At 58.9% G+C, this 56,196-nt stretch carries 59 protein-coding genes, 1 tRNA gene and 1 pseudogene (2 of these 61 running past the window's edge); 31 read left to right on the forward strand and 30 right to left on the reverse strand.

All coding sequences use genetic code 11. From position 1 onward, the window contains the following. Both ABLU50_RS10700 and yehD read right to left on the reverse strand, forming a co-directional pair. A protein-coding gene (locus ABLU50_RS10700) for a fimbria/pilus periplasmic chaperone (protein ID WP_060655693.1) crosses the window boundary here: on the reverse strand, nt 1-222 show its beginning. 462 nt of this gene lie to the left of the window's left edge; only the first 222 of its 684 coding nucleotides appear in the window; it begins with the start codon at nt 220-222; its stop codon lies off the left edge, out of view. A gap of 61 nt (nt 223-283) precedes the next feature. Then, nucleotides 284-826, reverse strand: coding sequence for a fimbrial protein YehD (yehD, locus tag ABLU50_RS10705; RefSeq protein WP_004205371.1), 543 nt, complete (start codon nt 824-826; stop codon nt 284-286). 347 nt (nt 827-1,173) lie between these two features. Here yehD and ABLU50_RS10710 point away from each other — a divergent pair, with 347 nt between their 5' ends. After that, nucleotides 1,174-1,419, forward strand: coding sequence for a hypothetical protein (locus ABLU50_RS10710; protein WP_004205369.1), 246 nt, complete (start codon nt 1,174-1,176; stop codon nt 1,417-1,419). Between the two features lie 348 nt (nt 1,420-1,767). Here ABLU50_RS10710 and ABLU50_RS10715 read toward each other — a convergent pair whose 3' ends face one another. Continuing rightward, on the reverse strand, nt 1,768-2,028 hold the full coding sequence (locus ABLU50_RS10715) for a hypothetical protein (protein ID WP_004205367.1): 261 nt from the start codon (nt 2,026-2,028) through the stop codon (nt 1,768-1,770). A 168-nt stretch (nt 2,029-2,196) separates the two neighbouring features. Here ABLU50_RS10715 and fimB point away from each other — a divergent pair, with 168 nt between their 5' ends. The 10 genes and pseudogenes from fimB to ABLU50_RS10765 all read left to right on the forward strand — a co-directional run. Continuing rightward, nucleotides 2,197-2,802 carry a type 1 fimbria switch DNA invertase FimB gene (fimB, locus tag ABLU50_RS10720; protein WP_004205366.1) on the forward strand — a complete coding sequence of 202 codons (606 nt, stop codon included), beginning with the start codon at nt 2,197-2,199 and terminating at the stop codon, nt 2,800-2,802. 454 nt (nt 2,803-3,256) lie between these two features. After that, on the forward strand, nt 3,257-3,865 hold the full coding sequence (gene fimE / locus ABLU50_RS10725; RefSeq protein WP_087833208.1) for a type 1 fimbria switch DNA invertase FimE: 609 nt from the start codon (nt 3,257-3,259) through the stop codon (nt 3,863-3,865). 482 nt (nt 3,866-4,347) lie between these two features. After that, on the forward strand, nt 4,348-4,896 hold the full coding sequence (fimA, locus tag ABLU50_RS10730) for a type 1 fimbrial major subunit FimA (protein ID WP_004205364.1): 549 nt from the start codon (nt 4,348-4,350) through the stop codon (nt 4,894-4,896). A 71-nt stretch (nt 4,897-4,967) separates the two neighbouring features. Further along, entirely contained in the window at nt 4,968-5,504 is a 537-nt protein-coding gene (locus ABLU50_RS10735; RefSeq protein ID WP_004205362.1) for a fimbrial protein, read from the forward strand. 49 nt (nt 5,505-5,553) lie between these two features. Then, nucleotides 5,554-6,258 (forward strand): fimbria/pilus periplasmic chaperone, encoded by a 705-nt coding sequence (locus ABLU50_RS10740; RefSeq protein ID WP_176391553.1) that lies wholly within the window; start codon nt 5,554-5,556, stop codon nt 6,256-6,258. 81 nt (nt 6,259-6,339) lie between these two features. Then, nucleotides 6,340-8,952 (forward strand): fimbrial biogenesis usher protein, encoded by a 2,613-nt coding sequence (locus tag ABLU50_RS10745; RefSeq protein WP_080838252.1) that lies wholly within the window; start codon nt 6,340-6,342, stop codon nt 8,950-8,952. A 10-nt stretch (nt 8,953-8,962) separates the two neighbouring features. Further along, a complete protein-coding gene (locus ABLU50_RS10750) occupies nt 8,963-9,490 on the forward strand; it encodes a fimbrial protein (RefSeq protein WP_004205358.1) in 528 nt (175 codons plus the stop codon). A gap of 27 nt (nt 9,491-9,517) precedes the next feature. Then, complete coding sequence (locus ABLU50_RS10755; protein WP_175284551.1) at nt 9,518-10,003, forward strand: fimbrial protein; 486 nt, start codon at nt 9,518-9,520, stop codon at nt 10,001-10,003. Nucleotides 10,004-10,020: 17 nt separating this feature from the next. Next, nucleotides 10,021-10,926, forward strand: coding sequence for a fimbrial protein (locus ABLU50_RS10760; RefSeq protein WP_004205356.1), 906 nt, complete (start codon nt 10,021-10,023; stop codon nt 10,924-10,926). Beyond that, nucleotides 10,923-11,576 (forward strand): annotated as a pseudogene (locus tag ABLU50_RS10765) (fimbrial protein); the annotation flags it as partial. The gene ABLU50_RS10760 and the pseudogene ABLU50_RS10765, both read left to right, overlap by 4 nt. Nucleotides 11,577-11,656: 80 nt before the next feature. Here the strand turns inward: ABLU50_RS10765 and ABLU50_RS10770 are convergent. Together ABLU50_RS10770 and yjdI are read right to left on the reverse strand one after the other, a co-directional pair. Beyond that, nucleotides 11,657-11,929 carry a GNAT family N-acetyltransferase gene (locus ABLU50_RS10770; RefSeq protein ID WP_002916201.1) on the reverse strand — a complete coding sequence of 91 codons (273 nt, stop codon included), beginning with the start codon at nt 11,927-11,929 and terminating at the stop codon, nt 11,657-11,659. Nucleotides 11,930-11,940: 11 nt separating this feature from the next. Continuing rightward, a complete protein-coding gene (gene yjdI, locus ABLU50_RS10775) occupies nt 11,941-12,171 on the reverse strand; it encodes a 4Fe-4S mono-cluster protein YjdI (RefSeq protein WP_004205354.1) in 231 nt (76 codons plus the stop codon). Nucleotides 12,172-12,395: 224 nt separating this feature from the next. Between yjdI and ABLU50_RS10780 the strand changes: the two genes are divergently transcribed. The 4 genes from ABLU50_RS10780 to ABLU50_RS10795 are packed head-to-tail and all read left to right on the forward strand — an operon-like array spanning nt 12,396 to nt 17,095. Next, entirely contained in the window at nt 12,396-12,668 is a 273-nt protein-coding gene (locus ABLU50_RS10780) for a YtcA family lipoprotein (protein ID WP_004205353.1), read from the forward strand. A gap of 6 nt (nt 12,669-12,674) precedes the next feature. Continuing rightward, nucleotides 12,675-13,700 (forward strand): multidrug transporter subunit MdtN, encoded by a 1,026-nt coding sequence (gene mdtN / locus ABLU50_RS10785; RefSeq protein ID WP_023319101.1) that lies wholly within the window; start codon nt 12,675-12,677, stop codon nt 13,698-13,700. 12 nt (nt 13,701-13,712) lie between these two features. Further along, complete coding sequence (gene mdtO, locus ABLU50_RS10790; protein WP_087833205.1) at nt 13,713-15,650, forward strand: multidrug efflux transporter permease subunit MdtO; 1,938 nt, start codon at nt 13,713-13,715, stop codon at nt 15,648-15,650. Next, a complete protein-coding gene (locus ABLU50_RS10795) occupies nt 15,647-17,095 on the forward strand; it encodes an MdtP family multidrug efflux transporter outer membrane subunit (protein ID WP_057213007.1) in 1,449 nt (482 codons plus the stop codon). Before mdtO ends, ABLU50_RS10795 begins: the two co-directional genes overlap by 4 nt. Before the next feature lie 264 nt (nt 17,096-17,359). Here the strand turns inward: ABLU50_RS10795 and ABLU50_RS10800 are convergent, their stop codons facing one another. The 5 genes from ABLU50_RS10800 to ABLU50_RS10820 all read right to left on the reverse strand — a co-directional run bounded on the left by ABLU50_RS10800 (nt 17,360) and on the right by ABLU50_RS10820 (nt 21,974). Continuing rightward, on the reverse strand, nt 17,360-17,659 hold the full coding sequence (locus ABLU50_RS10800; RefSeq protein ID WP_004205347.1) for a DUF1889 family protein: 300 nt from the start codon (nt 17,657-17,659) through the stop codon (nt 17,360-17,362). 184 nt (nt 17,660-17,843) lie between these two features. Further along, nucleotides 17,844-19,397 carry a peptide MFS transporter gene (locus ABLU50_RS10805; protein WP_004205346.1) on the reverse strand — a complete coding sequence of 518 codons (1,554 nt, stop codon included), beginning with the start codon at nt 19,395-19,397 and terminating at the stop codon, nt 17,844-17,846. Between the two features lie 471 nt (nt 19,398-19,868). Continuing rightward, a complete protein-coding gene (arsC, locus tag ABLU50_RS10810) occupies nt 19,869-20,291 on the reverse strand; it encodes a glutaredoxin-dependent arsenate reductase (RefSeq protein ID WP_057213006.1) in 423 nt (140 codons plus the stop codon). Nucleotides 20,292-20,300: 9 nt separating this feature from the next. After that, on the reverse strand, nt 20,301-21,593 hold the full coding sequence (locus ABLU50_RS10815; RefSeq protein WP_087833204.1) for an arsenic transporter: 1,293 nt from the start codon (nt 21,591-21,593) through the stop codon (nt 20,301-20,303). 51 nt (nt 21,594-21,644) lie between these two features. After that, nucleotides 21,645-21,974 carry a metalloregulator ArsR/SmtB family transcription factor gene (locus ABLU50_RS10820; RefSeq protein ID WP_004205342.1) on the reverse strand — a complete coding sequence of 110 codons (330 nt, stop codon included), beginning with the start codon at nt 21,972-21,974 and terminating at the stop codon, nt 21,645-21,647. Between the two features lie 219 nt (nt 21,975-22,193). Between ABLU50_RS10820 and ABLU50_RS10825 the strand changes: the two genes are divergently transcribed. After that, a complete protein-coding gene (locus tag ABLU50_RS10825; RefSeq protein ID WP_004205341.1) occupies nt 22,194-22,487 on the forward strand; it encodes a YciI family protein in 294 nt (97 codons plus the stop codon). 18 nt (nt 22,488-22,505) lie between these two features. Next, nucleotides 22,506-23,078, forward strand: a complete 573-nt coding sequence (locus ABLU50_RS10830) for a DUF1349 domain-containing protein (protein ID WP_057213002.1) — start codon at nt 22,506-22,508, stop codon at nt 23,076-23,078. A gap of 3 nt (nt 23,079-23,081) precedes the next feature. Here ABLU50_RS10830 and ABLU50_RS10835 read toward each other — a convergent pair whose 3' ends face one another. Beyond that, nucleotides 23,082-23,345: a hypothetical protein gene (locus ABLU50_RS10835; RefSeq protein WP_087833202.1), complete on the reverse strand. Its 264-nt coding sequence runs from the start codon at nt 23,343-23,345 to the stop codon at nt 23,082-23,084. A gap of 160 nt (nt 23,346-23,505) precedes the next feature. Further along, nucleotides 23,506-24,405: a LysR family transcriptional regulator gene (locus tag ABLU50_RS10840; RefSeq protein ID WP_004205338.1), complete on the reverse strand. Its 900-nt coding sequence runs from the start codon at nt 24,403-24,405 to the stop codon at nt 23,506-23,508. A gap of 138 nt (nt 24,406-24,543) precedes the next feature. On the opposite strand from ABLU50_RS10840, the gene ABLU50_RS10845 reads away from it, so the two are divergent. From ABLU50_RS10845 to ABLU50_RS10860, 4 genes are read left to right on the forward strand one after another with little or no spacing between them, the layout of a single operon-like run. Further along, nucleotides 24,544-24,852, forward strand: coding sequence for a hypothetical protein (locus tag ABLU50_RS10845; protein WP_004205336.1), 309 nt, complete (start codon nt 24,544-24,546; stop codon nt 24,850-24,852). 2 nt (nt 24,853-24,854) lie between these two features. Next, nucleotides 24,855-25,418: an NAD(P)H-dependent oxidoreductase gene (locus ABLU50_RS10850; RefSeq protein WP_023319106.1), complete on the forward strand. Its 564-nt coding sequence runs from the start codon at nt 24,855-24,857 to the stop codon at nt 25,416-25,418. A gap of 20 nt (nt 25,419-25,438) precedes the next feature. Further along, nucleotides 25,439-26,458, forward strand: coding sequence for an aldo/keto reductase (locus ABLU50_RS10855; protein ID WP_004205333.1), 1,020 nt, complete (start codon nt 25,439-25,441; stop codon nt 26,456-26,458). Nucleotides 26,459-26,490: 32 nt separating this feature from the next. Then, on the forward strand, nt 26,491-27,294 hold the full coding sequence (locus tag ABLU50_RS10860) for a carboxymuconolactone decarboxylase family protein (protein WP_004205332.1): 804 nt from the start codon (nt 26,491-26,493) through the stop codon (nt 27,292-27,294). Between the two features lie 247 nt (nt 27,295-27,541). Here ABLU50_RS10860 and ABLU50_RS10865 read toward each other — a convergent pair whose 3' ends face one another. Continuing rightward, nucleotides 27,542-28,459, reverse strand: coding sequence for a LysR family transcriptional regulator (locus ABLU50_RS10865; protein WP_087833201.1), 918 nt, complete (start codon nt 28,457-28,459; stop codon nt 27,542-27,544). A gap of 129 nt (nt 28,460-28,588) precedes the next feature. Here ABLU50_RS10865 and ABLU50_RS10870 point away from each other — a divergent pair, with 129 nt between their 5' ends. Then, a complete protein-coding gene (locus tag ABLU50_RS10870) occupies nt 28,589-29,977 on the forward strand; it encodes an MFS transporter (protein WP_087833200.1) in 1,389 nt (462 codons plus the stop codon). A 167-nt stretch (nt 29,978-30,144) separates the two neighbouring features. Here the strand turns inward: ABLU50_RS10870 and ABLU50_RS10875 are convergent. Further along, nucleotides 30,145-30,218: transfer RNA gene (locus ABLU50_RS10875), tRNA-Gly, on the reverse strand. A gap of 80 nt (nt 30,219-30,298) precedes the next feature. After that, a complete protein-coding gene (gene actS / locus ABLU50_RS10880; protein WP_087833199.1) occupies nt 30,299-31,012 on the reverse strand; it encodes an amidase activator ActS in 714 nt (237 codons plus the stop codon). A gap of 314 nt (nt 31,013-31,326) precedes the next feature. Here actS and idi point away from each other — a divergent pair, with 314 nt between their 5' ends. After that, nucleotides 31,327-31,881: an isopentenyl-diphosphate Delta-isomerase gene (idi, locus tag ABLU50_RS10885; RefSeq protein WP_004205328.1), complete on the forward strand. Its 555-nt coding sequence runs from the start codon at nt 31,327-31,329 to the stop codon at nt 31,879-31,881. Nucleotides 31,882-32,127: 246 nt separating this feature from the next. On the opposite strand, the gene lysS is transcribed toward idi, so the two are convergent. The 5 genes from lysS to xerD all read right to left on the reverse strand — a co-directional run bounded on the left by lysS (nt 32,128) and on the right by xerD (nt 38,210). Next, nucleotides 32,128-33,645 (reverse strand): lysine--tRNA ligase, encoded by a 1,518-nt coding sequence (gene lysS, locus ABLU50_RS10890; protein WP_002916299.1) that lies wholly within the window; start codon nt 33,643-33,645, stop codon nt 32,128-32,130. 9 nt (nt 33,646-33,654) lie between these two features. Beyond that, nucleotides 33,655-34,753 (reverse strand): peptide chain release factor 2 gene (gene prfB, locus ABLU50_RS10895; RefSeq protein ID WP_095858446.1). Its coding sequence is split into 2 segments (ribosomal slippage): nt 33,655-34,677 and nt 34,679-34,753, totalling 1,098 coding nucleotides; the frame shifts between segments, so codons are not numbered across the junction. Nucleotides 34,754-34,838: 85 nt separating this feature from the next. After that, nucleotides 34,839-36,572, reverse strand: a complete 1,734-nt coding sequence (recJ, locus tag ABLU50_RS10900; protein WP_004205327.1) for a single-stranded-DNA-specific exonuclease RecJ — start codon at nt 36,570-36,572, stop codon at nt 34,839-34,841. Between the two features lie 5 nt (nt 36,573-36,577). After that, nucleotides 36,578-37,291 carry a bifunctional protein-disulfide isomerase/oxidoreductase DsbC gene (gene dsbC / locus ABLU50_RS10905; RefSeq protein WP_087833198.1) on the reverse strand — a complete coding sequence of 238 codons (714 nt, stop codon included), beginning with the start codon at nt 37,289-37,291 and terminating at the stop codon, nt 36,578-36,580. A gap of 22 nt (nt 37,292-37,313) precedes the next feature. After that, entirely contained in the window at nt 37,314-38,210 is an 897-nt protein-coding gene (gene xerD, locus ABLU50_RS10910; protein WP_004144729.1) for a site-specific tyrosine recombinase XerD, read from the reverse strand. Between the two features lie 100 nt (nt 38,211-38,310). Between xerD and fldB the strand changes: the two genes are divergently transcribed. Beyond that, a complete protein-coding gene (gene fldB / locus ABLU50_RS10915; protein WP_004205324.1) occupies nt 38,311-38,832 on the forward strand; it encodes a flavodoxin FldB in 522 nt (173 codons plus the stop codon). A gap of 6 nt (nt 38,833-38,838) precedes the next feature. On the opposite strand, the gene ABLU50_RS10920 is transcribed toward fldB, so the two are convergent. Further along, nucleotides 38,839-39,249 carry a protein YgfX gene (locus ABLU50_RS10920; protein WP_004205323.1) on the reverse strand — a complete coding sequence of 137 codons (411 nt, stop codon included), beginning with the start codon at nt 39,247-39,249 and terminating at the stop codon, nt 38,839-38,841. Then, nucleotides 39,230-39,496, reverse strand: coding sequence for an FAD assembly factor SdhE (sdhE, locus tag ABLU50_RS10925; protein ID WP_002916312.1), 267 nt, complete (start codon nt 39,494-39,496; stop codon nt 39,230-39,232). The genes ABLU50_RS10920 and sdhE overlap by 20 nt, the downstream gene beginning before the upstream one ends. 245 nt (nt 39,497-39,741) lie before the next feature. Here sdhE and ygfZ point away from each other — a divergent pair, with 245 nt between their 5' ends. After that, complete coding sequence (ygfZ, locus tag ABLU50_RS10930; protein WP_087833197.1) at nt 39,742-40,725, forward strand: tRNA-modifying protein YgfZ; 984 nt, start codon at nt 39,742-39,744, stop codon at nt 40,723-40,725. Nucleotides 40,726-40,875: 150 nt separating this feature from the next. On the opposite strand, the gene ABLU50_RS10935 is transcribed toward ygfZ, so the two are convergent. Both ABLU50_RS10935 and yqfB read right to left on the reverse strand, forming a co-directional pair. Beyond that, entirely contained in the window at nt 40,876-41,535 is a 660-nt protein-coding gene (locus ABLU50_RS10935; protein WP_002916317.1) for a hemolysin III family protein, read from the reverse strand. A gap of 162 nt (nt 41,536-41,697) precedes the next feature. After that, nucleotides 41,698-42,009 carry a N(4)-acetylcytidine aminohydrolase gene (gene yqfB / locus ABLU50_RS10940; protein WP_057212983.1) on the reverse strand — a complete coding sequence of 104 codons (312 nt, stop codon included), beginning with the start codon at nt 42,007-42,009 and terminating at the stop codon, nt 41,698-41,700. A gap of 49 nt (nt 42,010-42,058) precedes the next feature. Here yqfB and ABLU50_RS10945 point away from each other — a divergent pair, with 49 nt between their 5' ends. The 6 genes from ABLU50_RS10945 to ABLU50_RS10970 all read left to right on the forward strand — a co-directional run bounded on the left by ABLU50_RS10945 (nt 42,059) and on the right by ABLU50_RS10970 (nt 47,988). Beyond that, on the forward strand, nt 42,059-42,787 hold the full coding sequence (locus ABLU50_RS10945) for a MurR/RpiR family transcriptional regulator (protein ID WP_004205316.1): 729 nt from the start codon (nt 42,059-42,061) through the stop codon (nt 42,785-42,787). A 118-nt stretch (nt 42,788-42,905) separates the two neighbouring features. After that, entirely contained in the window at nt 42,906-44,339 is a 1,434-nt protein-coding gene (gene bglA / locus ABLU50_RS10950) for a 6-phospho-beta-glucosidase BglA (protein WP_087832722.1), read from the forward strand. A gap of 124 nt (nt 44,340-44,463) precedes the next feature. Beyond that, nucleotides 44,464-44,823 (forward strand): hypothetical protein, encoded by a 360-nt coding sequence (locus ABLU50_RS10955; protein ID WP_017899797.1) that lies wholly within the window; start codon nt 44,464-44,466, stop codon nt 44,821-44,823. A gap of 49 nt (nt 44,824-44,872) precedes the next feature. Next, nucleotides 44,873-46,882, forward strand: coding sequence for a protein-disulfide reductase DsbD domain-containing protein (locus ABLU50_RS10960; protein ID WP_087832720.1), 2,010 nt, complete (start codon nt 44,873-44,875; stop codon nt 46,880-46,882). Nucleotide 46,883: 1 nt separating this feature from the next. Next, a complete protein-coding gene (locus ABLU50_RS10965) occupies nt 46,884-47,495 on the forward strand; it encodes a DsbA family protein (RefSeq protein ID WP_017899795.1) in 612 nt (203 codons plus the stop codon). Then, the gene (locus ABLU50_RS10970) at nt 47,485-47,988 is read left to right on the forward strand and encodes a protein disulfide oxidoreductase (RefSeq protein WP_004205308.1); all 504 of its coding nucleotides are present in this window, start codon (nt 47,485-47,487) and stop codon (nt 47,986-47,988) included. Before ABLU50_RS10965 ends, ABLU50_RS10970 begins: the two co-directional genes overlap by 11 nt. A 194-nt stretch (nt 47,989-48,182) precedes the next feature. Here the strand turns inward: ABLU50_RS10970 and ABLU50_RS10975 are convergent, their stop codons facing one another. From ABLU50_RS10975 to ubiH, 6 genes are all read right to left on the reverse strand, one after another. Further along, the gene (locus tag ABLU50_RS10975; protein ID WP_043520930.1) at nt 48,183-48,926 is read right to left on the reverse strand and encodes an SDR family oxidoreductase; all 744 of its coding nucleotides are present in this window, start codon (nt 48,924-48,926) and stop codon (nt 48,183-48,185) included. A 62-nt stretch (nt 48,927-48,988) separates the two neighbouring features. Further along, nucleotides 48,989-51,862: an aminomethyl-transferring glycine dehydrogenase gene (gene gcvP, locus ABLU50_RS10980; RefSeq protein WP_023342190.1), complete on the reverse strand. Its 2,874-nt coding sequence runs from the start codon at nt 51,860-51,862 to the stop codon at nt 48,989-48,991. A gap of 145 nt (nt 51,863-52,007) precedes the next feature. Next, complete coding sequence (gene gcvH / locus ABLU50_RS10985) at nt 52,008-52,397, reverse strand: glycine cleavage system protein GcvH (RefSeq protein WP_002916479.1); 390 nt, start codon at nt 52,395-52,397, stop codon at nt 52,008-52,010. A 24-nt stretch (nt 52,398-52,421) separates the two neighbouring features. After that, nucleotides 52,422-53,516, reverse strand: coding sequence for a glycine cleavage system aminomethyltransferase GcvT (gene gcvT, locus ABLU50_RS10990; protein ID WP_004205303.1), 1,095 nt, complete (start codon nt 53,514-53,516; stop codon nt 52,422-52,424). Nucleotides 53,517-53,939: 423 nt separating this feature from the next. Next, nucleotides 53,940-55,142 carry an FAD-dependent 2-octaprenylphenol hydroxylase gene (gene ubiI, locus ABLU50_RS10995; protein ID WP_087832719.1) on the reverse strand — a complete coding sequence of 401 codons (1,203 nt, stop codon included), beginning with the start codon at nt 55,140-55,142 and terminating at the stop codon, nt 53,940-53,942. Between the two features lie 10 nt (nt 55,143-55,152). Next, nucleotides 55,153-56,196, reverse strand: the 3' portion of a protein-coding gene (gene ubiH, locus ABLU50_RS11000) for a 2-octaprenyl-6-methoxyphenyl hydroxylase (protein ID WP_087832718.1). 135 nt of this gene lie beyond the right edge of the window; the window shows 1,044 of its 1,179 coding nt (coding positions 136-1,179); its start codon lies beyond the right edge, outside the window; its stop codon occupies nt 55,153-55,155.

The raw sequence follows: 56,196 nt of genomic DNA on the forward strand, positions 1-56,196 counted from the left end.
CGGGGAGATAAGAAAAGGAACACGAATGTTCTCCGGAGCAATGGATGTATTACCGTCGTCGATCCACGCCTGAACCAGGGCGCCGCGATCGCCGCGATTCATTAACTGTACCATCACCTCATTTTTACCGGCCGGATAAATAACACGCGTTCCATAGATCACAATACCCGCCTGCGCAGGGATGATGAAAAATGTCAGTAGCAGCAGAATGAATCCTTTCATCTCTTTCACTCCATGTAAACAGAGACCCGGCGAACGCTCTGCGTTACGCCGGGTTACCACATCACTCGGTTACCACGGTCAGCGTAACGGTCGACTCTACATCGCCCTGGGTAACGGAAGAACCCTGAGCCACCAGCGCATACTGTGCTGAAAAATCAATGGTATAAACACCATTTTCATCGGGTTCGCCATTGAGCGAGATCAGCGAGTCGGCGTTCAGTTCGGCGTTATTTGCCGTCACCACAAAGCCGACGCCGGATGCGCCGCCCGTTACGGTATTTTTCGTAATGTTCGGGTAAGTCGTATCAAACTGGTTACGCGCCAGGCTTATTTTTGGCGGCTTACCGGTACATTTTAATTTTAATGGCACCGTGGTGCTGTTTTTAATACCGGTATAGGTGGCGCCGGCACTCAGGCCGGCAAGACTTTCCTGCCCCACCTGGTTCATCGTAATGGTCGTAGAGTTATTCCCGTCAAGAAATTGACATGTCGTACCCACAACGCGCCCGGTGATAATAACCTCGCCCTGGTCAGTTTCCGCAAAAGCGCCGGCGCTCATAAATACCGTAGACAGTACTGCTGCAGCAATAGTTAAACGCTTCATAAAATAGTTCCTTTTATTTATTTATCCATTTGGCTTGTGAGATGAGAAAAAACTCATGAGGTGAATATTGCACGCAATTAAAACACCGACAATATGTGCATTTAATTAACTTGATAAATATCAAGACAATTAATCCCTTCAGTTTATACCTGATACGAAAATCATGATACTAATATCGTATTATGGATTGCTAATTTAAGAATGAATTCGTCAACAAACTTGTTTAATAAAAAACAAACTTGCTGCCAGCGGCGATGCATTTCGTGCTATTCTCTGCTGAAATATATGATAATTCTATCGATTAATGCTAATAATTTATTGTATTTATCAAACCTAAGGCCACCCCCATGAAAAGATGCTTACTCGCCCTGGTGTGCGTCGCGCTGCTGACGCCCTCGCTTTCGGCGCAGGCGACCTGGCGCAGCGACCAGCGCCAGGACGCTCGCGATATCCGCCAGGATAGCCGCGAGCAGGGCCGTGAAACCAAGCAAGAGTGCGTCAGAAATAATAATCAAAGCAACGCCAGCTGCCGTCACGATAAGCGGGAAAACCGCCGCGAAGGTCGTCAGGAAGCCCGTGACGAAAAATGGTAAGTCAGCCTGCTCCGGTGGATATCAGATCGCGGACTTCTGCCACCGGAGCCTTTAACACCGCCTGCGACACCGGACCGTCGCGTCTATCCCCTACCTGCTCTTTATTCTTAACTCGCCGCAGAATATTACCCACACCAGTCTGCAGCCTATGCCTCTCTTATACCCACCGCCTGATATCACCGCTTCCGCCGATTACCGCCCACGCTCCCACAGCACCATTAAGATTAAGCTCAACCCGTTAAATAAGACGTAAAGTGCCCTCACAGAGACAATGGCTATTATCCCCAGGCTTTTTGCAGTATGGTTTAATCTCTGTTGTAGTTTTGCAGTGAATGCTATCCAGACGGTTCAAGGTTGTATTCTGTCTGAGAAATTACTCATGCCATTCCCGTCGCTGAGATACGGGAGGCCGGCTGGCTGACGCCGTGCCGCCCCGACAGCCGGGAAATAAATCATGACGGCATTGATGGCCGCCTTGCCGTGGCCGGAAGCCAGTGCCTTCATCATCAAGCGGGCATCATCAAGAGGATCAGGGATGTACAGGACGTGGAAACCTCCAGGAAAGATTCGCCAGTTCAACCAGCTAACCCTTTCTTTACCCTTCAGCATACGACGTCTTATCGCTGGGGATGGCGATAGCCCATGATACCGCATGCTCCCGTAGCAAATAAAAACGTTATCAGCACGCTGTTTAAAAATAAAAAGGCAGTCGCATTTAACAATGACCTGACGCAGGCCTGGAAAGCGTAATATTTGCCTGCCATAAAAGGGAACACTATGACGAATAACGCCGAGATTAAAAAAAGGAACTTCCTGACTCAGAATGAAATCGAGTCGCTACTTAAAGCCGCCGATAGCGGTCCCTATGCCGCACGTAATTATTGCCTGACGCTGCTGTGCTTCATCCATGGTCTGCGCGCCAGCGAGATCTGTCGCCTGAGAATATCCGATATCGACCTTGCTTCCCGCTGCGTTTATATCCATCGGCTAAAAAAGGGGTTTTCGACCACCCACCCTTTGCTGAATAAAGAGATCCACGCCCTAAAGCGCTGGCTGGCCATTCGCAACACCTGGCCGCAGGCCGCCAGCGAGTGGCTGTTTCTCTCCCGCAAAGGCAATCCCCTTTCCCGCCAGCAGTTTTATCAAATTATCGCCTCCTCTGGCGACCAGGCGGGATTGCCGCTGGAGATCCACCCGCACATGCTGCGCCACTCCTGTGGCTTTGCGCTGGCCAATATGGGTATCGATACCCGTCTGATCCAGGACTATCTCGGACACCGCAATATTCGCCATACCGTCTGGTATACCGCCAGCAACGCGGGACGCTTCTATGGTATCTGGGACAATACGCGCGACAAACAGCGCCTGTCGCTGCTTCAGTAAGCCTGACGCCACGGATGGCGTTGTACTGCGTTGCGGGGAAATTAAATAGCAATAAATTAACCCTCAGTTAATTATGATTACTGTTCCCGCAAGTTCTTATTTAATCCTGCGGTCTCATCGTTAAATTGCCCCTGTATTAATTCCGGTTTTGCCGTGATTCTTTATTGTTGGCTAAAAATCCATCCCGCTATTTTTTAAAATCTACCGAGTGAAAAATCCCTTTTATTTTATGCACATGCTATAAAACCCGAGCAGATCTATTGTGACCTTGCTTAAAATCTCTAAAATTAAGAATTATCGCCAGGCGATATTTTGACTGGCTATAAATATAATATGCTATCTATACGTGGTTAATCGCCTTCACCTTGTACCGTTCTTACATTACGGATCTTTTCCGTCATGGCGTATGGTTTCGCCATGACGACCCCTCACCTCTTTTTCAGGAGTAATTATTGTGAACCGACGTCGTTTTCTTACCGCCAAAGAAGTTCAGGCTATGATGCAGGCCGCGCGTCAGGGCGCCACCGGCGAGCGGGACTACTGCCTCATCCTTCTCGCCTTTCGCCACGGGATGCGCATCAGCGAACTGCTGGATCTGCACTATCACGATCTGGATCTACGGGAAGGCCGGGTCAATGTGCGGCGGTTGAAGAACGGTTTTTCAACTATTCACCCGCTGCGCTTTGATGAACGTGAGGCCATTGAGCGCTGGAGTCAGGTCCGCGCCGGCTGGAAAGCGGCGGCCAAAACCGACGCGCTTTTTATCTCCCGTCGCGGGACCCCGCTCTCACGCCAGCAGGCGTATCGTATTATTCGCTCCGCCGGGGAAAAGGCGGGTACCGTGACGCAGACCCACCCTCATATGCTGCGTCACGCCTGCGGCTACGAACTGGCGGAAAGAGGTACAGATACCCGTTTGATCCAGGATTACCTCGGTCATCGTAATATTCGACACACGGTACGCTACACCGCCAGCAATGCGGCGCGTTTCGCTGGAATATGGGAAAGAAATAATCTTATTGGAGAAAGCATTGCAGAATCGGGAGCTGATACAACTGATTGAATTTAATTCAAAAAAATAAACGGTGAACAGGTCAATTGGGGCCAAACTGTTTATATCATAAAAATGTTTTGACATATTTTGCAACTCACCACGCCATATTTCTGCAGAAAAATTATTAACTTCATGTTTTTAATATATTTTTAAACCGTCAATTACGCACTTTTCCTCACCCTGCCCTCCCGTTGCATTGGCGCGCCTTCGCCAGCGGTATCTCTCTTCCTTTCGCACTCTCGCTAACATCACTAGATTAAATAACCAATAAAACCACATTAAACAGATTTTAATACCGGAAAACAGGCAAGATTAAACAACGAACAGATCGTTTATCTCAACGAGTCAAAATGGCCCCAATTGTCTCATCGGTTGGGCGAAAACTGTGCAGAGCCGGCAGCCAGACCACTCGGCTGAAATCTGAAATGCCTGGAAGGCACAACGGCTGCCAATCCGGTTCGTTATTTCGACATCGTTCAAAGGAAAACAGTATGAAAATCAAAACACTGGCAATGATTGTTGTGTCAGCCCTGTCTCTGAGCTCCGCGGCGGCCCTGGCCGATACCACCACGGTTAACGGCGGGACCGTCCATTTTAAAGGGGAAGTCGTTAACGCGGCCTGTGCGGTGGATGCCGGCTCTATCGATCAAACCGTCCAGTTGGGCCAGGTGCGTTCCGCGAAGCTGGCCACGGCGGGGAGCACCAGTTCGTCCGTTGGTTTCAACATTCAGCTGGATGATTGCGACACCACGGTAGCAACCAAAGCGTCCGTCGCCTTCGCCGGTACGGCCATCGACAGCAGCAATACCACCGTTCTGGCGCTGCAAAACTCTGCCGCCGGCAGCGCGACCAACGTCGGCGTGCAGATCCTCGACAACACCGGCACGCCGCTGGCGCTGGACGGCGCCACCTTCAGCGCAGCCACCACGCTGAATGACGGCACCAACATCATTCCGTTCCAGGCGCGTTACTACGCTACTGGCGCCGCGACCGCCGGTATCGCGAACGCTGACGCCACCTTCAAAGTGCAGTACGAGTAAGGCAAACATCAGGCAAGGAAGCCATCCGGGCCAGGAGGGCCCGCGCTTAATTTTGCAACCGGGGTGAAACGATGCAGGGAATGAAATCGGGTCTGCTACTGCTGCTGCCTCCGCTGGCGCTGGCCGGTAATCAGTGGAACGTCACGCTGCCGGGGGGCAGCATGCGCTTTCAGGGCCTGATCATGGCCAGTTCCTGCCGCGTCGAAGCCGGCGATCGGCAGATGACGGTCAATCTGGGACAGATCAGCAGTAACCGATTTCACGACGTGGGCGAAGACAGCAACCCGATCCCTTTCACGATTCATTTACAGGATTGCAGTACGGCAGTCAGCCAGCATGTCGGGGTAGCATTTCACGGCGTGGCTGACGGCAAAAACCCCGACGTGCTGTCGGTGGGTGAAGGCCCGGGGATCGCCAGCGGGATCGGCATCGCGCTGTTCGACAGTCACGGCCAGCAGCTGCCTCTCAATCGTCCGCCGGATCGCTGGGTGCCGCTCTACCGCGGACCGACGACGCTAAATTTCGTCGCCAAATATCGGGCGACCGGACGCCAGGTCACCGGCGGCGCGGCCAACGCCCAGGCCTGGTTCTCATTAACCTATCAGTAATCAACCCGCAGACCAGCAGGACAACACCGTGAGCAGACAAGGAGATAATGTGAGAAAAACAGCAACGACGATACGCGGCATACTGACGGGATGTGTGCTTTTCGCCGCCGGCGCGTTGAGCGCCAGCGCGCACGCGGGCGTCGCGCTGGGCGCGACCCGGGTCATCTACCCGGCGGGTCAGAAACAGGTCCAGCTGGCGGTGACCAATAACGACGACAACAGCACCTGGCTTATTCAGTCATGGGTGGAAAATGCCGATGGGCAGCGAGACGGCCGGTTTGTTATCACTCCCCCGCTGTTTGCCATGCAGGGCAAAAAAGAGAACACCCTGCGCATTATCGATGCGACCAATAACCAGCTGCCGCAGGATCGGGAAAGCCTGTTCTGGATGAACGTGAAGGCTATTCCCTCAATGGATAAATCGAAGCTCAGCGACAACACCCTCCAGTTGGCGATTATCAGCCGCATCAAGCTCTACTACCGACCGGCAAAACTGACCCTGCCCCCGGATCAGGCGGCGGACAAGCTGACCTTTAGCCGCAACGGATCGTCGCTAACGCTGACGAATCCTACCCCTTATTACCTGACGGTGACCGAACTGAACGCCGGAACGCGCATTCTGGAAAACGCCCTGGTGCCGCCGATGGGTAAAACCAGCGTCAAGCTGCCTGCGGATGCCGGCAACACCATCACCTATCGCACCATTAACGATTACGGCGCGCTGACGCCGAAAATAAATGGCGTACTGCGTTAAATCTGGTGTGCCCCGCCGCGCGGGCCACGCTGCGCATGACCAGAAGCACTGACAGCCGGGCAACGTCGGACCGGAGGGATTATGTCACATCGAAAATATGGACTGGACCATGGGGGTCGCCGAAGCGCCCGGCGCCTGATTACGCCGGCGCTGACGCTGTGGCTCTGCTCACAGCCGTTCGCCGCGCAGGCGGACCTCTATTTTAACCCCCGCTTTTTAGCTGACGATCCGGCGGCGGTGGCAGACCTGTCGGGATTTGAAAAAGGCCAGGAGGTCCCGCCGGGCACCTATCGCGTCGATATTTATCTCAATAACGGCTATATGACCACCCGGGACGTCACTTTCCAGGCCGATGCGCAAGGCCATGGCCTGTCGCCCTGCCTGACCCGCGGCCAGCTGGCGAGCATGGGGGTGGATACCGGACGGGTGACGGGCATGGCGGCCCTGGACAGTACAGCCTGCGTGCCGCTAACGACGCTCATCAGCGAAGCCACCACCCGCTTCGATGTCGGCCAACAGCGCCTGTATCTCACCGTACCCCAGGCGTTTATGGGCAGCCACGCCCGCGGGTATATCCCGCCGGAGCTATGGGATAACGGCATCACCGCCGGGCTGGTTAACTATAACTTCACCGGCAACAACGTCCATAACACCACCGGGGGCAACAGCCGTTACGCCTATCTGAATCTGCAGAGCGGCCTGAATTTCGGCGCCTGGCGCCTGCGCGATAACAGCACCTGGAGTTACAGCAGCGGCGGCAGCGCGTCATCCAATGAGAACCGCTGGCAGCACGTCAACAGCTGGCTTGAGCGGGACATCATTTCCCTGCGCTCGCGGCTTACCCTCGGGGATAGCTACACCAACGGCGATGTCTTCGACGGGATCAACTTCCGCGGCGCGCAGCTGGCCTCGGATGACAATATGCTGCCGGACAGCCAGAAAGGCTTCGCGCCGGTGATCCACGGGATCGCCCGCGGCACCGCGCAGGTGTCAGTCAAACAAAACGGCTACGAAATCTACCAGAGCACGGTGCCGCCGGGGCCGTTTACCATCGACGATCTCTACGCCGCGGGCAACGGCGGCGATCTGCAGGTCACCATTAAAGAAGCGGATGGCACCCGCCAGGTCTTCAGCGTGCCCTGGTCAACGGTGCCGGTGCTGCAGCGCGAAGGCCATACCCGCTTCGCCCTCACCGCCGGGGAGTACCGCAGCGGCAACAGCCAGCAGGAAACGCCCGATTTTTTCCAGAGCACGGCCATGCATGGCCTGCCGGCCGGCTGGACCCTGTACGGCGGCACCCAGCTGGCGGACCGCTATCGCGCCTTTAACCTCGGGGTGGGGAAAAACATGGGCTATTTCGGCGCCTTATCGCTGGATATCACCCAGGCCAACGCCACCCTGCCTGACGACAGCGAGCATCAGGGACAGTCGGTGCGTTTTCTCTATAACAAGTCACTGGATGAGACCGGCACCAACCTGCAGCTGGTGGGCTACCGCTACTCCACCCGGGGCTACTATAACTTTGCCGATACCACCTACCGCCGGATGAGCGGCTACAGCGTGGAAACCCAGGACGGGGTTATCCAGGTGAAACCCAAATTTACCGACTACTACAATCTGGCTTACAGCAAGCGCGGTAAGGTGCAGCTGAGCGTGACCCAACAGCTGGGGCGCACCGCCACCCTCTATCTGAGCGGCAGCCACCAGACCTACTGGGGCACCGACGATGCCGATGAGCAACTGCAGGCCGGCCTCAACGCCGCCGTAGACGATATCAACTGGTCGCTAAGCTACAGCCTGACGAAAAATGCCTGGCAGCAGGGGCGCGATCAGATGCTGGCGGTCAACGTCAATATCCCCTTCAGCCACTGGCTGCGTTCCGATAGCCGTTCGGTCTGGCGGCACGCCAGCGCCAGCTACAGCCTGTCGCACGATCTCAATGGCCGCATGACCAATCTGGCGGGCCTGTACGGCACCCTGCTGGAAGACAATAACCTCAGCTATAGCGTGCAGACCGGCTATGCGGGCGGCGGCAACGGCGACAGCGGGAGCACCGGCTATACCGCGCTCAACTACCGCGGCGGCTACGGCAACGCCAACGTCGGCTACAGCCGCAGCGATGGTTTCAAACAGCTCTACTACGGGGTCAGCGGCGGCGTGCTGGCGCACGCCAACGGCATCACCCTGAGCCAGCCGCTGAACGATACCGTAGTGCTGGTGAAAGCCCCCGGCGCCGGCGGCGTGAAGGTAGAAAATCAGACCGGGGTGCGCACCGACTGGCGCGGGTATGCCGTCCTGCCGTATGCCACCGAGTATCGCGAAAACCGGGTCGCGCTGGACACCAATACCCTGGCCGACAATGTCGATCTTGACGATGCAGTGGTCAGCGTGGTGCCTACCCATGGGGCGATCGTCCGCGCCAGCTTTAACGCCCAGGTGGGAATGAAGATTCTGATGACGCTGACCCATCGCGGCAAACCGGTGCCGTTTGGCGCCCTCGCCACCAGCGACAGCAACCAGAGCGGCAGCATCGTCGCGGATAACGGTCAGGTCTACCTGAGCGGGATGCCGCTGGCGGGCAAGGTGCGGGTGAAATGGGGCGATGGCCCGGACGCCCAGTGCGTGGCCGATTATCGTCTGCCGCCGGAGAGCCAGCAGCAGTCGCTCAGCCAGCTGTCCGTCGCGTGTCGCTAAGGAGATGATGATGAGAACACCGCAGTTTCTGCTGAGCGCCCTGCTCGCTCTGTTTGCGCCGCTGGCCTTCGCTGCCGACAGCACGATCGCCATCAGCGGCTATGTGCGCGACAACGCCTGCGCGGTGGCCGGAGAGTCGAAGGATTTCACCGTCGATTTGCAGGACAACGCCGCGAAGCAGTTTTACGCCGTCGGGGCGACGACCCCGCCGGTGCCGTTCCGTATCGTGCTATCGCCCTGCGGCACTTCCGTCACCGCGGTGAAGGTCGGTTTCACCGGCGTGGCGGACAGCGTCAATACCAGCCTGTTAAAACTCGACGCCGGCGCCTCGGCGGCGGCGGGAATGGGGGTGGACATTCTCGACCAGCAGCAGTCCCGGCTGCCGGTCAATGCCCCATCGTCAGCCATCGCCTGGACCACGCTGACGCCGGGCCAGACCAACATCCTGAACTTTTACGCCCGTCTGATGGCCACGCAGGTGCCCGTCACCGCCGGGCATGTCAATGCGACAGCAACATTCACCCTGGAATTTCAGTAAGTGGAGGCTGAAATGAAATGGACCCACGTGGGCTGGCTGCTGGCCAGCCTGTTAACCGCGAGCCCTTCCCTGCGGGCGGCCGACGTCACCCTTACCGTCAACGGGAAGGTGGTGGCCAGACCCTGCACGGTCTCCACCGTCAATGCCACCGTCGAGCTGGGCGATCTCTACACCTTCAGCCTGATTGGCGCAGGCTCGGCATCGGCCTGGCACAGCGTGGCGCTGGATCTCAGCAACTGCCCCGTCGGTACCTCACGGGTGAAGGCCACCTTCAGCGGGACCGCGGACAGCACCGGCTATTACAAAAACCAGGGGACGGCGGGCAATATTCAGCTCGAATTGCAGAGCGAGGATGGCACCACGCTGAACAATGGCAGCAGCCAGTCGGTACAGGTGGATGAGGCCAGCCAGTCCGCCCGCTTCCCGTTGCAGGTCAGGGCCCTGTCGGTCAACGGCGGCGCCACGCAAGGCACCATTCAGGCGGTGATTAACGTGACCTATACCTACGCCTGAGCCAGGAGAGCATCATGATGAAAAAAATTATTCCTTTATTCACCACCCTGCTGCTGTTGGGCTGGTCGATGAACGCCTGGTCCTTCGCCTGCAAAACAGCCACCGGCGCGACGATCCCCATCGGCGGCGGCTCAGCCAACGTCTACGTTAACCTGACCCCGGCGGTCAACGTCGGGCAAAACCTGGTGGTCGACCTCTCCACGCAGATTTTTTGCCATAACGACTATCCGGAAACGATCACTGACTACGTGACCCTGCAGCGCGGATCCGCCTATGGCGGTGTGCTGTCGAGTTTCTCTGGCACCGTGAAATATAACGGCACCTCTTACCCCTTCCCGACCACCACGGAAACCGCGCGGGTGATTTACGATTCCCGGACCGATAAGCCCTGGCCGGCCGTCCTGTATCTGACGCCGGTCAGCACCGCCGGCGGGGTGGCGATCACCGCAGGATCGTTAATCGCGGTGCTGATCCTGCATCAGACTAACAACTACAATAGCGACTCCTTCCAGTTCATCTGGAATATCTACGCCAATAACGACGTGGTGGTCCCCACCGGCGGCTGCGATGTCTCCGCCCGCGATGTCACCGTCACCCTCCCCGACTACCCGGGCTCCATGGCCGTGCCGCTCACCGTGCACTGCGCGCAGAGCCAACAGCTGGGGTATTACCTCTCCGGCGCCACCGCGGACAGCGCTAACGCGATCTTCACTAACACCGCCTCCGCCTCGCCGGCGCAAGGGATAGGCGTCCAGCTTACCCGCAACGGCAGCGCCGTGCCGGCGAACAGCACTGTCTCACTGGGCACCGTCGGAACCTCGCCGGTCAATCTCGGCCTGACGGCGACCTACGCCCGGACCACAGGCCAGGTCACCGCCGGCAACGTGCAGTCGATCATCGGCATTACCTTTGTCTATCAATGATGACCGAGTACATCCTCTCTCCCTGCTCGCTGGCCGCCCGTGGGTTGAGCCAGCTGATGCACAACGCGGCGAAGCGGCCCGTCGTGCTGCCGGTGGAGGGCGTCTCTCTGCGGGAGCTGGCCGCGGTGAAGCGGATCGTGGTCTTTCTTCCTGACGATCCCCTGTGGATGCTCACCACACTGCGCCAGGCGGCCAGGCTGCTCGAACAGGCATCACGCCCGTTGCCGATGCTGATGCTTAGCCGCAGCCCGGCCATCTGGCTGTGGCGAACGCTGCTTTATCAGGTGAGCCATCCGGATCGTTTGCGCAACGTCCATGCCGCTCCTGCCGACCTCCCCTGCGCGCAACTGATCCATCGGCTGAAGAACGCGCCGCGGCTTGAACGCCTTGCCAGTGAAGCCGCCCTGATCCACCGAAAACGGGCCGCCGGATTAAGTCATGCCGAGCTCAAAGCGCTCCTCGCCCTGCTGCAAGGGCAGACGATAGGCGAGCAGTCGCAACGTCTCGGATTGAGCCAGAAAACGCTCTACGCTCAGCGGCTGGCGGGGGTGAAAAAGCTGGTGGAATATCACCCGCATCTGGCCCCTAGCTTTCCGCACAGGCAGCCGCCTCGTTCATCAGCAAACTCAGGGTCGGCGTTTGTCCGGGCATGAGGGGAAGCGATGAGTGACTAAAGGCGTGGATTCGCTGGCGAGAGAAAAGCGCACCGGTTTACACCGGTGCCGGTACGTCAGGCGCGAATATCATCGTATTCACGGGTGTTATCGAATTCATGTTTGGCAAACGGGCAGAGAGGAATAATCTTCCGCTGCTCCTGGCGCATTTTTTCCACCACCTTCGCCACCAGCTGTTTCCCCACCCCCTGGCCTTTCAGGCTGGGATCGACATCGGTATGTTCGATAATGCTGAGGTGTTCGCCGGTGGGAACAAAAACAATCTCTGCGACCTGATTGCCCTGCGCGTCGTTAACATAAAATTTGTTGTGCCCTTCCAGTATTTCCATCTTCTCCTCGCTTATTTATGACGATATTGCAGCGCGCCGCTCGGGCAGGTATCGATCACCTTCACCACCGTCGCGACATCTACTTCATCCGGGATGATCCACGGCTTACGCTTGAGATTGAACAGCTTCGCGCTGCCGCGCACGCAGTTCCCGGAATGCTGACAGATCGCCGTATTAAAGTAGACGTCGATTTTCTCCCCGGTGTAGGCCCGGTAGCCGGCTTCCAGTAATTCCTTATCCATGACATTGCCTCGGTCTTGTTTTATGACTTTCAGGCTAAGCATAGTCCTCCCCTTGACGGCTGACTATGCGCAAGTCGGTAATGGGCGTGAGGAGAGCGATTTGGCGCATCCTCCCGCTCTCCCGGCGCGCAAGGATCCCGCAGTCAACGAACGGTTGACTTTCATTCCCGCAACGAGGCGATTACACTCATGACACACTGGTAAGAGCACTCAGGGATGTTCCATTGAATCATATTGCCACCATAGCCCGCCCAGCGCGGCTACTGCTCGTCTTGCCGCTGACCGGCTGCTCACTCTCACCAGCGATCCCGGTACTGGGCGCCGCATTCCCCGGCTGGTTTTTCTGCTTGTTGGGCGGGGCGTTTTTACTGATCCCCTGCCATATCCTGATTACCCGTAAAGGCTGGCAGCCGCGCTTTTCTCCCCTGGTCTTCAGCTATGTCGCGCTGATGTTCCTGTTCGCCACACTGCTGTGGTTTCTGTTTTTTGTTCACTGATCGCTTATGACTACTTCCCGCACTCCCCTGTTACGCAAGAAATGGCCTCTGCTGGCGCTGGTCCTGGCCGCCATCCTGGCGCTGATCCTGGTTATCTGGCAGCTGCAAACGTCGCCAGAGACCAATGACGCCTATGTCTACGCCGATACCATCGATGTGGTGCCCGAGGTCAGCGGGCGCATCGTGGAGATGCCCATTCGCGATAACCAGCGGGTGAAAAAAGGCGATCTGCTGTTCCGCATCGACCCCCGCCCCTATCAGGCGATGCTCGATGACGCGAAAGCGCGGCTGACGACCCTCGACGCGCAGATTATGCTGACCCAGCGCACCATCAAAGCGCAGGAGTATAACGCCCAGTCGGTGGCGGCCGCCGTCGAGCGCGCCAGAGCGCTGGTCAAGCAGACCACCTCCACGCGCATCCGTCTTGAGCCGCTGGTGCCGCAGGGGTTTGCCTCGCAGGAAGATCTCGATCAGGCGCGCACCGCCGAGAAAGCGGCGCGGGCGGAGCTGGAGGCCACGCTACTGCAGGCCAGACAGGCCTCGGCGGCTGTGACCGGCGTGGATGCCATGGTGGCGCAACGCGCCGGGATCCTGGCGCAAATCGCTCTCGCCGAACTGCATCTGGAATTCACCGAAGTGCGCGCGCCGTTCAACGGCGTGGTGGTGGCGCTGAAAACCACCGTCGGCCAGTACGCTTCGGCGCTGAAGCCAGTCTTCACCCTGCTGGATGACGACCGCTGGTATGTGATCGCTAACTTCCGCGAAACCGACCTGAACAACGTGCGCCCCGGGGTGGCGGCGCGCATCACCGTGATGACCAACCACAACCGGACCTTTAACGGGGTGGTGGATTCGGTCGGCTCCGGCGTCCTGCCCGAAGGCGGGAGCGTCATCGAAGGCCTGCCGCTGATCCAGAAAAGCATTAACTGGGTCCACGTCTCGCAGCGCTTCCCGGTGAAAATCGCCGTCAGCGATCCCGATCCGGAACTGTTCCGCATGGGCGCCTCGGCCAGCGCCGTGCTGCAGCCGTAGCCGGGCGACGCGATGTTTCCTCTCGCCCATTTTTTACGCCAGGAACTGCGCGACGCACCGGGACGCGCCAGCTACACGCTGCGCCTGACGCTGAGCTGTGCGGTGCTCATCACCCTGTTCATGACCATGCAGATCCCCTTTCTGGCCGTCGCGCTGATCGTCGTGTTCTACGTCAGCCAGCCTAACGTGTTGATGATTAAGTTAGTCAGCGTGGTCTTTTTTGTCACCGTCAGCGTGGCGCTCGGCGGCGTGCTGCTGATCATCAAGTGGACCTATGACTACCCGCTGATCCGCCTGGCGGCCTCCGTGGCGCTCTTTTTCTGCGCCATCTATCTAATGCGGGTGCTGGGCAAGCTGGGACTGGCCTTTTTCGTGGTGGCGCTGGCGGTGATTTACGCCCAAACCTTCCCGTCGATGACCAGCCAGAGCGAAATTCTGGTGCGGCTGCTGCTCTGGCTGTGGGTGGCGATTAACACCGCGATCCTCGTCACCCTGCTGGTCAACGCCTGTTTTCAGCAGGCCTTTCCCGGCAACCAGTTTAAGGCGCGTCTGGCGGAGATGCTGCAGGCGGTCGCCAGCCGGCTGGCAGACCCGGACGCTGAAGCGCCACCGACCTTCGGCGAGACCGCCGCGCTGTTCAACCAGCTGCAGTCGCTGTTCGCCCAGGCCAGCCGGGCGACGCCGGAGATCGCCGCCGATCCCCAGGCCTGGCGCTCGCGGCTGGCCGCCACCCTGCGCTGCTACCAGCTGGCGGCGCTGCTGCAAGCGGACGAGGCCGATAGCGACGATCGCCTGCGGCTGTCGCAGGCGGTGCTGCAGCTGAAGAGTGCCCTCAGCGAGGGGCCGTTTGACGGCGCTATTCCTCCCCTGGCGCTCAGCGGCCGCGGCGTCAATCGCGCCGTTCTGCAGGAGATGGCAGCCCTTCTGCAGAGGCTGGCCCAGGGTGAGCCCGTTGCTCTGCCGCAGGGCGAGGTGGAGAAGCCGCCCCTGCTGGCGCCGGACGCCTGGCGCAACCCGGCGTATCTCCATTTTGCGCTCAAGACCCTGCTGGCGACGCTAATCTGCTATGTCTTCTATACCGCTGCCGACTGGCAGGGACTGCATACCATTATGCTGAGCTGCGTGATCGTCGCCCAGCCCGGGCTGGGTGCCACGATGCAAAAGACGTGGCTGCGCATCGGCGGCGCGCTGTTCGCCACTCTGCTGGCGCTGCTGTTAATCGTTTTTGTCCAGCCCTGGACCGACTCGCTGTCGGGGCTGCTGGCGATGTCCCTGCCAGTGCTGGCGCTGGCGGCCTGGATTGCCGCCGGCTCGGAGCGTATCGCCTACGCCGGGATCCAGATTGGCTTCACCTTTGCGCTGGCCTTCCTCAGCTGGTTTGGTCCGCTGACTAACCTCACCGAGCTGCGGGACCGGGTGTTGGGCATCCTGCTCGGGGTGCTGGTCTCCTCCATTGTCCATTTATATCTCTGGCCGGACAGCGAAGCGCCGCAGCTGAAATCGCGCCTCGCCGGACTCTATCGCCGGCTGGCGGACTGCCTCGCCGCCCCGCACGATGCGGTGCCGCTGGCCCCTCTGTTTGTCGCCTTCACCGACAGCGAAGCGCTTATCCATCGGGTTCGCGCCGAACCGCTGGGCACGTATGCCCACCCCTGGCCCCAGGCGAAAAACTGGCCGATGCGCGCCACCCTCGCCCGGGCCGAGAAGATCGCCCGCCTCAGCGAAGGGTACCGGCTCAACGCCGCGCCGGGAGACCCGACCCTGGCCCGCTGCGCCGAACAGCTGCGGCGCTACGCCGAACGTATCGAACAGGAGGCAACGGCCCCTGCCGAACCGCTGGCCACCGACCTGACTAACCCCTTTGGCCCGGCGCTGGCCGCCGCGCTGGCCATCCTGCCCGACTGGGGCCCGACACCGATAGCGACTGAGCAACAGGCTAAAACGTCATGATGATCCTTCCTTTCTCCGCGCGGCTGCGCGGCACTCTCCTTACCCTGACGCTGACGCTGCTCAGCGGCTGCGCGCTGATTCAGGACGAGCCTGCCCAGGTCGCCATCGTCAATCCGCAGCAGGCCCAGCTGGCGCAGGTGATCCACCTGGCGAACAGCAACTGGCCGGCAGCCCGCTGGTGGGAGGCCTACGATGACCCTCAGCTCAATATGCTGATCAACCGGGCGCTGCAGAATTCGCCGACCATGCAAGCCGCCCGGCTGCGCATCTCCCAGTCGCAGTCTACGGTGGAACTCGCCCAGTCGGCGATGGGCCTGCAGGCCACCGCCGTCGCGGCGCAAAACCGCCTGCGGATCACCGACAAATCCTTTAGCTGGCCCTACTCCTACTCCCTGCCGGTGGATAAGAACGGTCCGTGGTATACGCTGAACACCGTTGGCGTCGGGGCGCAGCTGAATATCGATCTCTGGGGAGCCGATCGCGCCCGGGTCGCCGCCGCCATTGGCGAGAAAAACGCCCGGCTGGCGGAGACCGCCGGCATTGAGCTCGACATCGCCAGCAGCGTGGCGCAGCTCTATTTCGCCATGCAGGCGACATTCCAGAAAATCGCGCTGCTGCAGGAGCTGGAGAGCATTGCCCAGTTCTCGGTGGCGGCCCACGAGCACCGGACCCAACGCGGTGTGGAGGATAGTGTGGACGTGGCCAACGCCCAGGCCGAACAGCTCGCCGCCCGCCAGCAGATCATTAGCGCCGAGGGGATGCTGACCCAGTATCGTGAAACCCTGCGGGCGCTGATCGGCGCCGATGCGCAAAGCATGCCGGCGATCCATCCGGTAGCGCTGCCTGCGCTCCAGGAGACGCTGCCGCCGTCGCTCTCTTTCGAGCTGCTGGCCCGCCGCCCGGACCTGCAGGCGCTGCGCGGATACGTGACCGCCTCCCTGAGCCAGGTCGACGCGGCGAAAGCGGCCTTCTATCCCCATTTTGATATCAAAGCGTTCTGGGGCTATAACGCCCTGAGCGTCGGGGATCTGTTTAAGTCCTCTTTCCAGCAGATCAACCTGCTGCCCGGGCTCTATCTGCCGATCTTCGACGGCGGTCGTCTGAACGCCAATCTGCAGTCGGTGCGCACCGCCAGCAATATTCTGATCAAACAGTACAACCAGGCGGTGCTGGACGCGGTTCGCGATGTCGCCATCAGCTCCAGCCAGCTTAACGACCTGAATCAGCAGCGCGCGCTGCAGCAGCTGAAGGTCACCGCGGCGCAGACCACCACCGACAGCGCTCGCGCCCATTATCAGCGCGGCCTTCTCAGCCGCTACGCCGCCGAAGAGGCCCGACGGGCGGTTCTTGCCCAGCAGCTGTTGCTGCTGGACATTGAGGCCCAGCGGCTGAGCACCGACATTACCCTGATCAAAGCCCTGGGCGGCGGCTACCGCGGCCAGTAACAAAAATGCCTTCCCCGGAGGGGAAGGCATTCAGACTGCGGCCAAAGGGCAATCTTCAGGGGTTGCCCGGCGGCGCTGCGCTTGCGCGGGCCTACAGCCAACCGCATAACGGTTTGATATTCCTGCCTTTCGTAGGCCGGGTAAGGCGAAGCCGCCACCCGGCAGAAAGGCGGGCACAATAACCAAACAGGTTTGTCATCAGCAAGAATGCCTTCCCGGATGGGGAAGGCATTTAACAGAAGACGCGGGATTGATGCGCGGCGATTACACCAGGGCGCGCAGCTCTTCGCGCATGTAGGTGGAAAAGAATTCCGGATGCTTAATCACCAGCCGTTCGCCGGCGGCGACCCGTTCAGCCCACTCCGCCACTTTGTCGGTAAACCCGGCGCTCCAGCCCTGCTGCTGACCGCGCTCAGCGACATCGGCCGGGCTGGCTGGCACGCCCAGTTCTTTCAAATATTTGAGAATTCCCTTCGCGGTACTTTCATCCATAGACTGTGGTACTGGCTCAGACGTATTCATACCACCAATGAAATCCAATGCTTTATCAATGACTGCTGGCATAGGTGTGTCCTTATATTAACCACATAGTAAACCTGACTACACTATGGACCGGAAAGCGACGTGATTTCAAAGAACACGCTCACGTTATGGGACATCGCGCATTCAGAAAAGGGGATTTTGCACAGCTGAGGCGGGGGTTGGACAAAAAATAAGCCGGTCCCGGGGGACCGGCCTGGGGATCGCGTCAGGCGTTGCTGACGGATTTTTGCGCGGCGCTGGACTGACTGTTCTCCAGCATCCGGCGGACCGGGACAATCAGCACGGCCAGTACGGCGGCGCAGATCAGCAGCGCGATAGAGCAGCGGGCAAAGAGGTCCGGCAGCAGCGACAGCTGATCGGCCTTCACATGACCGCCAATCAGCCCCGCCGCCAGGTTACCCAGCGCGCTGGCGCAGAACCACAGCCCCATCATCTGGCCGCGCATTCTCTCCGGCGCCAGCAGGGTCATGGTCGCCAGACCAATCGGGCTCAGGCACAGTTCGCCGAGTGTCAGCATCAGGATGCTGCCCACCAGCCACAGCGGCGACACACCGGCCCCGCCGTTGTTCAGGACGTTCTGCGCCGCCAGCATCATCAGGCCAAAGCCCGCCGCCGCGCACAGGATGCCAATGACGAATTTGGTCATACTGCCCGGACGGACGTTTTTGCGCGCCAGCGCTGGCCACGCCCAGCTGAAGACCGGCGCAAGCAGAATGATAAACAAGGCGTTAATCGACTGGAACCAGACCGCGGGGATCTCAAAATCGCCGATCATCCGGTTAGTGTAGTCGTTAGCAAACAGGTTGAAGGAGGTCGGTTTCTGTTCAAACGCGGACCAGAAAAAGGCCGCCGAGACCAGCAAAATAAAGCATACCAGCAGGCGCGCCCGCTCTTTACGGCTCAGGCCGGCGAAGACGAACAGCCAGATGAAATAGAGCGCCACGGAAGCGGCAATCACATAGACCAGCACGCTGGCCACCGCCACCGGGTTAATCACGATCGTGCCCAGGCTAATGAGCGTGACCAGCACCGCCACTCCCAGGGCCAGCGCCAGCAGCCACGCCCCAACGCCATTCTTTTTCGCCACCGGGCTGTTCCAGGTGGAATCGAGGCCAACCTCCGCGTCATAACGCTTCATCGACGGTACGGCAAAGAGACGGAAAATGATCAATGCCACCAGCATCCCGATCCCCCCGATGCCGAAGCCCCAGTGCCAGCCATGGGATTTAATCAGCCAGCCGGAGATTAACGGCGCGATAAACGAGCCGATGTTGATCCCCATGTAGAACAGCGAAAAACCACCGTCGCGGCGCGCGTCGCCTTTTTTATACAGGGTACCGACCATCACCGAGATACAGGTTTTAAACAACCCGGAACCGAGGACGATAAACATCAGGCCGATAAAGAACAGGTCGTTGCCCAGCCATGCCGACAGGGCGATCGACAGGTGCCCGAGGGCGATAAGAATCGAGCCGTACCAGACGGCGCGCTGCTGGCCTAGCCAGTTATCCGCCAGCCAGCCGCCCGGCAGCGCGGCCAGATACATACTGCCGGCAAAAATCCCGACGATCGCCGAGGCGTTCTCCCGCGCCAGCCCCATCCCGCCGTCGTAAACCGTCGCCGCCATAAACAGGATCAGTAAGGGACGGATCCCGTAAAACGAGAAACGCTCCCACATTTCAGTGAAGAACAGGGAGCCCAGCGGATAAGGATGGCCGAAAAAGGTACGGCTTTCGTTTTTATTAACAGAGGAATGCATAAATTCTCCAGAAAAGGTGCGCCGCAGCGCAAGTTAACCGTATAAAGCGGGCTGACGATTTATAATTTGTTTGTCTTAACATCAGATACGAGCATTTTTAACCATTTGATAACCATGCAGTGGTTTTGTCCAGCCCCTTACCGTTCCTTTTTAGATGAAAAGTCGACAAACATCTAGTTTTATAGATTTAATGTTCGCAAAAACGTAAACAGCGTTGACATTATGCCATTGTGCAGAATACATAATTTTATTTATTAAAAACAGTAAGTTGATTGATTAACAAAGGACAAAAACCGTCGGTGCGGGCAGGGCATATAACGACAGGAAAAGTAAGGGAAACGGGCCGGAGGAGGCAGAAATAGCGCTAAGGGAGAATATTGTTAAGCCATCCAGGTGCTACCCCCGGAGAGCTAACCGTGCGGCAGGATTTATAAGGCTTGCCGGCTGCTATAGCCGGCGCCATTTTGCGCGCTATTTCACACGCTGCCCCGCCCGATCAATGACCCGCTCACCGTCTTCCTTCACAAAGGCGCCTTTTTGCGGCCCCGGCAGGATCTCCAGCACCACCTCTGACGGGCGACAGAGTCGGGTGCCCCGCGGCGTCACCACGATCGGACGGTTAATCAAGATCGGATGCTGGAGCATAAAGTCGATTAACTGGTCGTCTGTAAACCGGTCTTCCGCCAGGCCCAGCGCGTCGTAGGGTTCGACGTTTTGCCGCAGCAGCGCCCGCACCGGGATCGCCATCGCGGCGATCAGCTGACGCAGCTCATCGCGCGACGGCGGCGTCTCCAGATAATAGATAATGGTGGGCTCAGCACCGCTGTTGCGGATCAGCGCCAGGGTATTACGCGAGGTGCCGCATTCAGGGTTATGGTATATGGTGATGCTCATAGCACGTTCTCATGGCTGATTGAAGGAGAGACGCAGCGCCAGCGCGGCCAGCGTCACAAGCAGCACCGGCAGGGTCATGGTGATGCCGCAGCGGAAATAATACCCCCAACCGATGGTGATGTGCTTCTGCGTCAGCACATGCAGCCAGAGCAGCGTGGCCAGGCTACCAATCGGCGTGATTTTGGGCCCCAGATCGCAGCCGATGACGTTGGCATATATCATGGCCTCTTTGATCGTCCCTGTTGCCGCGCTGCCATCAATCGACAGGGCGCCGACCAGTACGCTGGGCATATTATTCATGATCGAAGAGAGGAAGGCCGACAGGATACCGGTGCCCAGCGTCGCGGCCCACAGCCCGCGCTCCGCCAGCATGTTCAGCACCGTGGTCAGATAATCCGTTAATCCGGCGTTTCGCAGGCCATACACCACCAGATACATCCCCAGCGAGAAGATCACAATCTGCCATGGGGCGCCGCGCAGCACCTTGCCGGTGTTAATCACCCGCCCGCGCTTCGCGACAGCAAACAGGATCCCCGCTCCCGGCGCCGCGATGGCGCTGACCGGGATCCCCAGCGGGTCAAGAACGAAAAAACCGACCAGCAACAGCAGCAGCACGCCCCAGCCGGTACGGAACGTCGCCGGATCTTTTATCGCCGTGGCCGGCGCTTTCAGTAACGCCATATCCCAGGTGGGTGGGATATCCTTGCGAAAGAACAGGTGCAGCATCGCCAGGGTGGAGAGGATCGCCGCGAGATCGACCGGCACCATCACCGAAGCGTACTCCCTGAAGCCAATGGCAAAGAAATCTGCCGACACGATATTCACTAAATTCGACACCACCAGCGGCAGGCTGGCGGTATCGGCAATAAACCCGGCTGCCATGACAAAGGCCAGCATCGTTCCCTTACTGAACCCCAGCGCCCGCAGCATGGCAATCACGATGGGCGTGAGGATCAGCGCCGCGCCGTCGTTGGCAAACAGCGCCGCCACCGCCGCGCCGAGCAGGATAATCCAGGTAAACAGCAGAAGACCCCGCCCTCTTCCCCAGCGGGAAACGTGTAGCGCGGCCCATTCAAAAAAGCCGGACTCGTCGAGCAGCAGGCTGATAATGATCACGGCGATAAACGTGGTGGTGGCATTCCAGACGATATGCCACACCACCGGGATATCGGCTATCTGTACGCCACCGGTGACCAGCGCCAGTGCCGCGCCAAAGGCCGCGCTCCAGCCGATCCCTAACCCCCGCGGCTGCCAGATCACCAGCACCAGGGTCAGGACAAAAATCGCACCTGCCAGCAACATCGTTCCTCCACCAATCACATTCGAAAAATCATATATGATAAGATAAATTTTTTACCGACAACCTGGCCCGTCGGTCAGTCTGCTGATCATCAGCCGCACATCGTCCTGCTGACTTAGCCAGGCCTGCTCAATCACCTGCGCCGCCCAGGCCGGCATCTGCGGAGAGAGGCGATAATGGACCCACTTACCCTGTTTTCGATCCCGCAGCAGCCCACTCTCCCGCAGCATTGCCAGATGGCGGGAGATCTTGGGCTGGGACTGGGCGAGCGCCGTACAGAGATCGCACACGCACAGCTCTCCCCGCGCCTTGAGCAACAGCACGATCCCCAGCCGGGTTTCATCGGCGAGGTTTTTGAACAGCTGCAGGGGTAATAAAGACATGGTTTCTCCTCAAGCGTGACGGACAGCATACGGGACCACGATTAAAGATCAATATACATTCGAAAATACATATGTGTTTTTTTCACAGCTGCGATAAATCTCCCTGCAGTTGCAACACGCGCCTCCTGCTCAATAGCACGCAAAAATGCCGCGCTTTCTTTTATCCATCATTGAAATGTGTCAGGCTGAAGATCCCATCGGATTGACAGGGTTTTCAGGATGAGTACGATTTATGTGGTTGTTTTAACGTATATAAAACCGCTCGAAGAGATTGACAACGCGATCCCCGCCCACGTCGAATGGCTCAAAAAATGCTATGCTGACGGCCTCTTTCTCGCCTCCGGCCGCCGTATTCCTCGTACCGGCGGGGTGATTCTGGCGAAATGCGACAGCCGGGAAATTCTGGAATCGCGTCTGGGCCAGGATCCCTTCCAGCAGCTGGGCCTCGCCCATACGGAGATTATTCCCTTTGAGGCCAGCATGGCGTCGCCCGCGCTGCAGTCGCTGTTATAAGCCTGTTCCGGAGGAAAAATGCAGCCATCCTTTTACTGGATTAATGAACCTGCCGAGTGGCACCGCGATGCCGACGGCCTGACGGTGGTCACCGATAAGCATACCGACTTCTGGCGCCATACCTGGTATGGCTTCGAGCGCTTCTCCGGCCATCTTTATGCCGCTGAGGTGGAGGGCGATTTTACCCTGCAGGCAAAAATCTGTGCGGATTTCACCACGCTTTACGACCAGGCCGGGCTGATGATGATGGCGGACGAGCAGACCTGGCTGAAGGCGGGGATTGAGTTTAATGACGATGCCCCGGCCATCGGCAGCGTGCTGACGTTAACCCACTCCGACTGGGCCACCGGCCTTTTCCCCGGCGACCCGCGCACCTTCTGGCTGCGGCTGACCCGCAAGGGCGATGCGTTAAGGCTGCAGTATTCGACCGACGGCGAGCGCTGGCCGCTGCTGCGTCTTGGTTACTTTCCGCCAGGCCCGGTAAAAGCCGGCGTCATGTGCTGCTCACCGGAGCGCGGCGGACTGGCGGTTGCATTTCGGGATATTCAGCTTTCCCCGCCGCTGGACAAAGCGCTGCACGATCTGAGCTGAACGCTAGCGGGAAGACCCGACTTTCTCTGCATCCTGAGGGCCAGGATTGCAGGGTTCGCGGGTGCCGGGCAGGTAAAAATGGCCGTGCTTATCGGGATCGGTGCCGCCCGGGCACCCTGCCCTGCCCGAGGAGTTATCGCTACTGCCGCCGTCCGAACCGTTGCCGCCGTCGGCGCCCGATATTACCGACTGGCTGTGATGGCCATGCGCTGCGGTGGCTGAAAACGCCACCAGCGCGAACACACAGACCATTAAGCGTCTGCCCATTGCTGCCTCTCCCTTATTGAAATTCCCCGCCCATCGCGTTGACGATGGGATAAGCCGTTGCACCGCGATAAAAAACTGCTTTATCCGCAGGGAGTATAGGGTTAAGGCAGAGGGAAAGACAGGGCCGGTGTCTTCAGACATTTCGCACGCAAAATAGCCTTTATGCCGCGGTATGCGCTATCAGAAAATCAATCAGGGCTTTCACCCTTTTCGTTTTACCCGCGTTTTTCGGGTAATAGAGATAAACCGGCGGATAGGTTTTCCAGTAGTCCTCCATCACCGGTAGAAACTGTTCACGATCGGGCTGTAGCCGCCAGATAGGTTCAAACAAGCGGCCAATCCCCAGTCCATGGCGGATACCGTCTGCCATGACGTCAATATCATTGCTGATTAACTGCCCCGGCATCTCCACGGTGAGTTGCTCGCCGTGGTCATTGAGGATCAGCGGCAGGATACGGTGGTTGGTAATAAAGCGATAGCCAATCAGCCGGTGATGGCTGAGATCGGCGGGCGACTCAGGCACGCCATATTCGGCCAGATAGGCTGAGGAGGCATATAACCCTTCGCGAAACGGTTTCATTAACGGGCGGGCGACCACCCCGCCTTCGAGAATATCGCCAAAGCGGATCCCAAGGTCGAATCGTTCTTCAATGATATTGACGGTACCGTCATAGACCGATATTTCCAGCTGGATCCCCGGGTATTGCTGACAGAAAGCCGCCATCGCCGGTTTAAGAATAAGCAGGTAGGCAAAGCGCGAGAGCGTAATTCTCACCGCCCCGGAGGGTTCCCGATTCTGATCGCGGAGGCTCTCCAGCGATGTTTCCAGAACCTCGACCGCCGCAGCGGTTTGCTCCAGCAGCTGTTGGCCGGTTTCCGTCAGCTCGATTCGCCGGGTGGTACGCACAAAAAGCGGATGACCGATATGCTCCTCCAGCAGCTTGAGGGCATTGCTGACAGACGGCGGCGTGATTTCTAATTTCCTCGCCGCGGCCGAGATATTGCCTTCGCGCGCAATGCTCTGAAAGATGCGTATTTGATTATAAAGGGCGTTATTCATAGCATCTCCTTGCGACAGTCTCGCCTGATTATTAAGTACAGGCTAAATATTCTTAAGTCAATGACCGCCTAATCTTCACTCCCTGTGGCTCGTATACTTTTGTCTCTTCCCGCTGATAATGACTTTCCGGAGACAACGATGCGAATTTTATGTCTGGATATCCCCGCGCCCGGCGCAACGCTGGAGCACTATGCGCCGCACCTTACCGCGGAAGCCCTCCATGCCTGGGGGCTGTATAAATCTGGCTTTATCCGCGACATCTATTTCCGTCAGGACCGACCCGGCGTCGCTATTTTCCTCGAGTGCGACACCGTGGAAGAGGCGAATAACGTCATGGCCGAATTTCCGCTGGCGAAGGCGGGTTTATTAACCTTCGAGTGTATTCCACTCGGCTCGTTTATTAACTGGGAAAACCTCTTCTCTGCCGAATTTAAACCTCAGGAGTAACGATGAGAAAGCCTCATATCCTTATCGTTTCCGGGCATCCGGATCTTAACCATTCCATCGCCAACGCCACCATCCTCGATGAGCTGGCGACCGCCCTGCCTGATGCGGAAATCCGTCGTCTGGACTGGCTCTATCCGGACGGCAAATTCAACATCGCCGCAGAGCAGGAAAGCCTGCTGCAGGCGGATGTGATTGTCTGGCAGTTTCCCTTTAGCTGGTATGGGCTGCCCGGGTTAATGAAACAGTGGCTGGACGAGGTCTTTATCCACGGCTTCGCCCATGGCTCAACGGCGAAACTGGGTGGTAAAAAGCTGCTCCTCTCCTTCACTACGGGAGCGCCACAGGCGCTCTATACCGCTGACGGTTTCTTTGGCCATGCCATTGAGGAGTATCTCCTTCCCTTCGAGACCACGGCCAGGCTGTGCAATCTTGAGCTGCTGGCGCCGGTTTATACCTGCGGCATTAGCTACGCCGACCGGGATGCCGACAAAATCGCTCAGCAAAAAACGCGTGCCCGGGAACACGCGGCCAGACTGATCGCACGGCTTAAAACTCTGGTGGAATAACCCAAAGGGAGAAAATAAAGATGCAGTATACCCGGCTCGGGAAGAGTGACTTACTGGTCTCCCGCATCTGCATGGGATGTATGGGGTTTGGCGATCCGTCAACGGGCCAGCATCGCTGGACGCTGGACGAAACAGCCAGCAGGGAGATCATCCGCTACGCGCTGGAACAGGGCATCAATTTTTACGATACCGCCATCGCCTATCAGAACGGCTCCAGCGAACGGTACGTTGGCCGGGCGCTGCGGGAGATGGCAAAACGCGAGGATGTGGTGCTGGCCACCAAGTTTCTGCCACGAACCGCTGCCCAGATTGCCGGGGGGATCAGCGGAAAACAGGCGATCACCCGCTCGCTTGACCAGAGTCTGCGAAACCTCGGGATGGACTACATCGACCTCTACATTTACCACATTTGGGATTACAACACCCCGGTTATCGACGTGCTGGAGGCGCTGCATGCCGCTGTCGCCGCCGGCAAGGTGCGCGCGATTGGCATTTCCAATTGTTATGCCTGGCAGCTGGCGAAGGCGAACGCCCTTGCCGAACGCGAAGGGCTCACGTCCTTTGTTTCTGTGCAGAGCCACTACAACCTGATTATGCGTGAAGACGAACGAGAGCTGTTCGGGCTGTGCGCGGAAGATAATATCGCTATGACTCCCTATAGCGCGCTGGCCAGCGGCCGTCTCGCCCGCTTAGAAGGCCACACGCGGCGAGCGGTGGAAGATGATTATGCCCGGGGCAAATACGACCGCACGGCAGAGCAGGATCGGAGCATTATTGCCCGCGTCGCCGAACTTGCCGAACGGCATCAGGTCTCCATGACCGAAATTTCGCTGGCCTGGCTGCTGACTAAAGTCACCGCCCCGGTGGTCGGCGCCACGCAAAAGCATCATGTTGACGGCGCGGTCAACGCTGTAGCCCTTCAACTGAGCCCGGAAGAAATCCGCTATCTGGAAGAAGCCTATCAGCCGCACTTCCTCACAGGCGTGATGGCGCAAAACACGCCGCAAGCCAAAGACCATCCTCAGGTGTGGACGCGCTAACGATCCGCCCAGTGGGGCGGAAAGGAGCAAATATGAAAAACGTGATTGCCGCGGCAGCCTTGTCGCTTGTGCTGTCTGATTTTGCTTATGCCAACGAACAAAGAGATGAAGCTATGATGAAAATTACCCCTTCTACCCTTACGGACGCTGATATTCAAGCGGTGTCGCCGGCGCTGGCGCGCTTCGGCCGCGAGGCCATCAGCAACGACCTCTGGCAACGTGACGCCCTGTCCGCCCGCGACCGTAGCATCGTGACCATGGCGATGCTGATTGCCCGCAACCAGCCAGGAGAGCTGAAGCACTATATTGCCGTCGCGCTCGATAGCGGCGTGACGCCAGCGGAAGTGTCAGAGATCATTACTCACCTCGCCTTCTACGCTGGCTGGCCCAATGCGATGTCAGCCGTCAGCGTCGCTAAAGCCATCTTTGAAGCCAGGGGCGTGACGGCAGAGTCCCTCCCCGCCGCCTCGCCGACGCTGCTGCCCCTCAATGAACAGGTAGAGAAACAGCGTGCAGACACCGTCGAAAAAAATGTCGGCCCCATCTCGCCTGGCCTGGTTAAATTTACCGCCGACCCGCTGTTTCTCGACCTCTGGCAACGGCCCGCGCTAACGCCCCGCGACAGAAGCCTGGTGACGGTCAGCGCGTTAATCGCCGCCGGACAGAGCGCGCAGATTGGCTACCACCTGAACAGAGCCATGGATAATGGGCTTTCGGCTGAAGAGGCCGGAGAAGTGGTTGCCCAGGCGGCGTTCTACGCGGGATGGCCAAATGCGTTTACCGCTGCTCCTGTGGTCGGTGAGGTATTGCGATCGCGCGAGAGCAAAACTGAATAAAAAAGAATAAAGGACAGGGAAGCTGTCCTTTATTCGTCGTTAATTGTTAATTTAAAGGTACCACGAGGGTTTTCGATTAGGTCTCACGAAAAGAACATAAACGGTCTGTCGAAGTATGGAGACTTCGATCGTGAATCTGTTCAGATCGCTCATTGAGAAAATTTCCGTTCCGTATGCCGTCATGAGTCTCATCCTTTGAAAGCAGCGATCGCTGTGGCGAAACTGTAGCGCGGACATGTCTATTTGGTCAGGTCATGACTGACCTCCCCCCACCGCATATCGCAAGAATTTGCTTTCTCAGCCAGCGGTGACCGGGGTCGCGTTCCATCCTTGGGTGCCACATCTGCGATACCGTAATACGACGGCTTTTGAACGGCAGCTCGAAAACGTGTACCTGGTCCGTTACCTGCTGATTGAGTAAATAGAGTGCGGGTATCATGGCGATAAGATCCGATTCCAGCGCCACGGACAGTGCTGTCGGAAATCCCGGTACGACGCTCGCAATTTTACGTTTTGTCCCCAGTTCGGCCAGCGCATCGTCAACGGATCCGTGCAACGCGCCCTCGGGTGACGCTACCACATGGCCCCAGGCGACATAATCACCCACGCCTATTTCTGCCTGCTTAGCCAGCGGGTGCCCTTTACGCACGAGGCCAACAAACCGATCCTCAAACAGTCGTTGCAGCCGTATTTCTGGCCCCATATTACTCTGAACGCCAATCTCCAGATCAACCAGCCCTTCCCGAAGATAGCGCGATGTTTTTTCCGGCTTAGGCGCGAAGCGTATACAGACGTCCGGCGCGGCGTCGGCAACCGCTGCGATGAGCGCAGGCCCAAACGCCACCACAAAACCATCGTTTGCCCTGATGGTAAAAAGACGCGCCAGACTTCGCGCGCAGAACGTTTCCGTTGAGGGCTGCAATACTGCCCTGGCCTCGTGCACTGCACGCCTGGCGCGATCCCGGGTCGCTTCGGCCCACGGGGTCAGTACCATGTTACGCCCGGCGCGCACCAGAATCGGGTCTCCTGTGACATCGCGTAACCTGCTTAATGTCCGGCTCATGGCCGAAGTGCTGAGGTTCAGACGACGAGCCGCACCTGCGACACTCGCTTCACTCAGCAATACGTCGAGAGCTACCAGCAAATTAAAATCGGGATCAGACATTACCCTTTCTCCCAGCACATTAAGATAAGGCGTTTGATGCAACAATAAAGTGAAAATAGTGCGCCTTCCGCCTGGTAAAAGCCATCTTTATAGTTTTGTCATCCATACACTCTTCTCAGAGGACAAATGATGACGCTCTTTTCCAGCCAACCCGGCGACGAAGGACTGCCTGGCCCGGCGCGCGCACGGGTGATGGCCGCAATCATGACCACCACCTTAATGGGCGTGTTTGATGGCACCATGATCAACATTGCCCTGCCCTCAATGGCTCAGGAGATGCAGGTACCTGCCGGTATTGCCGTCTGGTTCGCCAACGGGTATCTGCTGGCGGCTGCGATGACGCTGGCGATATTCGCGGCGCTTGCGGCCCGTCTGGGTTATCGCCCCGTATTTCTGGCGGGCCTGACGACCTTTACCCTGACATCACTGGGTTGCGCGCTGGCGAATAAGCCCGAAGTGCTTATCGGTATGCGCGTGCTTCAGGGGATCGGCGGCGCGGCAACGCTGAGTATTGCTCCCGCAATACTCAGGTCCGTATTTCCCGGACGATTACTTGGCCGCATTCTGGGGTTCCATGCCCTGCTCATTGCCTCCAGCTCCGCTATCGGCCCGGTATTGGGTGGTACGATCCTTCACACCCTGAGCTGGCAATGGCTGTTTGCGATAAACGTTCTTCCCGGCACCCTCGCCTTACTGCTGGCGGCCAGAGCGCTGCCGCGGGATGCGATCCGTATGCAGGCGCCCTTCGACACCCTGGGCGCCATATTGTCGGCGCTGCTGTTGGGTTCGACGATCATGGCGGCGAACAGCCTACAGAACGCCACTTATCAATTCGGCAGCCTTTGCTGGATGGCTCTCGCTGCGCTGAGCGGCATGGCTTTTATCTGGCAAATCCGCCGCACGGGTCATCCCTTACTGCCGCCGACCATGTTTAAAAATGAACGTTTTACCCTCGCGGCCTTCACGTCGATGATTGCTTTTGTCAGCCAGGGGATCACCTTTATTGCGCTACCCTTCCTGTTTCAGAGCGAATACGGCTACAGTCCGGTAGTGTCTGCCCTGCTGTTTACGCCGTGGCCGTTAGGGATCGTGGTGATTGCGCCGCATGCAGGCCGTTGGGCGGACACGATATCAGCCCCGGCGATATCCACTCTGGGGCTGGTGATATTTGTCGTCGGTTTGATCCTGCTGGCGACGTTACCCGCCAGCCCTTCAATGTGGGATATCTGCCTGCGAAGTCTGGTGTGCGGAATAGGGTTTGGCTGCTTTCAGAGTCCCAATAACCGGGAAATGCTCTCAAACGTTATTCGTGAGCACGCGAGTTATGCGTCCGGTGTTTTATCCATTATGCGCACTTTCGGGCAGTGCCTGGGAGCCGCGGCTGTAGGCGTTCTGCTGGCAGCAGATGAAAGGGCAATTCATGTTGCGCTGTGGAGCGCCGCCGCGGCCTCTGCGGTATCGGTCGTCGTCAGTGCGAGCCGGTTGCGTAAAATCACTCATCCTGCGGAAACAGGATAAGTGCGAAAATATCACTAAACGCTACGACTCCAGCGCCAGCAGCGCAAAACGCCGATCCGGCAACCAAAGTGGAGTCCTCCGTCGGAGTTCAATAGACTAACAGAAAGCTATAACCGCTTATTTCTCAAGGGAAAATTGAGTTGGGTAGACTTCAGGAGACTTGAAATTGGAGCGGGCGAAGGGAATCGAACCCTCGTATAGAGCTTGGGAAGCTCTCGTTCTACCATTGAACTACGCCCGCGAAGAGGTGCGAGAAGCATTATAGCCCTTACGCACCCTGTGACAAGCCTGCCGGATGCTGACTGGCGATAAAATAACCTTTTAGCACTTAGGTTTACTTCCCTGCGGCGGCAGGTAACGCAGCGGATCGATGGCCGTCGCCCGGTAGCGGATCTGGAAATGCAGCCGCACTGAGTCGGCATCCGTACTGCCCATGGTGGCAATTTGCTGGCCGGCCTTCACGCTCTGGCCATTATTCACCATTAGTTTATCGTTGTGGGCATAGGCGGTGATGTAATCCTCGCTGTGCTTAATCATGATCAGATTGCCATAGCCGCGCAGCTGATTGCCGACGTAGACTACCTTGCCCGCCCCGGCGGCATACACCGGCTGACCGCGGGTTCCGGCGATATCAATGCCTTTATTGCCGCCATCGGCGGTGGAATAAGGCAGGACCACTTTGCCGCTGGTCGGCCAGCGCCAGCAGCGCTGTCCCACCGGCGGCCAGGAGGACTGAGGTACTGCGGACGAAGGCGTGACCGCCGCGGTGCGCGTAGAGGAAGATTTTTTCTTCGTTGTCTTCGATGAACTGCTGCCGTTAAGCTTCAGCTTCTGCCCCACCTCAATGGTGTAAGGCGGGGAGATGTTATTCAGGCGGGCCAGATCGCGAACGCTGGTGCCGGTGGTGCGGGAGATGCCATACAGGGTATCGCCGCGTTTAACGGTGTAGGTCGTACCGGAATCGGAGGTGCTGGAGCAGCCAGCCAGCGCCAGGCTTACCACCAGCATCAGTGTCATATAAACGCGTTTCATCATCAGGCATCCTGCACTTAACACAACCACTTACCTCGCAATCAGGGCGAATATCATACCAGTCCGCGGCGCAGGGCGTCATCCCTGATGGCAAAACCAATATCCCCTGGCCATCGGATATGGCCCGCGACGAACAGCGATTGCTGTTGGTGCCGCACGTCATGATGGTCTTCCCCAACATGCGGGTGGCCGCTCACAGAGCCGCCTCCAGGGCTTGTTTTGGTAATGCCTTTCTGCCATTTATGGGCTAACCTAGTGGCCTGAGTACATGACCCGGCGGGTTTGTGCCGGGTCTTTTTTTATTTTCAGGAGTCGTCATGGCCGGGGAACACGTCATTTTACTGGATGAGCAGGATCAGCCTGCCGGTATGCTGGAGAAGTATGCCGCCCATACGCTTGATACCCCTTTACATCTCGCGTTTTCCTGCTGGCTGTTTAACCAGCAGGGTCAGTTGCTGGTCACTCGTCGTTCGTTGGGCAAAAAAGCCTGGCCCGGGGTATGGACCAACTCGGTCTGCGGACACCCCCAGCAGGGCGAGACCTTCGAGCAGGCCGTCACGCGCCGCTGCCGCTTCGAACTCGGCGTGGAGATCGCCGATATCGCGCCGGTTCACCCGGCCTTCCGCTACCGGGCGGTCGCCCCAAACGGTATCGTTGAGAACGAAGTATGCCCGGTGTATGCCGCGCGCGTGGTGAGCGAAGTGCAGCCTAATGACGATGAAGTCATGGATTATCAGTGGGTTGACCTGGCAACGATGTTAAGCGCGCTGGCCGCCACGCCCTGGGCGTTTAGCCCGTGGATGGTGCTGGAAGCGGAAAATCGGGACGCCCGCCAGGCGCTGACCGACTTTGTTGCGCGTCTGCGCGGGTAAGCTGACTCGTCTCGCTGCCGTCACCACCCGGCGTAAAAAGCGGCGCCATAACGGTCATCGTTGCCTGGCGGCGCTACGCTTGCACAGGCCTACGGTTCTGCGCTGTTGCGTAGCCCGGATAAGGTGTTTACGCCGCCATCCGGGAGCCCCCGGCCTGCGCTGAGTCGGGTTACGCCAGCCTTCAGACCTCACGTCAGACATAAAAAAACCCGGCAAGCCGGGTTTTTTGCAATGCACAAGACGCGATTATTTCTGCGGACGCATTGCCGGGAAGAGGATCACGTCGCGGATGGTGTGGCTGTTAGTGAACAGCATCACCATGCGGTCGATACCAATACCCAGACCGGCGGTCGGCGGCAGGCCGTGCTCCAGCGCGGTCACGTAGTCTTCATCGTAGAACATTGCTTCGTCGTCGCCTGCGGCTTTCGCATCAACCTGATCCTGGAAGCGCTGCGCCTGGTCCTCGGCGTCGTTCAGCTCGCTAAAGCCGTTACCGATCTCACGGCCGCCAATGAAGAATTCAAAGCGGTCGGTGATTTCCGGGTTGACGTCGTTACGGCGCGCCAGCGGAGAAACTTCCGCCGGGTATTCGGTGATGAAGGTTGGCTGGATCAGGTGCGCTTCCGCCACTTCTTCGAAGATCTCGGTCACGATACGGCCCAGACCCCAGCTCTTCTCCACTTTGATGCCGATAGACTCAGCGATCGCTTTCGCGGAATCGAAGTTATCCAGATCCGCCATCTCGGTTTCCGGACGGTATTTCTTGATCGCTTCGCGCATGGTCAGTTTTTCAAACGGCTTGCCGAAGTCGAACACCTGGTCGCCGTAAGGCACTTCAGTGTTGCCGAGGATGTCCTGCGCCAGGGTGCGGAACAGGGATTCGGTCAGCTCAATCAGATCTTTGTAATCCGCATAAGCCATGTAGAGTTCCATCATGGTGAACTCTGGGTTATGACGAACGGAGATCCCTTCGTTACGGAAGTTACGGTTGATCTCGAAGACGCGTTCGAAGCCGCCCACCACCAGACGCTTGAGGTACAGTTCCGGCGCGATACGCAGGTACATGTCCAGATCCAGCGCGTTATGATGGGTGATAAACGGACGCGCGGAAGCGCCGCCCGGGATCACCTGCATCATCGGAGTTTCCACTTCCATAAAGCCGCGGCCAACCATGAACTGACGGATGCCCGCCAGGATCTGCGAACGCACTTTGAAGGTCTTGCGCGATTCATCGTTGGAGATCAGGTCGAGGTAACGCTGACGATAGCGCGCTTCCTGATCCTGCAGGCCATGGAACTTGTCCGGTAACGGGCGCAGGGCTTTGGTCAGCAGACGCAGCTCGGTGCAGTGGATAGACAACTCACCGGTTTTGGTCTTGAACAGCTTACCGCGGGCGGCAATGATGTCGCCGAGGTCCCATTTTTTGAACTGGTCGTTGTAAACGCCTTCCGCCAGATCGTCACGCGCCACGTACAGCTGGATGCGGCCGCCAACGTCCTGCAGGGTGACGAAGGACGCTTTACCCATGATGCGACGGGTCATCATACGGCCAGCCACGGCCACTTCAACGTTCAGCGCTTCCAGCTCTTCGTTTTCTTTGCCATCGAAGTCAGCGTGCAGTTGGTCAGAGGTATGGTCACGACGGAAATCGTTCGGGAAAGCGACGCCCTGCTCACGCAGCGCAGCCAGCTTCTCGCGACGGGTTTTCAGTTCATTATTAAGGTCAATTGCCGCGTCAGCGCCCTGTGCTTGTTGTTCAGACATGTTGGTTCCTCATAACCCTGCTTTCAAACTTGCTTCGATAAATTGGTCCAGGCTGCCGTCGAGCACCGCCTGAGTGTTGCGGGTTTCCACCCCGGTACGCAGATCTTTAATACGCGAGTCATCCAACACGTAAGAGCGGATCTGGCTGCCCCAGCCGATATCGGACTTGTTGTCTTCCATCGCCTGCTTCTCGGCATTTTTCTTCTGCATCTCCAGCTCATAAAGCTTCGCTTTCATCTGCTTCATGGCCTGGTCTTTGTTCTTGTGCTGCGAACGGTCGTTCTGGCACTGCGTCACCAACCCGGTCGGGATGTGGGTAATACGCACCGCGGATTCTGTACGGTTAACGTGCTGCCCACCGGCGCCGGAGGCGCGGTATACGTCGATGCGCAGATCGGCCGGGTTAATTTCGATATCGATATCGTCTTCCACTTCCGGGTAAACGAACGCGGAGCTGAAGGAGGTATGACGGCGGCCGCCGGAATCGAACGGGCTCTTACGCACCAGACGATGAACGCCGGTTTCGGTACGCAGCCAGCCGTAGGCGTAATCACCAATGATCTTGATGGTCACGGATTTAATCCCTGCGACTTCACCTTCGGACTCTTCGATGATTTCGGTCTTAAAGCCGCGCGCTTCCGCCCAGCGCAGGTACATGCGCATCAGCATGCTGGCCCAGTCCTGGGCTTCGGTGCCGCCGGAACCGGCCTGAATATCAAGGTAGCAATCGGCGCTGTCGTATTCGCCAGAGAACATGCGGCGGAACTCAAGCTGCGCCAGCTTCTCTTCCAGGGTATCCAGCTCGGCGACGGCTTCGTTGAAGGTCTCTTCGTCGTCCGCTTCCACGGCCAGATCCAGCAGGCCGGCAACGTCTTCCAGCCCCTGGGACATCTGATCCAGGGTATCTACGATGGCTTCCAGGGAAGAACGCTCTTTACCCAGCGCCTGAGCGCGTTCAGGTTCGTTCCAGACGTCCGGCTGTTCCAGCTCGGCGTTTACTTCTTCGAGACGCTCTTTCTTGGCATCGTAGTCAAAGATACCCCCTAAGAACGTCGGAGCGCTCCGTGAGGTCCTGAATGCGGTTTTTTACCGGATTTATTTCAAACATGGTCGGTTTCTTTTAATGGATTTGTCAAAATGCGGTGATAAGAGCGGAATTCTACCGGATTCGCGCCCTTATTCATACACTGTTGTCAATTTGGCCAGAGGTGGTCGATGATCAGCTGCAGGCTGCGGTTGCCGCGGAACTCATTGATGTCGAGCTTGTAGGCTAACTGGACTTCGCGCACGCCGTTGTCGGGCCATATGGAAGTATCCACGTTGAAGGCGATACCGTCCAGCAGGGGGCCGCCGTCAACTGGCTCGACCATCACCTTCAGGTGACGCTCGCCCACCAGCCGCTGCTGCAGCAGACGGAAACGGCCGTCAAAGAGTGGTTCCGGGAACATCTGTCCCCACGGCCCGGCGTCGCGCAGCATCTGCGCCACTTCCATACTCATCTCCGCCGCCGTCAGCGGGCCGTCGGAGACCACCTCGCCCTGCAACAGCGCAGGATCCAGCCACTCGGTCACCAGCTCGCCGAAGCGCTGCTGAAACTCCTCAAAGCGCGCTTCTTCCAGCGATAATCCTGCCGCCATCGCGTGGCCGCCGAACTTCAGGATCAGCCCCGGATAGAGCGTATCAAGGCGCTCCAGCGCATCGCGCATATGCAGCCCCTGAATGGAGCGGCCGGAGCCTTTCAGCGTGCCGTCGCCGGTGGGCGCAAAGGCGATCACCGGCCGGTGGAAACGTTCCTTAATTCGCGAGGCGAGGATGCCGACCACCCCCTGGTGCCACTGCGGATGGTACATCGCCAGCCCGCCGGGCAGGGTGTCGCTACTGCGTTCCAGCTGTTGACACAGGGTTAACGCTTCCGCCTGCATCCCCTGCTCGATCTCTTTGCGCGTCTGGTTGAGCGCGTCAAGCTCGTTGGCTAACACGCGCGCTTCGCCGATGTTATCGCACAGCAGCAGCGCGACGCCGACCGACATGTCGTCCAGCCGTCCCGCCGCGTTCAGGCGCGGCCCGAGGGCGAAACCGAGGTCGCTGGCCGCCAGCTTTTGCGGATCGCGGTTGGCAATCTCCAGCAGCGCCTTAATGCCGGGCCGGCACTTGCCGGCGCGAATGCGGCTTAACCCCTGCCAGGTGAGAATACGGTTGTTAGCATCCAGCGGCACGACGTCGGCAACGGTGCCAAGCGCCACCAAATCCAGCAGCTCGGCAAGGTTCGGCGCGGCGATGCCGCGGGCGTCGAACCAGCCGTTATCACGCAGAAAAGTACGCAGCGCCAGCATCAGATAGAACGCCACCCCCACCCCGGCCAGCGATTTCGATGGGAAGTCGCAATCGCGCAGGTTAGGGTTAACGATGGCCTCCGCCGCCGGCAGCGTCTCCCCCGGCAGGTGGTGATCGGTCACCAGCACCGGGATCCCCAGGGCATGGGCATGATCGACGCCGGCATGGGACGAGATCCCATTGTCGACGGTCATGATCATCTGCGCGCCGCGGGCGTGAGCCTGATCGACCACTTCCGGGCTTAAGCCGTAGCCGTCTTCAAAACGGTTCGGCACCAGGTAGGAGACGTTGCCGTAGCCCAGCGCGCGTAGGGCCAGCACGCTGAGCGCGGTGCTGGTGGCGCCGTCGGCGTCAAAATCGCCGACCACGACAATGTGCAGCCCTTTCTGGAATGCGTCGTGCAGCATCCCGACCGCTTTTTCAACGCCGGTGAGCTGTGTCCAGGGGAGCATGCCTTTGACGCTGCGCTCCAGCTCCTGGGCGCTGCGCACCCCGCGGCTGGCATACAGCCGCTGCAGCAGCGGCGGCAGATCGGCGGGTAAATCGACGCCGTCAACCGCCTCGCGGCGGCGTAGTTGTATCTGTTGTTTCACGCGAATCAGTTACCGCTTGTCTGTTTTTTATGCTCGTCGAGGAACGCCTTCAGCTCTTTCGGCCCCTGATAGCCCGGCAGCACCATGCCGTTGCTGAGGACCATCGCCGGGGTGCCGTTGACGCCCATCTGCACGCCGAGGGTGTAATGTTTGGCGATATCCACGCTGCAGCTCGCCGGCTGCACGCCCTTGCCGTTCATGGCGTCATCCAGCGCTTTGTTGCGATCTTTCGCGCACCAGATGGCCTTCATGTCCTGCTCCGCCTGGCTCTGCAGTCCCTGGCGCGGGAAGGCCAGGTAGCGCACGGTGATCCCCAGCGCGTTGTAGTCGCTCATCTGCTCATGCAGCTTGTGGCAATAACCGCAGGTGATGTCGGTGAAGACGGTAATGACGTGCTGCTCCTTCGTCGCTTTGTAGACAATCATTTCGTTGCTCAGCGCGTTCAGCTTCCCCAGCAGCAGCTGGTTAGTGACGTTGACCGGCTGCGTGCCGCTCACGTCGTACATCGGCCCCTGGATGATGTGCTTGCCATCGTCGGTGACATACAGCACGCCGCTGTCGGTCAGCACCGTGCTCATCCCGGAAACCGGCGACGGTTGAATATCGGTGCTCTGTACACCCAGCTTCGCCAGCGACTGTTTAATTGCCGCGCTATCGGCATGCGCCGCCCCGGAAAGGGAAGCCGCCAGCAGGGTGAACATCAATAAACCTTTTTTCATACTCAGTCCTTTTATTCAGCACTCACGCCCGCGGGTGGTGCTGTTGATGAAGTTGTCTCAGACGCTCGGTCGCCACGTGGGTGTAAATCTGCGTGGTGGAGAGATCGCTGTGTCCTAACAGCATCTGCACCACGCGCAGGTCGGCGCCATGATTGAGCAAATGCGTGGCGAACGCATGGCGCAACACGTGCGGGGAGAGCTTTTCGCTGTCGATCCCCGCCAGCACGGCATAGTGTTTAATCCGGTGCCAGAAGGTCTGGCGCGTCATCTGCTGGGCGCGCTGACTGGGAAATAAGACATCCGACGCCACGCCGTTCAGCAGCCAGGGGCGACCATACTCGAGGTAATTTTCCACCCACAGTACCGCCTCTTCCCCCAGCGGCACCAGCCGCTCTTTATTGCCTTTCCCCACCACCCGCAGCACGCCCTGTCGCAGGCTGATGTCGCTCATCGTCAGGCCCACCAGCTCCGAAACGCGCAGGCCGGTGGCATACAGCACCTCCAGCATCGCTTTATCGCGCAATTCCAGCGGCTGCTCCACCAGCGGGGCCTGCAGCAGACGCTCAACCTGCGCCTCACTGAGATCCTTCGGCAGCCGCTGCGGCAGCTTTGGCGAGGCCAGCAGCGCGCTGGGGTCGTCCGGGCGAATTTTTTCCCGGTACAGATGCTGGAAGAAACGACGCACAGCGCTCAGCAGACGCGCGGTGCTGGTGGCTTTATAGCCGCCGGACTGCCGCTCGGCCAGCAGCGCCTGCAGGTCGTCGCTGCCGACGCTTGCCAGCGACAGACCGCGATGGTGCAGCCACTCCACGAGCATCGTCAAATCACGACGATAGGCGCTGAGCGTATTCTCCGCCAGGTTGCGCTCCAGCCAAAGGGCATCGAGAAACTGTTCGATTAGTGCCAGATCCTGTTTCACATCGGCCTCTTTGTTCGTTAAACGCTCTCATTATGCCTTAAGAGGACGCCTTTCTGGTACACTGCCCGCCATTCACGGCAAGAATCGAGATGTTTACGCGATGAATATAGGTCTGTTTTACGGCTCCAGTACCTGCTATACCGAAATGGCCGCGGAGAAAATCCGCGATATCATCGGCCCCGAGCTGGTGACGCTGCACAATCTGAAAGATGACTCCCCCGCGCTGATGAGCCAGTACGACGTACTGATCCTCGGCATCCCGACCTGGGATTTCGGCGAAATTCAGGAAGACTGGGAAGCGGTCTGGGACCAGCTGGACACCCTGGACCTCGAGGGAAAAATCGTCGCGCTCTACGGCATGGGCGATCAGCTGGGCTACGGCGAATGGTTCCTTGACGCGCTCGGCATGCTGCATGACAAGCTGGCGACCAAAGGCGTGAAGTTTGTCGGCTACTGGCCAACCGAAGGCTATGAGTTCACCAGCCCGAAACCGGTGATCGCGGATGGCCAACTGTTCGTTGGCCTGGCGCTGGATGAAACCAACCAGTACGACCTGAGCGACGAGCGCATCCAGAGCTGGTGCGAGCAGATCCTCGGCGAAATGGCCGAACACTTCTCCTGACGCCGCTTACTCCTGCGCCGGTTTTTGCAGCACCAGCCGGCGCAGGTCCCGCCACTCTCCGGCATCCATGCTGTCCGCCGCCAGCCACAGATGCTGACCGCGTCGGGTATCGACATGGCGCAAACGCAGCAGCATTCCGCTGTTGATGACCCACGGCGTCCCGAGGATCTCCCAGTCGGCGTTTTGCCAGCGCAGCCGGGAATCGGTGAGCAGTTTTATCTCCCCGCGACGGGCATGGATCCGTCGCTGGCTGCGCACACAGTCAAAGACCACCAGCGACAGCAGCAGCAGCCAGATCGGGGTGTAGCTTAACGGCCAGGGAACCAGCAGCACCAGCGCCGCCACAACGCCGTGGAGCAGCAGAGAAAACCACTGCGCGCGCCAGGAGATACGGAGATCAGATTGCCACAGGACCACGTTCCCGATTCCGTGTCTGAATTAAGGTTACCATTCGCTGCAGCTCCGCATCGGCCGGTTTGCCATGGTTCATCAGCCAGTTGAATAGATCCGGATCGTCGTTTTCCAGCAGGCGAATGAACAGCTGTTTGTCAGCGTCGCTGAGGGTATCGTACTCATACTCAAAGAACGGCATGATGGAGATGTCGAGTTCGCGCATCCCGCGGCGGCATGCCCAGTGGATACGTGCTTTATTGTTAATGTCCATGTTGATCTTCCAGCAGCAAAATATTGGTTAGTTTAACCCGTTTTCTGCCGTAACTTTACAGGAATATCGCTGAATGCGAGCATCCTTCCATAAAAACCATAAAATAATGATGGGCTTATTGTTTTCCCACGCCGGGCCTTCACCAAACGTCAGCGCACAAATGGCCTGTTGAAAGCACTTGCAATGCACTATAGCTCTTTTACCATTGGTCACACACACTGCGTTAAGCGATTCAGGATATGACTATGGCTTTTACACCTTTTCCTCCGCGTCAGCCTTCCTCTTCCGCTCGTCTGCCGTTAACGCTGATGACCCTGGATGACTGGGCGCTGGCGACGATTAGCGGGCCAGACAGCGAAAAATACCTGCAGGGGCAGATTACCGCCGATGTGAGCAGTCTCACCGATGCTCAGCATCTGCTTGCCGCCCACTGTGACGCCAAAGGCAAGATGTGGAGCAACCTGCGCGTATTCCGTCGCGACGGCGGCTTCGCGTGGATTGAACGCCGCAGCCTGCGCGACGCGCAGCTGACCGAGCTGAAAAAATATGCCGTCTTCTCCAAAGTCACCATCGCCGCCAACGACGATCTGGTTCTGCTGGGGGTGGCCGGCTTCCAGGCGCGCGCCGCGCTGGCGCCGCTGTTCGCCTCTCTGCCCGACGCCGCCACTCCGGTGGTCAGCGAAGGCGCCACCAGCCTGCTGTGGTTTGAACACCCGGGCGAGCGCTTCCTGCTGGTGACCGATGTCGACACCGCCAATCGGGTGACGGACGCGCTGCGCGGCGAAGCGCAGCTCAATAACAGCCAGCAGTGGCTGGTGCTGAATATTGAAGCCGGTCTGCCGGTTATCGACAGCGCCAACAGCGGGCAGTTCATTCCGCAGGCCACCAACCTGCAGGCGCTGGGCGGCATCAGCTTCAAAAAAGGCTGCTACACCGGTCAGGAGATGGTGGCGCGGGCGAAATTCCGCGGCGCCAATAAGCGCGCGCTGTGGACGCTGTCAGGTACCGCCAGCCGGGTGCCGGAGGCCGGGGAAGACCTGGAGCTGAAGATGGGCGACAACTGGCGCCGCACCGGTACGGTGCTGGCAGCCGTACAGTTGGATGACGGAAGCCTGATGGTCCAGGTAGTGATGAATAATGACATGGAGCCGGACAGCGTATTCCGCGTGCGCGACGATGCCGGCAGCCTGAGCATCAAACCATTGCCGTATTCGCTGGAAGAAGATTAAGGAAAAGTTCCCGGCTTGCGGCGCTTGCGCCTTAGCCGGGCTACCCGGCCGCAGTATATTGTAGCCACGGTAAGCGTAGCGCCACCGTGGAATTTCCAGGCCGTAGCGTATTGTAGCCACGGTAAGCGCAGCGCCACCGTGGGATGTTTATCAGGACTGGCCGATGTAAAGATAGATCGCCAGGAAGTGACACACGCTGCCGCCGAGCACGAAGCCGTGCCAGATAGCGTGGTTATAGGGAATACGTTTGCAGACGTAGAAGATGACCCCCAGTGAGTACACCACCCCGCCAACCGCCAGCAGCGTTACGCCACCCACCGCCAGCTTCACCGCCAGCTGATAGACCACGATAAGCGACAGCCAGCCCATCGTCAGATAGGTCACCAGCGACAGAATTTTAAAGCGGTGCGCGATGGTCAGCTTAAACAGGATCCCCAGCAGCGCCAGGCTCCAGATGACGATCATCAGCCCCTTCGCCAGCGGAGAGTTCAGCCCCACCAGCAAAAACGGCGTATAGGTCCCGGCGATTAACAAGTAGATAGCGCAGTGGTCGAATTTCTTCAGCCACTGTTTCGCCCGCTGATGCGGGATCGCGTGATAGAGCGTGGAGGCGAGGAACAGCATAATCATGCTGCCGCCGTACAGGCTGTAGCTGGCGATCGCCGTCGCGCTGGCGTTCGTGTCCGCCGCCTGCACCAGCAATAGCACGAGCCCGACGATACCGAACACCAGCCCGATCCCGTGGCTGATGCTGTTGGCAACTTCCTCTGCCAGAGAATATCCCTGAGTGATTAATGGTTTGCGCACCATATTGGACTCCTGAAAACAAGAACGCTTTCATTGCTCACTTAGGGTAACTGAGAATGATTCCAGTGAACACCTGTTAGCTAAAATAAAAAGATGTATATTTGTAAATACATTAAAATCAAAAGGTTACATTTATATTTCAACTCACAGCTGTTCCTGCTTACCTTAAAGCGTTTTGAATTCAATGACATAAAACTGGCTCTCGCCAGGATAGATGTCGCTGATGACCTGCCGCAGCTGCCCCAGGGTCATATTCTCCTGTTGAGCATGCTGTTCAGTCAGCGTATCGAGCGTCACTGTCGAGGTCGCTGTCACGGCGATGGTGCAAAAATAGCCGTCATCTTCATAGCGCCCGACGCGCAGCACATCGCCGACCTGAAAGTGCGACTCCGCCGCATCGCGAATAGTGATGGTTTTGCGCCCGGCGAGGATGTCGTCCTGAAAACGCTGAAAAAAGGTAATGTCATTGGCCTGCATGATATAATTCCGTCCTGGTCATTATGAATTGTGAGTTCGCCCTGTGAGTATGTTCTCCCACGCCGCTGTCGCCAGTCTCAATAATCTTGAGATGATGGTCTACCACTACGTCATAAAGAATCGCGACAAAGTGATGTACATGACCATCCGCGAACTGGCCGAAGCCGCCGGCGTCTCCACCACCACCGTGTTGCGCTTCTGCCGCAAACTGCAGTGCGAGGGCTACTCTGAATTTCGCGTACGTTTTAAATTATATCTTGAGCAGAACGAGCCTCAACAGGCAAATATCGGCGCCAGCGAAATCATGAGCTTTTTTAAAAGCGTTAATAATGACGAGTTCGATGGATTACTAGACCAGGCCGTCGATATTATTCTCGCCTCAGAACGTATTATTTTTGTCGGCGCCGGCACCTCGGGCGCGCTGGCGAAATATGGCGCCCGTTTCTTCTCCAACGTCGGTAAATTCAGCAACCATATTGACGACCCCTATTTTCCGGTAACCAACGATATGGCCCGCAACGCGCTGGCGATCGTGCTTTCCGTCTCCGGCGAAACAGAAGAGATCCTGCGTTTCGCCAGCCAGTTCAGCCTACATCATTGCAAGGTGATGTCGATTACCAGTCACGAGCATTCGCGGCTGGCCAAACTGGCCGATTTCAATCTCTCCTGGCACGTCCCGCAGACCCGCATTGGCGGCGTCTACGATATTACCACGCAAATTCCAGTGATCTATATTCTCGAATCCCTCGGACGTAAATTAGCGCGCAAAATCAGCTAAAAATAACAGCCTGTTTTTTTGATGTAACATATTACCTTTGGAGGAATTTGTTATATCGTGACATTAACTTTCACTTTGCTAGACTCGAGCGCAATAGTTATTAGAGAGATTAGCCAGGATGAAAAAATTAACCCTTCCGAAAGATTTTTTATGGGGCGGCGCGGTTGCCGCGCATCAGGTTGAAGGCGGCTGGGATCAGGGCGGCAAAGGGCCCAGCATCTGCGACGTGCTGACCGGCGGGGCGCACGGCGTGCCGCGTGAAATCACCCACCAGGTGGAAGCCGGCAAATATTACCCCAACCACCAAGCGGTCGATTTCTACGGCCGCTACAAAGAAGACATCAAACTGTTCGCCGAGATGGGCTTCAAATGCTTCCGCACCTCCATCGCCTGGACCCGCATCTTCCCGCAGGGTGACGAAACCCAGCCGAATGAAGAGGGACTGAAGTTCTACGACGACATGTTCGACGAGCTGCTGAAATACAACATCGAGCCGGTGATCACCCTCTCCCACTTCGAGATGCCCCTGCACCTGGTGCAGCAGTACGGCGGCTGGACCAACCGCAAAGTGGTCGATTTCTTTGTGCGCTTTGCCGAAGTGGTTTTCGAGCGCTATAAGCACAAAGTGAAATACTGGATGACCTTCAACGAGATCAACAACCAGCGCAACTGGCGCGCGCCGCTGTTCGGCTACTGCTGCTCCGGGGTGGTCTATACCGAGCATGACAATCCGGAAGAGACCATGTACCAGGTGCTGCACCATCAGTTCGTCGCCAGCGCGCTGGCGGTGAAAGCGGCGCGTCGTATTAACCCGGACATGCAGGTCGGCTGCATGCTGGCGATGGTCGCCCTCTACCCTTACTCCTGCAAACCGGAAGATGTGATGTTCGCCCAGGAGTCGATGCGCGAACGCTACGTCTTTACCGACGTCCAGCTGCGCGGTTACTACCCGAGCTATGTGCTGAATGAGTGGGAGCGCCGCGGCTTCAACATCAAGATGGAAGATGGCGATGCGCAGATCCTGCGCGAAGGCACCTGCGCTTATCTTGGCTTCAGCTACTACATGACCAACGCGGTGAAAGCCGAGGGCGGCACCGGCGACGCCATTTCCGGCTTCGAAGGCAGCGTGCCGAACCCGCACGTCAAAGCCTCCGACTGGGGCTGGCAGATTGACCCGGTCGGCCTGCGCTATTCTCTGTGTGAACTGTATGAGCGTTATCAGAAGCCGCTGTTTATCGTGGAAAACGGCTTTGGCGCCTACGACAAAGTCGAAGCCGACGGCAGCATCAACGATGACTACCGCATCGACTACCTGCGCGCCCACATCGAAGAGATGATCAAAGCGGTCACTTATGACGGCGTCGATCTGATGGGCTATACCCCATGGGGCTGCATCGACTGCGTCTCCTTCACTACCGGGCAGTACAGCAAACGCTACGGCTTCATCTACGTCAACAAACACGATGACGGCACCGGCGACATGTCCCGCTCGCGCAAGAAGAGCTTTAACTGGTACAAAGAGGTCATCGACAGCAACGGTGAGAACCTGTAACTAACCGCCCTCTCCCGGCCGGGGGAGGGCTAATTGCTTATCCGCCAGACACTTCTTTACAGCTTTACCATTGCCAAAACCCGTTCGCCCGATAAGATAGGCCTCGTGAATATTTGAGGCGCTCATGATTAAGCGACAACGCAAAGCCATTCTTTTTGTCCTCCTGGCCTGTCTGGTGGTGCTGGTCTGCACCGCCCAGCGAATGGCCGGGATGCACGCGCTGGTCATGAACCTCACCGCCGACAGCCCGTCACTGCAGCAAACCCAGGATAAAGCCGACGCGCCGGTCACGCCGTGCGAACTCAGCGCCAAGTCGCTGATGGCCGTCCCGCCGATGCTGTTTGAAGGGGCGCTGTTGGCTATCACCCTGCTGCTGGCGGTGCTGGCGGCGATCCCGCCGCGTATCGAGCGCCAGTGGCCTCCCCGCGTTATCTCCCCGCCCCGATTGCGGGTGCATCTGCGATTATGCGTCTTCCGTGAGTGACTGATTTTCCTGACAGTTCAGGTTAATTCATCATTTATGGAGCAAATTTATGTCTATGTTATTCAGGCGACTACTGGTCTGCCTGCTTTGGCTATGGCTGCCCGTCAGTCAGGCCGCCGACAGCGGCTGGCTACGCGCCGCCGACAATCAACACGCCAGCGTCCGCCTGCGGGCGCAAACCGAGAGCAATGGCGATACCCGCCTGCTTTTAGACGTGGCGCTGGAAAAGGGCTGGAAAACCTACTGGCGCTCGCCGGGGGAAGGCGGCATCGCGCCGGCTATCGCCTGGCACACGCCGCTGGAGGTTGACTGGCGCTGGCCGACGCCGCAGCGCTTCGACGTCGCGGGCATTTCCACTCAGGGCTATCACGGTGACGTCAGCTTCCCGATGACGCTGCGCGGGAAGATACCGCCGACGCTCAGCGGCGTGCTGACGTTATCCACCTGCAGCAATGTCTGCATTCTTACTGACTATCCCTTTTCGCTGGATATGACGGCCCCGCCAGGGGAGGGTTTTGGCTACGATTTCACCCGCGCGATGGGCACGCTGCCGCTGGGCGATGGTCTGACTTCGCAGCTGACCGCCAGCTACGTCAGCGGCAAACTGACGGTGACCGCTCGCCGCGATGCCGGCTGGCAGCAGCCAGCGCTGTTTATCGACAGCATGGAGGATGTCGATTTCGGCAAGCCGAGCTTTACCAGCCGCGGCGATACGCTGACCGCCACCATACCGGTCACCGATAGCTGGGGCGAAGCGGCGCCGGATCTGCGCGGTAAAACCTTGTCGCTGGTGCTGGCGGATAGCGGCCAGGCGCAGGAAAGTCAGATCGCCATCAGCGCCGGCAGCGCCGCGCCGGTGCTGGCGTTAGGCTGGGTGCTGCTGATGGCGCTGGCCGGCGGGCTTATCCTCAACGTCATGCCTTGCGTGCTGCCGGTGCTGGCGATGAAGCTCGGCTCGCTGGTGCAAACCGAAGGTCGCGAACGCGGCGCGGTGCGGCGGCAGTTCCTCGCCTCGGCGTGCGGGATCGTCGTCTCGTTCCTGGCGCTGGCGCTGATGATGACCGCGCTACGCCTGGGGAATCAGGCGCTCGGCTGGGGGATCCAGTTCCAGAGCCCGTGGTTTATCGGCGCCATGGCGCTGGTGATGATCCTGTTCAGCGCCAGTCTGCTGGGGCTGTTCGAAATCCGCCTCTCCTCCAGCGCCAGCACCTTCCTCGCCACCCGCGGCGGCAACGGCTTAATGGGCCATTTCTGGCAGGGCACCTTCGCCACCCTGCTGGCGACCCCCTGCACCGCGCCGTTCCTCGGCACCGCCGTGTCGGTGGCGCTGGTGGCACCCCTGCCGCTGCTGTGGGGCATTTTCTTCGCCATGGGGATCGGCATGAGCCTGCCGTGGCTGCTGATCGTTGCCTGGCCGGGGCTGGCGCAACGACTGCCACGTCCCGGCCGCTGGATGAATCATCTGCGCGTACTGCTGGGGCTAATGATGCTTGGTTCAGTGCTATGGCTGGTCAGCCTGCTGACGATCCACATCGGCCGTACGCCGGTGCTTACCCTGCTGGTAATTCTGTCCATCGCCCTGCTAGTGGCCACCGCCTGGCGCTACCGCTGGCGGACGGCGCTGCGCGCGGGCGCTCTGGCCATCGTGGTGGCGGGCGCCGTCGCCTTAGTCTCCCGATCTGACGGCGAGGGCCCGCGCCGCGACCGGGTTAACTGGCAGCCGCTCAGCGAGCAGGCTATCGCCAGCGCTCTGGCGGAACATAAGCGGGTGTTTATTGATGTCACCGCCGACTGGTGCGTGACCTGTAAAGCCAATAAATACAACGTGCTGCTGCGCGATGACGTCCAGCAGGCGCTGTTAGCGCCGGACGTGGTCGCCCTGCGCGGCGACTGGAGCCGACCCTCCGCCACGATTAGTCAGTTTTTAACCACTCGCGGCAGCGCCGCGGTGCCGTTTAACCAGATTTACGGACCGGGATCGCCGCAGGGAGAGATCCTGCCTGCGCTGTTAGATCGCGAACACCTTCTCGCCACCCTGTCCGTCGCCCAAGGAAAATAACATGAGAGCTATCACCGCCTTATTGCTGCTGTGCATATCCGCCTTCAGCTTCGCCGCCCCGGCGGAAGAACCACAAGCAAACGCTAATGACCAGCTGGCGCAGCTGCTGTTTAACGATCCGAACAGCCCGCGCACCGGCGCGAAAGCGCCAAAACTGACGATCGTCTCGTTTACCGATTACAACTGCCCTTACTGCAAACAGTTTGATCCGCTGCTGGAAAAAATCGTCCACGATAACCCGGACATTCAGCTGATCGTTAAGCTGCTGCCGTTCAAGGGGCAAAGTTCGGTCAATGCCGCCAAAGCGGCGCTATCGACCTGGCGCCAGCAGCCCGATAAGTTCTGGGCGCTGCATCAGCGGCTGATGGCGAAAAAAGGCTATCACGATGACGCCAGCATCGCCGCGGCGCAGAAGAAAACCGCCACCGATAGTGTAAATATCGATGACAAGACCATGGATTCGCTGAAGATGAACCTGATTTTGTCGCAGGTGCTGAATATTCAGGGCACCCCGGCGACCATCATCGGCGATCAGATGGTGGCCGGCGCGATCCCTGCTGATGAGCTGGAGGGGCTGGTGAAAGAGCAGCTGGCGAAAGCCCGTGGCCAGTAAAATCAGGCGCTGGTTGCGCGAGCTGGCGGTGTGGCTGCTGATTGGCGCGGCGGTGAGCCTGGCGGTGGATTATTTTCGCCAGCCCGCGCTGCCGCAAAACGTCAGCGCCACATCGCTGCACGCCCTCGACGGCAGGACGGTGGATCTGAACGCCATGAGCCAGCAAAAGCCGCTGCTGCTGTACGTTTGGGCCACCTGGTGCGGAGTTTGTCGCTACACCACGCCGTCGGTGGCATCGCTTGCCGCCGACGGCGGCAATGTGCTGACGGTGGCCCTGCGCTCCGGCGATAACGCCGCGCTGGAGACGTGGCTTGCCAGAAAGAAACTGACGCTGCCGACGGTAAATGACCCGAGCGGCCAGCTGGCGCGGCAGTGGGATATTCGGGTGACGCCAACGCTGGTGGTGATTTATCGAGGCGAGGTGAAGTCGGTTACCACCGGCTGGACCAGCAGTTGGGGAATGCGCCTGCGGCTGTGGCTGGCCTCCTGGTAGGCCGCCGGGTTACCCGGCTCGCGCTGCGCTTAGCCGGGCTACGGGTACTGAGGCTGTGGCCGGCCTCCTGTTAGACCGTCGGGCTTTAGCGGTTTTTATGCCGGGTGGCGGCTACGCCTTACCCGGCCTACCATTCGGCTTTGACCCCGTAGGGCCGGCAAGCGCAGCGCCGCCGGGCAATAGACATCTACGGGTTATTTCCCGCCCGCCAGTTCAAGGAAACTGCCCGTCACATACGACGCTTTGTCGCTCAGCAGCCAGGCAATGGCCTGAGCGACCTCTTCCGGCTGGCCGCCGCGCTGCATCGGTAGCGAACCTTTCACTCGATCCACGCGCCCCGGTTCACCGCCGGAGGCGTGCATTTCGGTATAAATCAGCCCCGGACGCACGCCGTTGACCCGGATCCCCTGCGCCGCCACCTCCAGCGCCAGCCCGGTAGTCAGGGTATCTACCGCCCCTTTCGACGCGGCATAGTCAACGTACTCTCCCGGCGCGCCAAGGCGCGAGGCCGCCGACGACACGTTAACTATCGCCCCGCCCTTACCGCCATGCCGATGCGCCATGCGCTTGACCGCCTCGCGGCAGCAGAGGAAATAGCCGGTGACGTTGGTCGCCAGCACGCGGTTAATGCGCTCGGCGCTCAGGCTCTCCACCGTACACTGGGTAAAGAGGATCCCGGCGTTGTTGACCAGCGCCGTCAGCGGCTCGCCCATGCGGTCAATCGCCTCAAACATCGCCATCACCTGCGCTTCATCGCTGATGTCCGCCCGCAGCGCCGTGGCTTTGCCGCCAGACGCCAAAATGGTATTCACCACCTCGGTGGCGGCGTTAATGTTGTGATGGTAATTGACCGCCACGGTATACCCTTCCTGCGCCAGCAGCAGCGCCGTCGCCCGGCCTATGCCGCGGCTCGCGCCGCTAATAAGAGCTATTCCCATACCTTCCCTCCAAAAAAATAAAGGCGCCGCAGCGCCTTTAAAAGTTTAGCTAAAACGCAAACTTACTGGTATTCGCTCATCGGCACGCAGGAGCAGAACAGGTTGCGGTCGCCGTAGACATCATCCAGACGTTTCACCGTCGGCCAGTACTTGTTGTGCAACCCAGCCGGGAATACCGCCAGCTCGCGGCTGTACGGATGGTTCCACTCGCCCACCAGCTCGCCCTGGGTGTGCGGTGCGTTCACCAGCGGGTTGTCTTCCAGCGGCCATTCACCGGCTTTGACGCGGTCGATTTCCGCGCGGATCGCCAGCATCGCGTCGATAAAGCGGTCCAGCTCCACTTTGCTTTCCGATTCCGTCGGCTCAACCATCAGCGTACCCGCTACCGGGAAGGACATGGTTGGCGCATGGAAGCCAAAGTCGATCAGACGCTTGGCGATATCCAGTTCGCTAATGCCGGTCTCTTCTTTCAGCGGACGAATATCGAGAATACATTCGTGCGCCACGCGACCATCGCGACCGGTGTAGAGCACCGGGTAGGCGTCTTTCAGACGGGTAGCGATGTAGTTGGCGTTAAGGATCGCGTTCTGGCTCGCCTGCTTCAGCCCTTCCGCGCCCATCATGCGAATATACATCCAGCTGATCGGCAGGATGGACGCGCTGCCGAACGGCGCGGCGGAAACCGCGCCCTGACGGGTCAGCATCCCTTCAATCTGCACCACGCTGTGACCCGGCACGAACGGCGCCAGGTGCGCTTTCACGCCGATTGGGCCCATACCCGGGCCGCCGCCGCCGTGCGGAATGCAGAACGTTTTATGCAGGTTGAGGTGCGAAACGTCGGCGCCGATAAAGCCCGGAGAGGTGATCCCGACCTGGGCGTTCATGTTAGCGCCGTCAAGGTAAACCTGGCCGCCGAACTGGTGCACGATCTCGCACACTTCGCGAATGGTCTCTTCATATACGCCGTGGGTCGACGGGTAGGTGACCATGATGCAGGAGAGATTCGCCCCCGCCTGCTCTGCTTTTTCACGCAGGTCAGCGAGATCGATATTGCCGTTTTTGTCGCACGCAACCACCACCACCTGCATACCCGCCATCTGCGCGGAAGCCGGGTTGGTGCCGTGCGCGGAGCTTGGGATCAGGCAGATATCGCGATGGCCTTCGTTGCGGCTCTCGTGATAGTGGCGAATCGCCAGCAGGCCAGCATATTCGCCCTGCGCGCCGGAGTTCGGCTGCATGCAGACGGCGTCATAGCCGGTCAGTTTCACCAGCCAGTCGGAGAGCTGGGCGATCATCTGGTGATACCCTTCCGCCTGCTCGACCGGGCAGAACGGGTGCAGCTCAGCGAATTCCGGCCAGGTGATCGGGATCATCTCCGCCGCGGCGTTCAGCTTCATGGTGCAGGAACCCAGCGGGATCATCGCCTGGTTCAGCGCCAGATCTTTACGCTCCAGGGCGTGCATGTAGCGCATCATCTCGGTCTCGCTGTGGTAGCGGTTGAACACCGGATGGGTGAGGATCGCATCGTCGCGCAGCATCGCCGCCGGTATGGAACGGCTGTCCAGCGCCACGTCTTTATCCAGGGTATCGATGTCCAGACCATGATCGTCGCCGACGATGGCGCGGAACAGGTTGAGCACGTCTTCGCGGGTGGTTGCTTCGTCGAGCGTAATGCCCACCGCGCCGTGAATATCGCTGCGCAGGTTAATCTGCAGGGCTTCGGCACGCGCCAGCACCGCGGCTTTATCCGCCACTTCCACGCACAGGGTGTCGAAGTAGTGCGCATGGCGCAGCTTCAGCCCTTTCTTCTGCAGGCCGTCGGCCAGAATGTCGGTCAGGCGATGAATGCGGCCTGCGATACGTTTCAGACCCGCCGGGCCGTGGAAAACCGCGTACAAGCTGGCGATGTTGGCCAGCAGCACCTGCGAGGTACAAATGTTGGAGTTCGCTTTCTCGCGGCGGATGTGCTGTTCGCGAGTCTGCATCGCCATGCGCAGCGCGGTGTTACCCGCCGCATCTTTCGATACGCCGATAATCCGGCCCGGCATGGAGCGTTTGAATTCATCTTTCGCCGCGAAGAAGGCCGCGTGCGGGCCGCCGTAGCCCATCGGCACGCCGAAGCGTTGGGCGGAGCCGAAGACGATATCCGCGCCCTGCTTGCCCGGCGCCGTCAGCAGCACCAGCGCCATAAAGTCGGCGGCGACGCTGACTATCACTTTGCGCGCTTTCAGCTCGGCGATCAGTTTGCTGTAATCGTGGATTTCCCCGGTGGTGCCCACCTGCTGCAGCAGCACGCCGAAGACATCCTGGTGATCGAGCACTTTGTCGGCGTCATCGACGATCACGTCGAAGCCGAAGGTTTCCGCACGGGTGCGCACCACGTCCAGGGTTTGCGGATGGACATCGGCGGCAACGAAGAAGCGGTTGGCGTTTTTCAGTTTGCTGACGCGTTTGGCCATCGCCATCGCTTCGGCGGCGGCGGTCGCTTCATCGAGCAGCGAAGCGGAAGCGATATCCAGCCCGGTAAGATCGAGAGTGACCTGCTGGAAGTTGAGCAGCGATTCCAGGCGGCCCTGGGAGACTTCCGGCTGGTAAGGAGTATAGGCGGTATACCAGCCCGGATTTTCCAGCATGTTGCGCTGAATAACCGGCGGCAGCTGCACGGCGGTGTAGCCCATGCCGATGTAAGACTTGAAGCGCTTGTTGCGACCGGCGATCGCCTTCAGCTCTGCCAGCGCGGCGAATTCGGTTGTCGCGTCGCCCACCTGCGGTGGGGTCGCCAGCTGGATATCCTGCGGCACAATCTGGCCGATCAGGGCGTTAAGCGAATCCGCGCCGACGGTCTTCAGCATCTCTTGCTGCTGCTGAGCGTCCGGGCCAATGTGACGTTCAATAAAGGCGTCGCGGTTTTCAAGCTGACTTAAAGTCTGAGTCATGAGCGATGGTTCCTGAAACGTGCGGTGAATCGTGATTGTCTGACTGGTTTGCCCGGCAAGCGCTGATGCTTACCGGGCCGGAATACGCAAAATCATTCGCGCGGCAGGAAGCCAACGCCCCTGCAGCGTGAAGGATGACGCGTATTTATTCGTCTTCTAACAGAGCTTCATAGGCGGCGGCATCCAGCAGCGCGGCAACCTGCGCTTCGTCGCTGGCTTTGATCTTGAAGATCCAGCCGTCGGTGTACGGGTCGCTGTTGACCAGTTCCGGCGAGTCGTTCAGCTCTTCGTTAACGGCAACGATTTCACCGCTAATCGGGGCATAAATATCAGAAGCCGCTTTCACGGATTCGGCAACCGCGCAATCGGCGCCCGCTTCGACGGTGGCGCCCACTTCCGGCAGATCAACGAATACCATATCGCCCAGCAGCTCCTGCGCATGCTCGGTGATCCCGACGGTATAGGTGCCGTCCGCTTCTTTACGCAGCCATTCGTGTTCTTTGCTGTATTTCAGTTCTGCTGGTACGTTGCTCATCAATTCATCTCCAAAAAAGGGAAATCACACAATGGCTTTGCCATTGCGTACAAAACCAGGTTTAGTCACTTTTACCGGCATTTCACGGTTACGAATTTGCACCACCGCGGTGTCGCCAATCCCGGCCGGCACGCGAGCCAGCGCGATGCTGTAGCCCAGCGTCGGCGAGAAGGTGCCGCTGGTGATAATGCCTTCTTTTTGGTTACCGTCGCTATCGGTAAAGCGCACCGGCAGGCCGCCGCGCAGGACGCCTTTCTCAGTCATCACCAGGCCAACCAGCTGTTCGGTGCCCTTTTCACGCTGCATCTCCAGCGCTTCGCGACCGATAAAGTTACGATCCGCCGGTTCCCAGGCGATAGTCCAGCCCATATTCGCCGCCAGCGGAGAGACGCCTTCGTCCATCTCCTGGCCATACAGGTTCATTCCGGCCTCCAGGCGCAGGGTATCGCGCGCGCCGAGACCGCATGGCTTAACGCCAGCGTCCAGCAGACCGCGCCAGAAATCCGCCGCCTGCTCGTTCGGCATGGCGATTTCATAGCCCGCTTCGCCGGTATAGCCTGTGGTGGCGATAAACAGCTCGCCGGCCTGCACGCCGAAGAACGGCTTCATACCTTCCACGGCCTGACGCTGCGCGTCGGTAAACAGCGTCGCCGCCTTCGCTTTCGCCTGCGGCCCCTGGACCGCAATCAGCGACAGATCGTCGCGGACGATGATTTCGAGGCCGTAAGGTTCAGCTTGTTCGGAAATCCAGGCGAGGTCTTTTTCGCGGGTGGCGGAGTTAACAACGAGGCGGAAATAATCTTCAGAGAGGAAATAGACAATCAGGTCGTCGATGACGCCGGCGGAGGCGGTCAGCATGCCGGTGTAGAGCGCTTTGCCTGGGGTGGTGAGCTTCGCCACGTCGTTGGCCAGCAAATAGCGCAAGAACTCTCTGGTCCGGCTGCCATGGAAATCAACGATGGTCATATGCGACACATCGAACATGCCTGCGTCGCCGCGCACCGCATGGTGCTCATCAATCTGGGATCCGTAATGCAGCGGCATCATCCAGCCATGGAAATCCACCATGCGCGCGCCGCACAGCGTGTGTTGTTCATACAACGGAGTCTGTTGAGCCATCTTTTCCTCATCGAATAAAAACGGAACCAGCCACAAGATTGTCGGCGATTTTTCGCCACGAAATCGGGTGTCGGCATCGCTGACGAACGCCGACGCAAACGTTCTCCTTTGCCTGAACTTACCACCGAACCCGGCACTAAACCATAAGCTCATTCAGGGCATCACATTAGCTTATGACTAAAATCCGCCGAAAAGCCTACAGAGTTATTGACTGGAAAAAAGCGATTTATGCCACATAAAATTAACATTAAGGCGGCACTGATTAGGGAATGATGGTGTTTTGTGCGATTTTATCGTCCTAATTTCTTTAACAAAAAAAAGGACGCATTAATAAATCTAATGCGAAAAAAGAGGTGAAATTAGAATATTTCAAATGAGGGGGAAAACCCGGCGCGCAGGCCGGGTGAAAGAAGTGTGACGCGGTTAACGTAACCAGGCTGGCAGATCGTTGAGGCCCATCGCCTGGCGAATCAGCTGCGGTTTCACGCCCGGCAGCGTATCGGCCAGTTTCAGCCCCATGTCGCGGAGGAATTTCTTCGCCGGATGGCTACCGGAAAACATGTCGCGGAAGCCCTGCATGCCCGCCAGCATCAGCGCGGCGCTGTGCTTGCGGCTACGCTCGTAGCGGCGCAGATAAAGATGCTGGCCGATATCCTTGCCCTGGGCGTGCAGGCGCTTCAGTTCGTCAATAAGCTCGGCGGCATCCATAAAGCCGAGATTGACGCCCTGCCCGGCCAGCGGGTGGATGGTATGCGCGGCATCGCCGACCAGCGCCAGGCGGTGGGCGGCGAACTGGCGGGCATAGCGGCCGGTCAGCGGGAAGACTTCACGTGCGCTTTCCAGCTGGCAGAGGCCAAGGCCATTATCGAAGGCGATATTCAACGCCTGATTAAAGGTGGCTTCATCAGCCTCCTGCATCCGCTGCGCCTCCGCCGGCGACAGCGACCAGACGATCGAGCACAGATGCGGATCGCAGAGCGGCAGGAAGGCGAGGATCCCGTCGCCATGGAACGCCTGGCGGGCCACCGCCTGATGCGGCTCAGCGGTACGGATGGTCGCCACCAGCGCATGATGATGGTAATCCCAGAAGGTCAGCGGAATATCGGCTTTATTGCGCAGCCATGAATTGGCACCATCGGCGCCGATCACCAGCCGCGCGGTGAGCATGCTGCCGTCCTGCAGGCTGAGAAAGGCTTCATTCTCGCCCCACGCCACCTGCTGCAGTTGCGCAGGCGCCTGCAGGGTAACGTCGGCGCAGCGCTGCGCCTTCTGCCACAGCGCATAATGCACCACAGCGTTTTCAATAATGTGGCCCAGATGGCTGAAGCCCATGCTCTGGTCATCAAAGCTAATGCGGCCGAAGCTGTCTTTGTCCCACACTTCCATTCCGTGATAGCAGCTGGCGCGCTGGGCGACGATCTCTGACCAGACGCCGATGCGGGTCAGTAGCTTTTCGCTGGCGGCGTTAATTGCCGACACGCGCAGCGCCGGCGGCGCATCGGCGGCCAGCGGCTGCGGCTCCGCTTTCTCCAGCACCGCGACGCGCAGGCCGCTGCCCTGTAAACCGCAGGCTACCGCCAGCCCCACCATTCCACCGCCAACAATGGCAACATCAACACTTTGCACGTTCTACTCCTTAACGGGGAACCCAACCGAGGGTACGCTGCGCCAGCGCATCGCGCGCCGGGGTAAATAATTCCATGGCCATCAGACCGACATTGCGCCCCACCACCAGCGGCGCCCAACGGTTGGCAAACAGATGCACCAGCCCATCGGTCACGCCGATGGTGGTGGCTTTATCCCCTGCCCTGCGCGCCTGATAGCGACACAGCAGCGGATAATGGCCGACATCTTCGCCGCTGAGATGGGCGTCAGCGAGCTGCTCCGCCAGGCTCATCACATCGCGCAGGCCGAGATTAAAGCCCTGCCCGGCGATCGGGTGCAGCGTCTGCGCCGCGTTGCCGACCAGCGCCAGGCGGTGCGACACCGAACGGATAGCGGTGATTAACGCCAGCGGATAGACGCTACGCTTACCGGCATGGGTAATGCGCCCCAGCCGCCAGCCGAACGCCTGCTGCAGCTCCTGACAAAAACGTTCGTCAGACCAGCTCAGCACCTCGTCGCGGCGCGACTGCGGATGGCACCACACCAGCGAGCAGCGCCCTTGCGACATCGGCAGCATCGCCAGCGGACCGTGCTCGGTAAAGCGCTCGAAGGCGCGGCCTTCGTGCGGCAACGCGGTGCTAACGTTGGCGATAATCGCCAGTTGCTCATAGGGCTGCTGCTGCCAGCTAATGCCGCAGCGGGCGCCCAGCGACGAACGCGAACCGTCCGCCGCCACCAGCAGCTTACCGCTGATCGTTTCGCCCCCCTCAAGGGTAAGGCTGACGCTCTCCTGGCTGCGACTGACCGCTTCCACTTTCGCCGGGCAATGTAGCGTCACGCCCGGCGCCTCGCGCAGCAGGCTAAACAGTCGCTGGCCGACATCGTGGAGTTCAACCACCTGACCCAGCGCCGACAGGCTATAATCCGCCGCCGCCAGATTCACAAAACCAGCATGGCCGCGGTCGCTGACGTGTACCCGCTGGATAGGCGTCGCCCGCTCGGCGAGACGTTGCCAGACGCCGATGCGCGCCAGTTGCTGGCAGGTGCCGGCGGCCAGGGCGATCGCCCGGTCGTC

The sequence above is a fragment of the Klebsiella sp. GG_Kp173 genome, assembly GCF_040062415.1.
GTDB classification, from domain to species: domain Bacteria; phylum Pseudomonadota; class Gammaproteobacteria; order Enterobacterales; family Enterobacteriaceae; genus Klebsiella; species Klebsiella quasipneumoniae.

Coding starts and splice junctions, on each gene's coding strand:
- ABLU50_RS10800 (WP_004205347.1), bottom strand. CDS start 17,659: ATGCCAGCAGTCATTGATAAAGCATTGGATTTCATTGGTGGTATGAAT.
- ABLU50_RS10935 (WP_002916317.1), bottom strand. CDS start 41,535: ATGGTGCGCAAACCATTAATCACTCAGGGATATTCTCTGGCAGAGGAA.
- ABLU50_RS10805 (WP_004205346.1), bottom strand. CDS start 19,397: ATGCATTCCTCTGTTAATAAAAACGAAAGCCGTACCTTTTTCGGCCAT.
- ygfZ (WP_087833197.1), top strand. CDS start 39,742: ATGGCTTTTACACCTTTTCCTCCGCGTCAGCCTTCCTCTTCCGCTCGT.
- ABLU50_RS10835 (WP_087833202.1), bottom strand. CDS start 23,345: ATGGGCAGACGCTTAATGGTCTGTGTGTTCGCGCTGGTGGCGTTTTCA.
- ABLU50_RS10745 (WP_080838252.1), top strand. CDS start 6,340: ATGTCACATCGAAAATATGGACTGGACCATGGGGGTCGCCGAAGCGCC.
- ABLU50_RS10795 (WP_057213007.1), top strand. CDS start 15,647: ATGATGATCCTTCCTTTCTCCGCGCGGCTGCGCGGCACTCTCCTTACC.
- gcvT (WP_004205303.1), bottom strand. CDS start 53,516: ATGGCTCAACAGACTCCGTTGTATGAACAACACACGCTGTGCGGCGCG.
- ABLU50_RS10955 (WP_017899797.1), top strand. CDS start 44,464: ATGATTAAGCGACAACGCAAAGCCATTCTTTTTGTCCTCCTGGCCTGT.
- ABLU50_RS10715 (WP_004205367.1), bottom strand. CDS start 2,028: ATGCTGAAGGGTAAAGAAAGGGTTAGCTGGTTGAACTGGCGAATCTTT.
- ABLU50_RS10815 (WP_087833204.1), bottom strand. CDS start 21,593: ATGTTGCTGGCAGGTGCGATTTTTGTCCTGACCCTGGTGCTGGTGATC.
- ABLU50_RS10710 (WP_004205369.1), top strand. CDS start 1,174: ATGAAAAGATGCTTACTCGCCCTGGTGTGCGTCGCGCTGCTGACGCCC.
- yehD (WP_004205371.1), bottom strand. CDS start 826: ATGAAGCGTTTAACTATTGCTGCAGCAGTACTGTCTACGGTATTTATG.
- yqfB (WP_057212983.1), bottom strand. CDS start 42,009: ATGCAGGCCAATGACATTACCTTTTTTCAGCGTTTTCAGGACGACATC.
- ABLU50_RS10870 (WP_087833200.1), top strand. CDS start 28,589: ATGACGCTCTTTTCCAGCCAACCCGGCGACGAAGGACTGCCTGGCCCG.
- ABLU50_RS10735 (WP_004205362.1), top strand. CDS start 4,968: ATGCAGGGAATGAAATCGGGTCTGCTACTGCTGCTGCCTCCGCTGGCG.
- mdtO (WP_087833205.1), top strand. CDS start 13,713: ATGTTTCCTCTCGCCCATTTTTTACGCCAGGAACTGCGCGACGCACCG.
- ABLU50_RS10830 (WP_057213002.1), top strand. CDS start 22,506: ATGCAGCCATCCTTTTACTGGATTAATGAACCTGCCGAGTGGCACCGC.
- ABLU50_RS10845 (WP_004205336.1), top strand. CDS start 24,544: ATGCGAATTTTATGTCTGGATATCCCCGCGCCCGGCGCAACGCTGGAG.
- gcvH (WP_002916479.1), bottom strand. CDS start 52,397: ATGAGCAACGTACCAGCAGAACTGAAATACAGCAAAGAACACGAATGG.
- lysS (WP_002916299.1), bottom strand. CDS start 33,645: ATGTCTGAACAACAAGCACAGGGCGCTGACGCGGCAATTGACCTTAAT.
- ABLU50_RS10860 (WP_004205332.1), top strand. CDS start 26,491: ATGAAAAACGTGATTGCCGCGGCAGCCTTGTCGCTTGTGCTGTCTGAT.
- actS (WP_087833199.1), bottom strand. CDS start 31,012: ATGATGAAACGCGTTTATATGACACTGATGCTGGTGGTAAGCCTGGCG.
- yjdI (WP_004205354.1), bottom strand. CDS start 12,171: ATGGATAAGGAATTACTGGAAGCCGGCTACCGGGCCTACACCGGGGAG.
- dsbC (WP_087833198.1), bottom strand. CDS start 37,291: ATGAAAAAAGGTTTATTGATGTTCACCCTGCTGGCGGCTTCCCTTTCC.
- ABLU50_RS10855 (WP_004205333.1), top strand. CDS start 25,439: ATGCAGTATACCCGGCTCGGGAAGAGTGACTTACTGGTCTCCCGCATC.
- mdtN (WP_023319101.1), top strand. CDS start 12,675: ATGACTACTTCCCGCACTCCCCTGTTACGCAAGAAATGGCCTCTGCTG.
- ABLU50_RS10760 (WP_004205356.1), top strand. CDS start 10,021: ATGAAAAAAATTATTCCTTTATTCACCACCCTGCTGCTGTTGGGCTGG.
- ABLU50_RS10840 (WP_004205338.1), bottom strand. CDS start 24,405: ATGAATAACGCCCTTTATAATCAAATACGCATCTTTCAGAGCATTGCG.
- ABLU50_RS10750 (WP_004205358.1), top strand. CDS start 8,963: ATGAGAACACCGCAGTTTCTGCTGAGCGCCCTGCTCGCTCTGTTTGCG.
- gcvP (WP_023342190.1), bottom strand. CDS start 51,862: ATGACTCAGACTTTAAGTCAGCTTGAAAACCGCGACGCCTTTATTGAA.
- ABLU50_RS10965 (WP_017899795.1), top strand. CDS start 46,884: ATGAGAGCTATCACCGCCTTATTGCTGCTGTGCATATCCGCCTTCAGC.
- arsC (WP_057213006.1), bottom strand. CDS start 20,291: ATGAGCATCACCATATACCATAACCCTGAATGCGGCACCTCGCGTAAT.
- ABLU50_RS10820 (WP_004205342.1), bottom strand. CDS start 21,974: ATGTCTTTATTACCCCTGCAGCTGTTCAAAAACCTCGCCGATGAAACC.
- ABLU50_RS10825 (WP_004205341.1), top strand. CDS start 22,194: ATGAGTACGATTTATGTGGTTGTTTTAACGTATATAAAACCGCTCGAA.
- sdhE (WP_002916312.1), bottom strand. CDS start 39,496: ATGGACATTAACAATAAAGCACGTATCCACTGGGCATGCCGCCGCGGG.
- fldB (WP_004205324.1), top strand. CDS start 38,311: ATGAATATAGGTCTGTTTTACGGCTCCAGTACCTGCTATACCGAAATG.
- ABLU50_RS10960 (WP_087832720.1), top strand. CDS start 44,873: ATGTCTATGTTATTCAGGCGACTACTGGTCTGCCTGCTTTGGCTATGG.
- ABLU50_RS10865 (WP_087833201.1), bottom strand. CDS start 28,459: ATGTCTGATCCCGATTTTAATTTGCTGGTAGCTCTCGACGTATTGCTG.
- fimA (WP_004205364.1), top strand. CDS start 4,348: ATGAAAATCAAAACACTGGCAATGATTGTTGTGTCAGCCCTGTCTCTG.
- ABLU50_RS10975 (WP_043520930.1), bottom strand. CDS start 48,926: ATGGGAATAGCTCTTATTAGCGGCGCGAGCCGCGGCATAGGCCGGGCG.
- ABLU50_RS10945 (WP_004205316.1), top strand. CDS start 42,059: ATGTTCTCCCACGCCGCTGTCGCCAGTCTCAATAATCTTGAGATGATG.
- bglA (WP_087832722.1), top strand. CDS start 42,906: ATGAAAAAATTAACCCTTCCGAAAGATTTTTTATGGGGCGGCGCGGTT.
- idi (WP_004205328.1), top strand. CDS start 31,327: ATGGCCGGGGAACACGTCATTTTACTGGATGAGCAGGATCAGCCTGCC.
- fimB (WP_004205366.1), top strand. CDS start 2,197: ATGACGAATAACGCCGAGATTAAAAAAAGGAACTTCCTGACTCAGAAT.
- ABLU50_RS10770 (WP_002916201.1), bottom strand. CDS start 11,929: ATGGAAATACTGGAAGGGCACAACAAATTTTATGTTAACGACGCGCAG.
- ABLU50_RS10850 (WP_023319106.1), top strand. CDS start 24,855: ATGAGAAAGCCTCATATCCTTATCGTTTCCGGGCATCCGGATCTTAAC.